This window comes from Nonomuraea sp. NPDC047529 (assembly GCF_040642995.1).
GTDB lineage: Bacteria > Actinomycetota > Actinomycetes > Streptosporangiales > Streptosporangiaceae > Nonomuraea.
Map to the genome: position 1 here is coordinate 56,501 of NZ_JBEYTJ010000006.1, position 55,932 is coordinate 112,432.

Consider the following 55,932-nt stretch of genomic DNA (forward strand, 5'->3'; position numbering starts at 1 on the left):
GCCGGGAACGACATGGTCGTCACCTGTACGGTGTCCAGGTCGATCGCCCCCGCCGAAGCCCGGAAGTCGGCGGCATGGTCGCTGGTGACCCGGATGGGCGCCACGTCGCGGCTGATCAGGTCGCACCACCAGTCGAATCGCTGGTCGGGCGGCAGGTCCGTGCTGTGCAGGGTGACGATTCCCAATTTCACCTCTCACGCCGTGATCTCGAGCTTCCGAGACGTACTCGATGTGACGAGAAGCCCAGCCGATGCGACGATCGCGGCGCCCCCCGCCGACCACATCATCCGCCATCCCGAGGCCGCGTCGGCCGGCCGGACCGGGGTGCGAGCCGGTGTCCGTGCCGTCGTCGCCAAGGAACAGTGCGCGCTCCGCCAACGACTTCCATGATCCGCCGTGCCTATGCTGCCCACGTCGGACCGCCGAACGGGGTTCTCCACCACACGTTCGACGCAGCGGCCATGGTCGTCACGGCCGGGACCACACATCGGAGGACGTATGCGGCCACGACTCAAGAACGTCGCCTGGGAACGGATGGGGGAGGAGCTCCGCCTCGTGTACGACCTGCGTGACCAGTTGATCGTGACCGACCCCGGCGGTCAGGTGGAGAAGCTCCTCGCCCTGCTGCGCGAGGGCGGGCGCACCGTCGGCCAGCTCGCCGGCGAACTCGCGCTCCCCGTCCAGGACGTGCTCGGCGCGATCGAGGCCCTCGACGCCGAGCGACTGCTGGAGGACGGCGATCGCCTGGGCGTCCTCGACGCCGCCGAAGCCGAGCGCCACTTCAGCAACCTGGCCTTCTTCGAGTCGTTCGGCACGTTGTCGCGCAGCCGCGAGGACCTGCAACGCCGGCTGCGCGAGTCGCACGTGCTCGTCCTCGGCACCGGCGGCCTCAACTCCAACACGATCCCGCATCTCAGCGGGCTGGGCGTCGGCAGGATGACGCTGGTCGACAGGGACACCGTCGACGTGCGCAACTTCGCCAGGCAGTACCTCTACCGCTGGGAGGACCTCGGCGCCAGGAAGGTCGAGCGGGCGGCGGAGTGGGTGCGCGCCTTCGATCCGGCCATCAAGGTCCAGGCGATCGACACGGGCGTCGAGAGCGCCGGGCAACTGGCCGAGCTCCTCGACGAGACACGCCCCGACGTGGTCGCCTCGGGGATCGACCAGCCCAAGGAGGTCGACCTCTGGGTCAACGCGGCCTGCGTGGGGCACGGCGTGCCGTTCGTACGCGGCGGCATCACGGTCACCAAGGGGATCGTCTGGTCGGTCGCGCCAGGGGAGAGCGCCTGCAGGGCCTGCGTCCCCGCCGATCCGACCAGGCCCGACGGCCACGCCGATCCCGACGAGCCCGCGCTGAGCGCCGAGATCGCCGCGGCCCGCCTGTTCTACAGCAGGCCGCAGCCCAACAGGGGCATCGGGCCCGTCGCCGGCCTGCTCGGCGCGCTCCACGCCTTCGAGGTGCTGCGCTACCTGACCGGTTTCGAGCCACCGGCGTACGCCGGTCGGCCACTCACCATCGACTTCGCCGGCGCCTGCGCCATGAGTCAGGCCGAGTGGTCCCGCAATCCCGACTGTGTGACCTGCGGAAGGAGTTGACCACCATGAAGATCGAGATCGTGCGGATCGAGAACACCCGCCTGACCGGGCTGAACACGCCCGACTCCTGACCATCGAGGGCGCACCCCGGCCGAGGCAGGGGTGCGCCTCTCTTGTCGCTCCGCGAGCTCCAGGAGGACGGATGTCCGCCATCGTTGACAGGGACCTGCGCGAACGGGCCGCCCGGCTCACCGTCGCCTTCGACGGTGACGCCTGGATCCTGGGCCGCCCCGACCTCGGAATCTTCGTCGCGGTGCCGGAGCCGGGCGCGGTGTTCGTCACCACACTGCAGGAGGGCGGCTCGGCCGCCGAGGCCGCGAGGCGGGCCAGCGAGGTGGCGGGCGAGGAGGTCGACGGCGCCGACTTCCTCGACGGTCTCACCGGCGCCGGCCTGCTCGACCCGCCCGCACCTCCCGAGGAGCGAGCCCCCAGCGGCTGGATCGAGGGACTCGGCCAGGACACGGCGGCCAGATTCTTCGGCAGGACCGCCTGGACGTGCTACGCGGCGGCAGCGGTCTTCGTCGTAACCGTCTTGACATTCGCGCCCGACTTGCGTCCTTCATGGGAGGACGCCTGGTTTCTCCCGAGCGCCGCACTGTCGATGCTCACCTACCTGCTGGTCGACATCGCCTTCAGCGCCCTGCACGAGGCGTGGCACTGGGTCGCGGGCAGGGCGCTCGGCGTCCCCGCCACGTTCAGGGTCAGCTATCGGGGCCACTACATCGTCTTCGAGACCGACCTGACCCAGATCGTGAACGTGCCGCGCCGCCGCAGGTACGGGGCCTACCTGGCGGGTATGGCCATCGACGTCGTGGTCGTGGCGACGGCATTGGGGCTGCGGCTGCTCGACAGGGCCGGGATGCTCACACTGCCCGAGACGCTGAGCGGTCTTCTCGGCGCGGTGGTGTTGTATCGGCTCGTCGGGATCGTCTGGCAGTGGGCCGCGGTGCCCATGCGCAGTGACGGCTACGCCGTACTGGCCAACGCGTTGCGCTGCCACAACCTGTACCGGGTCACGTGGCTGACCGCCAAGGCCGGGCTCTTCCGGCTGCCTCCCGCCGAGGCGGCCGAGCTGGCCTCGGCGGGCGAGCGTGATCGGCACGTGGCGCGCTGGTTCGCCCTGCTGTACGTGGCGGGGGTCGTGGTCATGGCCGGCATGTTCGTGCTCGTGGCCCTGCCGCTGCTGCTTGCCCTCGCTCAGTGGGGCCTGGTACGGCTGAGCGCCGGCGCGACAGGTTCGGCCGCGTTCTGGGAGGCGCTCGCCGTGACGGCGTACGTGGCGACACAGCTTGCCCTGCCCCCACTCCTCGCACTGAGGGAACGCCGACTGCGCAGGTCGGGCAGGCTCCTCTGAAAGGATGCTGCCCACCGGCCAGTACTACGGGAACTCCACGTTGCGTCGCATCGCACGGGGAGATCCGGGGCAGCCGCTCCATGCGGACGCTGACAGCAGGCCGCGCAGTCCCCTTCGCCGCCCGTACGCGCCGCCGCGGCGTCCGGGGCCTGCTCCTGCCCGCGATGGCCAGGCCGCTGACGCGGCCGACGGGCAGGAGAGGCGGGACGTCATGCGGCGGCGACGTGTCGTGATCAGCCGGTGTAGCGCGGCTTGACGGCGACCGGCTCCCTCGGCCCCGCCGTCCGCTCGACCCTGGGCCGGCTGTCGGCGGGCGCCGGGGAAGGCACTGCGGAGGGGGCGGCGGAGGGCACCGCGGCGGGCTTCCTGGGCTCGGCCGAGGCAGTCCCCGAGAACCCGGCGACACCCGCCGCGAGGGCCAGCGCCGCGCAGGCGCCGACGAGGATGTTTCTGATCTTCATAGGGTTCCTCTCATCCTTCGAACAGGGCCTCAGCCCTTGACGACGACCGGAGTGCCGATCGCCAGGTTCTTCGCCATCCAGGTGATGTCGTCGTTGCTGACCCGGACGCAGCCATGGCTGGCCCGCGTGCCGATGGCGGAAGGTCTGTTCGTCCCGTGGATCGCCAGCTGGCCGGGGCCGCCGGCGAAGCTCTTCAGCACCGGCGAGAAGCCGCTCAGCCCGAAGGCGTAGGCGCCGTAGGCCCCGCCGTCACCGGTGGGCTGCACCAACTCGGTGAAGAAGTAGCGGCCCGGAGGCGTCGGCGTCCCCGCCTCGCCGGTCGCGACCCGGCCCGTCCTGACGGCCCGGTCGTCGTCGTAGACCGTGAAGCGGAACGCCCCGCGATCGATCTCCACGTGGTGGGAGGTCTCCGTGAGCGTCACGTCGGCGGCCTTGATCCAGCCCTTGCTGCCGTTCGGCCGGATCGGCAGCAGCACCTGGAGCCAGTCGCCCTCGTCGCGTTCCACCAGGAAGACGCGCGTCGCGCCGTAGTCGTTGGGACTGGTGATCGTCCTCTGGACCGCGCCCTGTTTGTCCCGATAAATCGTGATCCGGGCCCTCTTGGCGCTCGCGATCTTCGATCTGGCGCCGCCCGCCGGGGTGCTCGCCGAGCCGGGGCGTACGGCGCTGCCGGCGCTGTCTGCACCGGCCGCACGGTCCGTGCTGCCGGCGCTGCCCGCGCAGCCCGCCAGCAGGAAGGCGAGTGCCGTCGCCGCGGCCGTACGAAGCAGGTTGGGTCTCACCCGGCGCAGCCTGGCGACAGAATGTGTGGAACCTGTTTGCCTGTCGTGCGAATCCCGTATGCACTCTCGGAGTGCGCATAACCTCGGGCCATGTGCGCGTACGTACTGGTCGCCGAGGACGACCCCAAGCAGGCCGAACTGCTCAGGCGCTACCTGGAGCGGGAGGGCCACGAGGTCCGCGTCGTGCACGACGGACGTTCGGCGATCGACGAGGCCCGGCAGGGAGACCCCGGCCTCGTGCTGCTCGACGTGATGATGCCGAAGGTCGACGGGCTGGACGTCTGCCGGGTGCTGCGCGGCGAGTCCGACCTGCCGATCCTGATGTTGACGGCCAGGTCCACCGAGGACGACCTGCTGCTCGGGCTCGACCTCGGCGCCGACGACTACGTCACCAAGCCGTACAGCCCGCGCGAGCTGATGGCCCGCGTGCGGACGCTGCTGCGCCGTACGGGCAGGTCGCCGGAGGCCGGCCGGCTGTTCCGGGCGGGCGATCTCGTCGTCGACCCGGTCAGGCACGCCGTCACCGTGGCGGGCACGCCGGTGGACTGCACGCTCGCGGAGTTCCGGATCATCGAGACGCTGGCCGCCGAGCCGGAACGGGTGTTCAGCAGGAAGCAACTGCTGGAGCGCGTCCACGGGTTCGACCGGTTCATCACCGAACGCACGGTCGACGTGCACGTGATGAACCTGCGCAAGAAGATCGAGCCCGACCCGCGCCGGCCGTCCCGGCTGTTGACCGTGTACGGCGTCGGCTACAAGCTGACCCAGGCATGAGGTCGCTGTTCGTCAGGCTGCTCACGAGCTCGGCCGTCGTGGCGGTCTGCTCGATCACGGCGACGGCGTGGCTGGCCGCCAACAGCACCTCCGGCGCGATCCAGCGCGAGCAGGGCCAGACGCTGGCCAGCGACGCCCAGATCAACAACAGCCTGCTCGGCTACGCCTCCCGCCATCCCGACTGGTCCGGCGTCGCCGCCACCGTACGCGACCTCGCCGCCGCCAACAGCCGCCGCATCGCGCTGACCACCGAGAAGGGCGCCCTCATCGCGGACTCGGCGTCCGCCGGGACAGCGCTGCCCGCCCGGGTGTCGGCCGTCGTCGATCCGCTGGCCGTGGACGTGACCCTGGTGCCGGGGGCGGCCGAGGACCGCATCGATCCGCGCGCGGTGGGCCCCTTCCTGCTGCCCGACCGTGACCGTGCCCGGCTGGGGAAGGCCGCCGACGCCTACGCCGTCTGCATGAGACGTACCGGGCAGGCCGTACGGACGACGGTCTCCCACACCGGCAGGCCCTCCGTGACGACGACCGGCGAGGGTGTCCCGCGGGAGCCGAGCCAGCCGAGCCCGGTCCCGGCGGTGACGGCCCCCTGCGACGCCGTCACCTTCAACGCGCCGACGCCCACCGAGAAGACCGCGTTGAAGCAGCTCAACCTCCTGGTCGGCAGATGCCTGAAGGGCAAGAACGCGGAACGCGGCTCGGTCGGCCTCGACTTCACCTGGATCTCCAAGGAGAGGCGGCCGGCGTCGTCGGCCGCCGAACCCGGCCAGACGATCTCCTCCTGCATCGTCACCGCCCGCAAGGAACAGCTCGATCCCTACGTCGCTCCGGCCGCCTACCTGTACATCGGATCCCCCGCCGAGGCCACCGGCCCGCGCATCCCGCTGCCCTCGATCGCCGGCGCCGCCCTCCTCGTGCTCGTGCTGACCGTCGGCGTCAGCGTCATGGCGGCCAGACGCCTGGTCGGCCCGGTCAACGCGCTCACCCACGCCGCCCGGCGGATGCGCGACGGGGACAGCTCCGCCCGCGTCCAGGTCAGGACGACCGGCGAGATCAGCGAGCTCGCCACGGCGTTCAACGAGATGTCCGAGCATCTCCAGCGCATGGAGGAACAGCGCAAGGCCATGGTCAGCGACGTGTCCCACGAGTTGCGCACCCCGCTGAGCAACCTCAGAGGCTGGCTGGAGGCGGCACAGGACGGCGTCGCCGAGCTGGACCCCGCGCTGATCGCGTCCCTGGTCGAGGAGCTCCTGCTGTTGCAGCACATCGTGGACGACCTCCAGGACCTCGCCCTCGCCGACGCGGGCAAGCTCCGCCTGCATCTCGAACCCGTCCACCTCGGCGACCTCCTCGACCAGGTGGCCACCGCCCACCGAGGCCGCGCCGAAGCCGCCGGGCTCACCCTGACCACCGGGATCACCGGCACTCCCGCCCTGACCGCCGACCCCGTACGACTCCGCCAGGCCGTCGGCAACCTCGTCACCAACTCCCTGCGCTACACGCGGGCCGGCGGGCACATCACGCTGACCGCCCGCCAGGACGGCGACCACGTGATCATCGAGGTGGCCGACACGGGGATCGGCATCCGCGCCGAGCACCTTCCGCACGTCTTCGACCGGTTCTGGCGGGCGGAGAAGTCCCGCAACCGCCGCACCGGGGGCAGCGGCCTCGGCCTCGCCATCGTCCGCGACCTGGCCGAGGCGCACGGCGGCACCGCCACCGCCACCAGCACCCCGGGCGTGCGCACCACCTTCACCCTGCGCCTTCCGGGCGAGGACCCGTCCTAGGGTGACGGGGATGACGGGATCGGCGACCTCCTCCAGCTCGGCTGCCGGCATCGACTGAGGGATCAGCTCCCCGGATGCCGGAAGACGTGGAACTCCATGTCGGTCCCCTGCGCGAGGCCCAGTTCCGGAGGCAGCGAGGCGAGCGGCTCGCACCCGGCGAAGGCGCGCCGCAGGGAGTCGTGGGCGATCACCTGAGGGGTCTTGACGACGATCAGGCACGCCGTCCCCTGCCGGGAGGCGGCGATGTCGGCGACGATCCGCGGCACGGGCGGCGAGGTGCGGGTCAGGTCCAGGCCCTGCTCGGTGAAGGCCGGACCCCAGGGCGGCTCGACGACGTAGACGTCGAACGGGCTCCGCCGGCATCCACTACTGCCCGGCCGCCCACTTCTGCCGTCTGATCGTCCACACGCTCGTCAGAGCCCTGCGCCGCCGCCTGCCGGACCTGCGTCTGGACCTGGCGGTCTGCTCCGCGCCACCCCGTACCGACCTGGGACTGAACGGCCCGGCCCAGGTGACCGTCCACTGGCCGCGACCAACGGAAAGGATCATCACCCGATGACGACGACCGACCTGACCCCTCAGCAACTCGGCGGCAACTGGCTGCTCAAGGCGGAACTCCGCGACTACCAGGCCGACGACTCCATCGAGTCCCTGGTCACGACCTTCTGCTCATCCGCATCACCGGGCTCGTCGGCACCGGCAAGGGCAACGGCAGGATGTGGGACGGCACCCCCGGCGTCAACGACTACACCAAGCCGGTGGTCGGATGGGGATTCACCTACAAGAACCAGTCGCTGTGCATGTCCGGCGCGACCTCCGGAGCCTCGTGCGGCCGAACCGTGGACTACAAGTACAGCGAGGTCTGCGGCAAGGACATCTACGGCAACCAGGAGTGCTACAGCAACCTGGTCTCGGCCGAGCAGCGGGTCGACAGCTCCCGACACGGCGACAGCGGAGGGCCGGTCTTCGAGCTGACCGGCGGCGACGCCCAGGTCCGCGCGATGGGCACGGTCACGGGCAGCATCACCAAGGACTGGATCATCACCAAGGACCAGTGGTTGTTGTTCCAGGAGTTCGCCACCGCCGTCCGGGACTTCCCGGGACTCGAACCGGCACTCGACCTCGGTCCCGATCCCGTGTAGTTCACGGCCTCCCGGATGGTCCCCGTACCTCGGCCGGACCGGGGCGGACCCTCGGCCGGCTGCGCGCGTATCCTGCTCTCGTGGCACTGCGGTTCGAGACACGCGCGTCCGACTCACCGTGGGTCGACGCCGTGTGGAGCTGTACGAGCGAGCACGTCGCGGAGATGACGTCCGTCGCGGCGGTGTGCTGGGGCCTGGTCTTCTGGGAGCGCGAGGGCAGGGCGTACGCGGGCATCTCCGGTCCCGAGACCAGAAGCGGCACCGCGCAGGTGCCGGAGGGCGCGACCTTCGTCGGCATCGAGTTCGCCGTGGGCACGTCGCTGCGCGCCGTCCCCCCGCCGACTCTGGTCGACGGGGGCGTCGAGCTCCCCGACACCATGCGCAGGACCTTCGTGCTGGACGGCGTCCGCTGGGAGTCTCCCGCCCCCGACGACGCCGAGGCCCTGGTCGACCGTCTGGTCCGCGTCGGAACCCTGGTCCGTGACCCGCTCGTCACCGACGTTCGCCGAGGCCGCCGTCCAGCGGTCTCGGGGCGCACCCTCGAACGCCGGTTCCGGGCGGCGACCGGGCTGACCCAGGGCGCCGTCCGGCAGATCGAACGGGCCCGCAAGGCCTCGGTGCTCCTGGCCGCCGGCGTATCAGTCGCCGACGTCGTCTCGGGGCTCGGGTATTTCGACGAGCCACATCTGGCCCGCGCGCTGCGCCGCTACGTCGGGCGCACGGCGCGGCAACTCCGGGAGGGCACCGGCGGCGCCATCGCCCTGGACCTGGGTCAGCTGACGACGTCGTAGATCAGTTTCACGACACCGTTGGGGTAGGCGGCGGACGCGCGGAGGCTCAGCACCTGCTTGTCCTTGTCCGCCTCGCTGAACAGGCTCTTCCCGGCGCCGAGCAGCACGGGGAAGACGAGAAGGTTGTACCGGTCGATCAGGCCCGACTCCGACAGCCGCCGGGCGAGTTCCGCGCTGCCATGGATGAAGATCGCGCCACCTTCGCTCTTCTTGAGCTCGACGACGTCGTCGGCCGAGCGCAGGATCGTCGTCGGCCCCCACCCCTCGACGAGGTCGTCGTCGGACAGCGTGGTCGAGACCACGTACTTGGGCAGGTCCTTGTAGGCGGCGTGGTCCTCCGAGTCACGCCAGATCGGCGCGAACGCCTCGTAGCTCCGGCGGCCGAACATCAGCGCCGTCGTGTCCTCCAGCTCCTCGCCCTTCAGCGAGAAGGCCTCGGGCAGGAACTCGATGTCGTTGGCCACCCAGCCGCCGCTGCGGTGCTCCTCGCCCGGCCCGCCGCCCGGGGAGTCCACAACGCCGTCAAGCGACATGAATCCGGTATAGATCAGATCACGCATGTGCTGTTCTCCTCATGGTCCGGCGACGAGGTCGCCAGATGGATCGTCAAGCGGGCCGCAGCGTCAGGCCGACGCGGTGGCGGAACGCCTGCGCCCATGCTACGAACCGGTCATCGTGACCGTCTTGGACGAAAACGACGCCAGCCCTTCGGTGCGGGCCCGCCGTCGCCCGCCCGGCTGCTCACAGGCGTGTCGCTTCGCCTGTCACGAGACCCGCGCTCTGGAGAATCAGTCCGGTGCCTGTGGAGCGTCTCCTCCAAGGAGACGTCCAGGTAGTAGCCGTGGCTCGTGCCTCCATGGTCGTGGAACAGCGCCTGCAGCATCTCTCCGTAGCGGCTCCGGGCGAGGATGCCTTCCAGGATGACGTGGTAGCCGGCGTTCAGGGCGTGGCGGCACATGGCGTCGAGCAGCCCGATGTTCACGCCGTCCGGCTTGTCGCGTTCGCGGAGGATCTACCGGCGTACGACGTCCTGGCCGATGAGGGCCATGCCGCGTTGGGCGTACGTCTCCCGCACGGTGCGGGCCACGGTGGACTTGCCGGATCCGGAGTTGCCCCGGATGACGATCAGGACCGTGTCCGGTGAGCCGATGTGCACGGTCCGACGGTACAGGGGGGCCGTCCTCAGCGGGTGATCACGCCGGGGTGCGCGGCCTCGAAGTCGGCGAGCCCCTTGGCGGTGAGTCTGAGATGAAGGCCGCCGGCGACGTCCACGGTCAGGGGTTTGTCCCTGCCGTGGAACACCAGGGAGACGTCCAGCTCAAGATAGGTGTTGTCGTGCTGCTCCTCCAGGAAGTTGCGCTCGACGATGTTGGCGTTCCGCGACGCGGCCTCGTCCGCCGTCTTCAGGTTGCCGCCGACGCCGCCGAAGCCGAGGCCCCCGTCCTGCGAGCCGGCGGACCCGCCCGCCCGGGCCGCCACGCCCCGGCCCTGCTCCTGGCCGTGCCCGACCGTGCTCATGGTCTGGGCGTAGACACGCTGCTTGACCAGCGCGGTGGTGATCTCGCGCGCTCCGGTGACGTCGATGCCGACCCTGCCGATCCCCGGGATCACGTACTCATGCGCGAGCAACTGCTCCAGATGGGCGCGCATGGTCCGTTCCTTGGTGGCCTCGGCGAGTGACATGCCGGCCGGGCGGGAGAGCTCGAATCCGCCGGGCCGGTCGGCCAGGGACGGGACCTCGCCCCGGAGTCTCGGCGGCACCGCGCTCATCGGCGCCCATTGCTCGACGAGCGTGGCGGCCGGGAACGCGACCTGGCTGACGTCCCCCTTGGGGACGCCGTCGCCCAGGGTGGCGGACATGGGGTTGGGGCCCGCCGGGTCCGCCCAGCGCGGATCCGCGGCGACGACCGGCGTGCGTCCCGTGACCGGCGTGCCCTGCGGCACCTCCGTGGTGAGGTGTCCCGGCACCAGGACGCCGACCTCGCCGTCCGCGACCGCCCGGGACGTCGAGGTGACCCCGGCGTGCCGGTCGAACATTCTCCCGGCGCCGTCGTGCCCGGTCACCTCGCCCACCTTGAGCAGCACGTTGCGGGCCACGTTCTGCACGGGCTCCAGGAGCGGGCGGACCGGGACGTGTTCGAGCGTGATCTCGAACCTGACCGGGTGCTTGAACTCCTGCGGGGCCTCGCGCGTCTGGTAGCGGTTGATCTCCTTCGCGATCGTGCCCCGCCCGTCCACGGTGTGGGAGTCGCGGTTGTTCGCGAACCCCGCCTCGGCGCCCCTGAGCTCGCCGTCCGAGGACTGCATGTAACGCACGATCGCCTCCGCGCCGTGGTCCGTTCCCGCCTCGCGCACGCTCAGGTCGCCGCTCAGGCGCTCGTTGCGCAGCATGAGGCCGGCGTCAGGACGCTCACCGACGTGGACGCCGTCGTCCACCTCGGCCGTGACCCGGATGCCCACGCGTTCGGTGACCCGGTCGTTCTCGTCCGTGACGAACAACCAGGAGGACACGCCGTTCCCGCGGAGTTCGCCCAGCTTCGTGCCGAGCGCGCCCTGGCTGTAGTTGCCGCGCAGGTGTTCGGCCACCGGATGGTTCGTGAGCTCCTGGCCGTCAGGGAGGAGGCCGTCGCGGCGGAGCAGCCCGAGGATCTCCGGCAGCACGGCCTGCGCGTCGAGGTGCAGGACGAAGGCGGTGTTCAACGCCGCCTCGGGCGCCGCGTAGGCGCGCGTCGTGTGCCCTGCCTGACCGGCGGGGTTCACGGTTTCCGGGCCGTCGAGCCCGTGACGGCGTGCCACCTCGTCGGGAAGCACGAGGTCCATGATCTCTTCCACCCGGACGTACGTGGTCGGGCCCTGTTCGACCGTTCCGCCGCTGGTCCTGGTGGGGGTGACCTCCAGGACCAGGTCCGCGCGGTACCAGTGGGAGGTGCTGCCGTCGGAGTAGGTGACCCGGGACACGTCGCTGCTGCCCAGGTAGGAGCTCTCCACGGCACTGCGTTTCGCGGCGCCGTGCACCCCGGCTCGCGCCACGACCTTGCGTTCCGTTCCACCGGTGTGCGCGGCCCCCGAGCCCTCGCCGTCGCTGAGCGTGACGCGCAGGCCGGTCCTGGCGTGCCCGCCGACCGTACGCCTGCCGCGTTCGGCGTCCAGCGCCCTGGAATTGCTGCTGGAGTAGCTCTCGTGCTCCACCCCGGTCTCGGACTTGACGTGCCTCACCCCGGCCACGTGGGCCTTGACGTGCACGTCGTGCCGCGACCCCGAACGGTCCGACACGGTGTAGTGCAGGCCGTCGGGATGAGACGTGATCATGGTTTCCAGGTTGATCACGTCGGTGGCGGTCTCGAACACCGGCGGCACGTCCAGCCGCTCCGCGGGCGCCGGCAGTTCCGCCCATCGGTGGTAGACCTCGGCCAGCGTCGAGGGAAGGTCGGGCACGGCCCCCATCCGGACGATGGCCGACAACTCGTCGGCCCCGGGCCGCCACAGGTCGGCGGGCCGCTCGGACGACGACTCGACCCGTCCGAGATGCGCGACGTCCTGTGCGAGCACCGGCCTCTGCGGCAGGTGGACGTTCGGCACGAGGACCTCCGCCCTGCTGCCGTGCACCTCCCACGAGGTGTTCAACGTCTCCGTGCCGTCCCGCGAGATCCTCATCCTGACGTCGAAGGAGAGATCCCGCGTGATGGTGAAGCCGCCGCTGGTCTCCGTACGGTCGTACCTCGTGTGGCCCGAGGAGAAGCCGGTGCTGCCGGACTTGGTGCCGCTCCCGGTGAGGGACAGGTTCACCGGGTCGATCTTGAGCCGATCGTTCACGTCGAGGCGCGCGACACCACGCACCTCCGCACGGCCCGTGCGGGAGCTCTCCCGCTGGCTGGTGTCGGTGCGCGAGGTGATCCGGCGCTCGTTGACGGTCAGGTCGGACGCGCCGACCTCGTGCCGCCGGCCCAGCGTGCCCTCGGCCAGGATCTCGACGGTGTAGCCGCCGATCGACCTGTCGTACCTGATGCCGTGGAGGGCGTGCGTCAGGTCGGCCTCCAGCGCCGCGGCGCCGAAGCGGCTCTCGACGTCCCGCATGATCTGCCGTGCGATCTCCGGCGGGAGGTCGGGCAGCGCCCGGGCGACGGCCTGGTGGATCTCCGCGCTGAGCAGCGTCTCCCCATGGACCCGGACGCCGCTGCCGAGCCCCGTCCCCCGACCGGCCGCGAGCGTCTCCGGCTCCAGGACGTGCGGGTCGTAGCCGCGGTTCGGGTGCTCGCCCCTGGCCGGGTACTCGCCGACCGGTTCGTCCAGTGAGAACCCCGCCCGCACGTCGTCCATCTCCCGGTGGAGGTCGGCGAGCTTGCGCTGGATGTCGTTGAACTCTCCCAGCGGGCGCAGATCGTGCCCGAAGACGTCCTGCTCCATCCGGGACGCGTCGCGGGTCGGGACGATCAGCTCGGCGGGCACCTCCACCTCGAAGGTGCCGAGCTTGTCGGTCTCGACCTGCAGCCGCATGCGGGCGTCGTACATGGTGACGTCGCCGAGCCTGGTCAGGACGGTGTGGTTGCCGTGCGCCCTGTTGGTGGACGTGACATGGTCCGTCCCGTAGCCGACCCCGCCGACGGCCCTCGCGACGACCTCCGCGCGGTCACCCAGCGGCAACCCGATCTTGCCGCCCGCGTGGACGCCGACGCTCGCGCCCTGCCGGTACGACGTGCCCTCGCTCTCGCGCCGCCCCAGGTCGTCCCGGAACATCGTCTCGACCGGCGAGCGCCCGCTCCCGTCGATCGGCTCGACCCGCGTGATCTCGCCGGTGATCCGGACGGAGTCCTCCGCCGACCGCAGCAGGGACGTCTTGTACCGGATCGCCTCGGACGAGACCCCGCTCGACAACATCGACTGGCTGCGGTTCTTCATCCCCTGCTCGCTGAGCAGGCTGGAGGTGAGATGGTCGGTGATCCTGACCACCTCGCCCGCGGGCAGCCCCGCCGCCAGCCCCCGGCGCTGCACCTCCAGCACGAGAGGCGTGACGTCCAGGCCGGTGATGGCGATCCCGTGGTCACGGAACCTGTGCCCCGCTCCTTCCGGCACCTCGTGGCGGGGGAGCGGCGCGGGGTGGTCGGCGCTCAGCAGCGGCCCTTCCCGGGTGAACTGCTTGGGGAAGGGGATGGTCAGCGAGAGGTCGGGGACCGCCGCGGTCCGGGTGACCTTCTCGCCGTCACGGTAGATGTCGAGGGAGATGCCCGTGGCGAAGTAGTCATGGGCGGGGGAGATGGCCTTGTGCCCGCTGATGACCTCGACGCCGTTCGTGTGGGTCGTCCGTGCCGTGCTGCTGACGCCCGACCGGGGCAGGGCGTTCGCCTCGGCCTCGTCCGGTGACTGGTAGAGCCCCTTCATCAGCCCCGCGGTGCGATCCAGTGAGGTGCCCCGCGAGGACTTGCCCTCCACGCCGTCCCCGCCGAAGGCGACCGGCTTCTCCGGGGCCAGACCCGGCTGCTCCACGTGCGTGAACTCGCTCGGCCTGAGCTTGAGGTAGATCACCTTGTCCCCGACGCCGAGCGCCACGCCTCTTTGCAGGTGGTTGGTCCACACGTCGCGGTCGCCGCTGGAGAGCGCCTCCGTCAGCCAGAGGCGGATCACGGCCCGTTCCCGCGGGACGATGCCCGTGATGCCGGCGGTCATGGCCTGCGCCGCCGCCCTCGGGTCCACCGGCACCCTGACGTCGTGCACGGCGGTCTCGCCCAGAGCGCCGATCTCGACGACGCGAGGCGGATGGATCTCGGGCTTCGGAACCCCCGCGTCGGCGGACGCGAGCTGGGACGTCAGACCCTGGAGCACGTCGGACGCCAGGTCGGGGCGGTGCCAGGCGGGCGATGCGATGGTCTGCTGGTTGTGGTTCACCGCCTCCTGGACCGCGTCCGCGCCGGTCCTGGGCCCGGGGCGTCCGTCCGGGCCGGAAGGCAGGGGTGAGGCCAGGTGCTGGCCGTCCGCGCCGAGCGCGCTGGACGTGATGCCCTTGGCCAGCAGGTCCCAGCTGAAGTTGCCCTGGACCATCATGGTGCCGGCCGTCGTGATCCCGCCGGCCAGGGCGAACTGCCCGGCCTGGCCGTACAACGAGGAGTGGGCCGCCGCCAGCAGCTTCTCGGCCGTGGACATCTCGGCCCTGGTCAGACCGGCCCGCAGCGTGGGGGTGGCCAGGCTGCTCAGCCCGCCCGAGGCCAGTCCCATGAGCCCGCCCATGGCGGCGCCGCTCACCGCCGAGATCGCGAGCTGACGGAGATCGATGTCGTCCCTGCGGCCCTGCAGCAGCTGCGTGCCCTGGATGCCCAGGTCCATCCCGGTCACGATCCCGGCGAAGAGCAGCATGTTGCGCCGGCACTGCCTGGCGATCTGCCCGACCGTCAGCCGGGCGAGCTGCAGCCGCGGCGGAATGAGCGCCAGACTCGCCCCGCCGGTGGCCAGGGCCGCGGCCAGCAGATATCCCAGTTGCACGATCAGCAGCCAGACGGTGACCTCGATCATGTACTTGGCGTACTGGATCTGCACGCCCACGCCGTTGAGCGCCACCGCGGCGTCCACGAGCCGCTTGACCGCGAGGGCGACCTGACCGCCCGCCACCTTGCCGACGTGGGCGGCGAAGGCCAGATGGGCTTCCCCGTCCCAGTCCTTGCCGATCCTGCGCGCGCTGCCCGGCAGGTCGGCGCCCGTGCCCTCGACGAGCCGGTGCGCGGCGATCACGCAGGCGTCGGCCAGCCGGAAGCAGCCGGTCTCGTCCCCCTCCGGCCAGTCCATGCCGACCACCCAGCCGATGTACGGCTTGGCGAACTCGGGCACGAGGAACCCGTCGAACCCCATGGACGATCAGTCTCGGGTGACGGGGGGAGGGTGCTCCGCCGCCTTGTAGTTGCGGGCGCTCGCGTTCAGCCCCAAGGCGACGTCTTCGAGTTCGTCGATGAACGTCGTCAGGGCGTCGAAGATGCCGCGCTCCATCTCGGGCAGCTTCTTGGCCAGCTCCGCGCCGTACTCGTCGTCGCCGAGGGTGTTCCTGTCCCGGTTGAAGGCGGCGCGGAGGTCGGCGCGCACCTGCTCCACGTTCCCCGCGAACAGCTCGTACGTCCTGGCTTCCCGGTACAGCGCCTCCCGCCGTACGTTGAAGCCGCTCACGGGGCCGGCTCCACGGGGCCGGGGAAGAACGCGTCGAGCGTGGCCCGCTCCCCGAAGACCTCCTCGTACGGCACGCCGTCCGGCATGAGGGGGTTCAGCAGCTGCCGGCTCTGCTCGGAGACCGCGGCGGTGGCCGCGTCGGCCTGCTGCATGATGGCGTCGGCCAGTTGGGTGGGGGACAGGCTGCGATATGCCCGGGGGCTCAGCTCGACGCCGCGCAACTGACCGTGGCGGCCGACGGTCACGCTCACCATTCCGTCCGCCGACCGTGCCGTGTGCTCCAGGGCGGAGAGCTCTCCGAATGCTTCGCGTACGCGGGCCACCTGCTGGTTGATCTCGTCCGCGAGCGCGCTGACCTCCGCCTCGAACGCATCCGCCACAAAAACACCTTTCGCCCGCCTAATACCGGAAGGCATCATACGTCACCATTTTTTACAGGATTACGGGTAACCGTATCGTTTACCTTCTGTTAACAGAAGTGTCACGAGGTGGCCGAGTGCCCGCCGGGGAGTCCCGTAACGCGGCCCGGGCGTCGCTCGATCGAGCGGGTGTGACGAGAAGAACCCCGGTGAAGGCCATGATCCCGCCCAGGAGACCGACAGCCGACGCCTCCTCTTCCGACAGGCAGAGCTACGGCCAGGTCATCAACGTCGTCGCAGGCAGTGTCACCGTCGCGGCCGGCGTACTCGGGGTGTCCGGCGTCACGGCGGGTGTCGCCACCGCGCCGCTGCGCAACGTCACCAGCGTCCTTCTCGTCGTGATGTGGGTGATCATCGCCTGGTCGTACATCGGCAACGCGAGCAGTTCCAGCCAGAACGCGGTGGGCTGGGCGGCCTTCCTGGGCGGGATCGCCGCGGCCACGGTTCTCCTGGCCGTCGTCGTGACCCGCCACCTTCACTGGCCGGCCTCGGAGACCTGCGATACACCTTCTCCATCGAGCTCCCGAGGCACGGAAGCGGGAAGTGGGTCGGCATAAGCGCCCGGCTCGGACCGGAGAACCCCTCGAACATCCCCGTCGCGAACAAGTGCGGGCACGCCGGACTTCCCAAGGAGGGCATCACCTGCACACTCGTGCGGCTCCCGTGATGGCCGGTGCGCTCCGGCCAGGTGCGGTCGCCGGGCGTCAAGCTCTGCGATCTCGCCCCGGGAGGTAGGGGCTGAAATGGTCGGCGACGATCTCCGCGATCGCGGCGGCGTCGCGGGAACCGTCGACCTCGACCACGCGGATGCCGAGCCGGCGGGCGGTGCGGACGGCGTCCTCCGCGACGAGGGCGTCCCGGGCCACGCGGTTGGCCTGTGCTCGGGCCGGATCGCTGAGCTCGTGCCCGAATGCGGAGGCCCGGGGGAGGTGGTGGAGCTGGTGTCGGCGGAACTCCGGCGTGGGCACCATGACGACCATCCGGCGCGGTGAGTCGATGATGGGGGCGACGAGTTCGGGGCGGAGTCCCCAGCCCTCGGCCATGATCGGAAGGCCCGAGACGAGCGCGCGCAGGTCGTCCAGGGCCCACTCGAACCGTACGGGGAAGCCGGTCAGGGTCTCGGCGGCCATCTCTTCCGGGGTGGAACGGACCCACACCTGGTCCGGATCGGGATCGGCGGCGGGCTCGCCGAGGCTGACCCGGCGGGCGATCCGGCGATCGTTGTGCCCACGTGCGTCGTGGTAGTCGTAGTGATAGACGGTGATGCCGTACTGGACGGCCAGGAGCCGGGCCACGGTCGACTTTCCGGCCCACTGGCCACCGCCGATCCACAAGGCGCGGCGCAACGTGGCGAAGGGGTCCCGGACGTCGTCGTTCGCAGGGAGGTCACGGGGGGTCATCTGATGTCCCTTCGGATCGACGTGCGGCGGCCGACTACGGTGGCGCGGCTCGCTCAGCGGGGTGGGTGGGTCTGTTCCCAGCGGTGCAGCAGGCCGGGCAGCTCGCTCAGCAGGAACTGGTAGAAGTCGCGCATCCGGGCCAGCCGGGTGTGGGCCGGGTCGCCGGCGGCGGTGGTGGCGATGCCGGTCTCGGCGGCCCGCAGCAGGACGTGCACCATGGTGTTCTGGGTGGAGAACAAGGTGGGCCAGGCGTCGTCGCGCAGCCGGTAGTGCTCGCGGCGGCTGCCGGGCGCGGGCAGGCGTTCGATGAGCCCGGTCGTCAGCAGGGCCTTGACCGCGCCGGACACCGACCCCGCGCTGACGTCGAGCCGGTCGGCGATGTCGCCCATGGTGACCGTCTCGGCGTCGGTGAACAGGAAGAACGCCAGGACGCGCGCCGACATGCGTTGCAGGCCGCCCTCGGTCAGCGCCAGGGCCAGCCGCTCGGCGGCCTGCCATCGTTCCTGGTCGCTCACTCGCGTCACCTCCTGACAGGGATCATAACCGAATGACCCAAACTTCAGGAATTTCTGAAATTTCGGTATATTATGCTGTTGTTCGGCCCTTCAGACAGGCCGTTGGTGTGCCGGGAAGCCTGGTCGGCGAGCGCAACAGTCCTTTCGAGCAAGGAGCGCCGATGAAGGTCCTCGTCCTCACCCACGGCACCCGTGGCGACGTGCAGCCGTACGCCGCCCTTGCCCTCGCCCTGAAGCGGGCCGGGCACGAGGCCGTGCTGGCGGCTCCCGCCGCCATGGCCGGCCTGGCCCGTCCGCACGGCATCGCCTTCGCGCCGCTGCACGACGGCCCGAACACGCTCATCGACGACCCCGGCATCCGTCAGGCGGTCGAGACCAACTACCGCGGCCTGCGCGGCAAGAAGGTCGCCCTGCAGGTGATGCGCCGCAGCAAGCCCCTCATGGCCGAGGTCTTCACCGACCTGGCGGACGTGGTGCTGGACGGGCCCGGCAAGGGCGCCGACCTGGTGGTGCACGCGCCCGGCATGCCGGGCGCCCATGTCGCCGAACGGCTCGGCGTGCCCGCGGTGCCCGCCGCGCTCCAGCCCGTGTGGGTGCCCACCGCCGCCTTCCGCAACCCGATGTTGCCGCTGCCGCTGCCCAGGGCGCTGAACCGGGCCTCCTACCTGTCGATCAAGCTGATGCTGCGCTCCTTCGCCGGCATCGCCGACGACCTGCGCTCGCGCCTGGACCTGCCCCGGCGGCGCGGCCGGCACGACCTCCTGCGCCGTCCGGACGGAGGCCCGGCGACGGTCCTGCACGCCTTCAGCCGCCACCTGCTGCCCCACGACACACCGGGCGGCCTGGATTATCCGGCATGGGTGCACACCACCGGCTTCTGGTACCTGCCCGCCCCGCCCGACTGGACGCCCTCGCCTGAGCTGGCCGCCTTCCTGGCCGACGGGCCGCCGCCGGTGTACGTCGGGTTCGGCAGCATGGCCGGCACCGATCCGTGGCGGCTCGGCCGGGTCGTCGCCGAGGCCGTCCGGCGGGCGGGGGTGCGTGCCGTGCTGGCCACCGGCTGGGGCGGCATCCAGGCCACCGATCTTCCTGACGGCGTGCACCTGCTCGACCAGGCGCCGCACGACTGGCTGCTGCCGCGCATGGCCGCGATCGTGCATCACGGCGGCAGCGGCACCACCGCCGCGGCCCTGCTGGCCGGACGGCCGCAAGTGATCTGCCCGTTCGTCGCCGACCAGCCGTTCTGGGCGGCCCGCGCGCATGCCGTCGGCGTGGCCGGGCCGCCCCAGCCGCAGCGGCGGCTGACCCCGGACGGCCTGGCCGCCGCCCTCCGCCTGGCCGCCACCGACGCCCGGATGGCGGACACCGCCGCCGAACTCGGCCGGCGTGTCCGGGCCGAGGAAGGGAACGGCCGCGCGGTCGAGATCCTGGAGTCCCTGTGAACGGGTGGGTCAGGTCTCCAGCCAGGCCGGGTCCGCCACCAGGTCCTGCAACTCGTTGACGAGGCGGGCCGAGTGGAACCCGTCCACGACGGCGTGGTGGGCCTGCACGGCGAGGGGGAGCAGGACGCGGCCGTCCCGCTCGGTGTAGCGGCCGAGCGTGAAGATCGGCGCGAGATGGTCCCAGTTGTCGCCGATGTTGAGGTTGAACCCGGTGAAGGACGCCCACGGCAGGCTCGACACGTCGAACGTGTTGGCCGGGGGCGCCCCCTGCGGGAAGAAGTCGGCGGCCCGGCTGTGCTCGGCGAGCAAGGGCGCGGCGACGTCGTGGAAGGCGCCGAAGTCGGGATCGTAGGGCGCCCACACGCACGAGAACGTCTCGCGTTCGGCGTTGAAGACCGTGAACGCCGGGTGCGCGACGGGCCACACGGCCGGCTCGCCCGACGTGGTGAGGCACATCCTGAACTCGTCGTGCCGGTTGACGACGGTGGCGAGCGCCCAGATCTGCGCGATGTAGGACTTGCGCCGCGACTGACGCAGCGCCGCGGCGAACGCGGTGACGTCGACCTCCACCGTGATCGAGTACGTGCACGGGACGCGGCGGTAGTGCTCGAAGTGTTGCCGGCGGGGCCATGCGTCGAGGTCGACGGGGGTGGGAACGTCCATCCGATCATCATGCCAGCCGCCCGCGCCACCACGGCACCGCTCGCTCAGCGGCCGCCCCAGAGACGGCCGGGCGAGTCCTAGTCGCCGTGGAGCCCGTCGGGGTCGCAGTAGTCGATGTCGTTCGTCGGCCTGAAGTCGGCCACGATGATCTCGCGCTTGAACGGCCCGCCGCGCTCCATCTCCTCGGCGGACGCCTCGTAGGTGAATTGCTGCATGGGGCGCAGCCGTCTGCCGCCGATGACCACCGGCCTGCGCACCGAGTAGATGGCGGGGAACGGGCAGCAGTAGTAGCTCCCGAGCGGCTCGCCCGCGGCGTCGACGGCGTAGGCGATGGCGCCGTCCCGGAAGGCGGCGTTGATCTGCGCCTGGATGCGCAGGGTGGCGGCCGGGTCGGGGTCGTACTCCCACATCTCCTTGACGGCCTGCCTGGCCTTGGGGTCGGCCTGCCAGAATTCCCGCCGTTGCGGGTCGGTCAGGCACCAGGCGTCGAAGTCGCGGGCGTCGACGTCGAGGGACTCGTACGTCGCGGCGGGCCGGGTGGCGGTGCTGCGGTAGCCGGCGATGTGCCGGGGCATGGCGATGAGCTGGCCCACGTGGTAGTAGAGCTCCAGGGAGCGCTGGAGCCGCTGCTCGATCGCCTCGTGCAGGCTCGGCCGGGGGTCGGCCTTGAGCAGCCCCTCGGCGTAGTCGGCGGCGGTGGCGGCCTCGGCCACGAGCTGGCGCAGCCGTTGCAGGTCGGCCTGGTGGTCGTGGGCGTCCGGGACGGTCTGCTCGAACACGCCGAAGGCCACCTCGGCGTGCCGGCGGATCGCCCGGGCGGCGGCCAGCATGCCGTGCAGGTGGGGCAGCGGGCAGGGGTCCGCCTCGGCCCATTCGGGCAGGTCGGCGGGCAGCTGGAGCTCTGTCTCGACCAGGTAGCGGCTGTTGCCCGCCGCCTGCCGGGCGCGCGACACCCAGCCTTCCACCTGGCCGAAGCAGGCGGCCACCTGCCGGCTGGTGACCGGCGGCACGTAGCCCGCGGTGCGCGGGTCGGCGGTGTAGTCGGCGTCGAGCAGCTGTTCACCGATGGTCTGCAGCACGAACGCGTTCCAGGTGCACAGCAGCTGGCCGGAGGCGGCCTGCGAGCCGTGCCAGAGGTTGACGCCGTCCTGGACGAGGCGTAAGCGCAGCTCCTCGGCGTGCTCCAGCTCGGTGTAGACCAGGCCGCCCGCACGCCGGTACGCCTCCAGCTCGTCCGTGCTCACCTCGCCCCTGTAGGCCGCGATCACCCGCGTCATCAACGTCGGCCGCGCCGGGTCGTTCGCCATCATGTACGTCCCCGTTCTCTTCCCCGTGAATGGTGATGATCCGTACCTTAGGCCGCCATAGGCGGATTCGTGGGGCGGACGGCCCGGGAACGTCACGGACGGCGGGCGATTGCTCCGCGCGGCGGGCAGGCGACGCCCTACGATCGGACGATGACCGTCCCCGAGCTGATCCGCATCGTGACGCGCTCCTCTCCCATGGCGCTCGCCCAGGTCGAACGCGTACGGCGCGAACTCGCCGACAGGCACCCCGGCATCCGCACCGAGGTCGTGCCGGTCACCACGTCCGGAGACCGGTGGCAGGGCTCGCTGTCGGCGCTGGGCGGCAAGGGCGCGTTCACCAAGGAGGTCGACGAGGCCCTCCTGGCGGGCCGGGCCGACCTGGCGGTGCACTGCGTCAAGGACGTGCCCGCCGACCGTCCGCTCCCGGCCGGGACCGTGTTCGCGGCCTTCCTCAAGCGTGACGACGTGCGCGACGCGCTCGTGCACCCCGGCGGCCTCACGCTGGACGCGCTGCCCGACGGCAGCCGGATCGGCACGTCGTCGGTGCGGCGCGTCGCCCAGCTCGCCGCGTCGCATCCGCAGCTGCGCTGTGTGCCGATGCGCGGCAACGCCAACCGGCGGCTGGAGAAGCTGGACGCGGGCGAGGCCGACGCGCTGCTGCTGGCGGTGGCCGGGCTGGAGCGCATCGGCCTGCCGGACCGGATCACCGAGGTGCTGTCGCCGGAGACGATGTGCCCGCCGGTCGGAGCCGGCGTGCTCGCCCTGCAGTGCCGCGAGGACGACCCGGCGACCGCCGAAGCGGTCGCCGGGTTGGGGCACCCCGACACGTGGCGGGAGGTCACGGCCGAGCGCATGCTGCTGCACGTGCTCCAGGGCCACTGCAACTCGCCCATCGCCGGTCACGCCCGTGCCGAGCGCGACGGCCGGCTGTCGTTGCGCGCCCGGGTCTTCTCCCCGGACGGCAAGCAGGTGCTGGACGCCCACGAGTGGGCCGGCCCGCTGGACCCGGCGACCCTCGGCACGTCCGTCGCGGTCGCGCTGCTCCGCCAGGGCGCCCGGGAACTGATCGACGCCATCCCGCACTAGCCGCGCGGCTGCCTGCCTAGACGGGTGACACGGTCTCGCTCGCCTCGCCCTGCTCGACGTGGGGTTCGTCGCCGCGCAGCAGCCATTCCAGCGTGGCCGGGGTGGCGGCGAAGTGTCCGGCGTGTCCGCCGTCGGGCTGAACGGTGAGCGTGGCGGTGGGGAGGTGGGCGGCGAGCCAGCGGGCGTGCGCGACCGGCACCACGCCGTCCAGCTCGCCGTGCCAGAGCCGGACCGGAACGGTGACGGAGGCGAGGTCCACGCCCCACGGGCGGCCGAAGAGGGCGATGACGTCGTCGGCCCAGCCGCCGACGCCGGGGCGGACCGCCTCGGCGTACGCGGCCGAGAGCATGGCGCCGATCTCGGGGCGGGCCAGGACGGCGGCCTCGGCCGGGGGCAACCGCGGCGGTTCGGACGAGTCCGTCTCCAGGTGGGCGATCACGGCGTCCCGGTCCCGCAGGGCGACGGCGGCGCTGCGCTGGTTGCCCTCCATCATCCCGGCCGTCCAGTCCAGCCCTTCGGCGTCGCGCGGGGCGAGCGCCGCCAGCGAGGCGACCCGGACGATCCGGTCGGGGTGGCGGGCGGCCGACGCCAGCGCGTGCGGCCCGCCGCCGGAGACCCCGTAGACGGCGAAGCGGTCGAGGCCGAGCGCGTCGGCCACGGCGACGACGTCGTCCGCGCCGTCCGCCACCCGCCGCCCGGGCAGGGGCGTCGAGCCGCCGAACCCGGGACGGTCGAAGGTGATCAGCCGGATGCCGAGCCCGGTGAACAAGGAGTCGTCGGGGTGGCGGGCCAGGCGTCCCATGGGGGTGCCGTGCAGATAGAAGACGGGTGTCCCGTCGGGCATGCCGTACTGCTCAACGGCGAGGGTGCGGCCGTCTCGGGTGATCACTGTTTGCACTCCGCCACGCTAGCCATCGGCGACACCCGTGCATCAGTGGTTTCATTCCGGGCGAAAAAGGACGCATCGCCCCCGGAAGCGTCTCGGGGGGTCAGCGTGCGGTCGGCAGGGGCGCGTCCGGGGTGAAGTGCTGGGCGTCCACGTGTGCGACGGCATAGTCGATGGCGCCGGTGACCACGCACTCGTCGCCCAGCGTCGAGGCGCGCAGGTCGGGCAGGCGGATGCAGGCACGTTCCAGGCGGGCGCGCAGCGGCGGCAGCAGCACGTCGGCCGATCGGGAGAACCCGCCGCCCAGCACGACGACCTGCGGGTCGAGCAGCAGCACCATCGCGCTGGTGCCGATGGCCAGGTCGTCGACGTACCGCTCGACCGCGGCCAGCGCCACCGGGTCGCCCGCGCGGGCGGCGGCCAGGGTGTAGCCGGCGGCGTCCGCGGGCGGGGTGCCCTCGGGGATGATCGCGCAGCTCTGGAGGTGTCGCGACGCGTCGAACAACCGCGCCTGCGGCAGCATGGCGATCTCGCCGGCCGCCGTGCCGAACCCGCGGTGCACCTTGCCGTCGATGATGACCGCGGCGCCCATCCGGCGGCCGACGTGCAGGAACACCACGTCGTCGACGTCGCGGGCGGCGCCGCGCACGGCCTCGGCCCGGGCGGCCAGGCGGCTGTCGTTCTCGACGAGCACGTCGCAGGGGAACAGCCTTCGCAGGTGCCCGGCCAGGTCGAACCCGGTCCAGGCGGGGATGGCGGCGCAGTAGAGGATGCGTCCCTCGGGGGTGATCACGCCGATCGTGCCCGCGGCGAGGACCCAGACGTCCTCGATGGTCTTGCCGCCCAGCGCCAGGCAGCTCGCGACCGTCCGCTCGATCGCGGCCAGCCGCTCGTCCAGGGGGGTGTCCGGTTCCACGGGCTGGCGGGTCTCGGAGAGGATCACGCCGTTCAGGTCCGCCAGGGCGGCCCGGATGTTGTGACCCCCTATGTCGAGCCCCACCAGGTAGCCGCTGCCGGCGCGGAACCGGTAGCGGCGGGCCGGCCGGCCGACCGTGCCCTGGGCGGGCGGGGTCTCCTCCACCCAGCCGAGCGTCATCAGCTCGTCCACGACCTCCTTCGTGGAGGGGCGCGACAACCCGGTCCGCTCGGCCAGGGCCGACAGGGTCAACGGGCCGGCGGCGCGCAGTGCCGCGATCGCGGTCAGGACGTTGAGCTGTCTGAGTCGTGACAGGTCGCCGCCGCGAAGTGTGGGGGCCAAGAGCCGTCCTAACGCAGGTCTCCTCGATAAGGGCGGAACTCATTATGCCAGCCCGGGGTCCGAAGCTGAGCAAGAAGGGCTGATACGAGCACGAATGAGCATTGACCCTCGCTCTGGGCCGGTGCTACTAATGAAGCGCTCCTTCGTAAAGGAGGCCGGGCCCCGTACGGCGCCGTCGGTCACGCCCGGGAACGCGCCCGCGGCGAAGAGTCTCCTTCATCAGCTCCGAGAGGCCGTCAATGATCGTCCCCAAGCCCCTGCACCACGAGGCCAGACCGGGCCGCTTCGTCATCGACCGGAGCACCGCGCTCACCGCCGATCCCGCGCTCGGCGAGGTCGCCGCCTGGTTGCGCGGCGAGCTCAGCCCGGTCACCGGCGGCGAGCTGCTGCCCGGCGGCCCGGGACCGGCGACGATCAGGCTCGGCCTCGCCGACCTGCCCCCCGACGCCTACCGGCTGACCGTCACGCCCGGCGAGGTCACGCTCGACGCCGGATCGGCGGCCGGCGCCTTCTACGGGGCGCAGACGCTGCGCCAGCTCCTGCCGCCCGACGCCTTCCGCCGCGCGGGTGCGGGCGTGCCGCTGGAACTGCCCGCCGTGCACGTGGAGGACCGCCCGCGCTTCGCCTGGCGGGGCGCGATCCTCGACGTGGCCCGGCACTTCATGACCAAGGCGGACGTGCTGCGCTTCATCGACCTGATGGCCCTGCACAAGCTGAACGTCCTGCACCTGCACCTGACCGACGACCAGGGCTGGCGCATCGAGATCAAGCGCTACCCGCGCCTCACCGAGATCGGCTCCTGGCGCGAGGAGAGCCAGGTCGGCTGGCTGGGCGAGATGGACGGCCGGCCGCACGGCGGCTTCTACACCCAGGACGACCTCCGCGAGATCGTCGCCTACGCCGCGCGCCGGCACATCACGGTCGTGCCCGAGATCGACCTGCCCGGCCACACCCAGGCGGCCATCGCCGCCTACCCCGAGCTGGGCAACCTCGACACCCCGCTCGGCGTGCGCACCACCTGGGGCGTCGGGCACAACGTGCTCAACGTCGAGGACGCCACGATCGACTTCTTCAAGAACGTCCTCGACGAGGTGCTCGACCTCTTCCCCAGCCCGTACGTGTGCGTGGGCGGGGACGAGTGCCCCAAGGAGCAGTGGCGCGACAGCCCGGCGGCCCGCCGCCGCATCGCCGAGCTGGGCCTGCGCGACGAGGAGGAGCTGCAGAGCTGGTTCATCCGCCAGTTCGACGACTACCTGGCCGGACGCGGGCGCCGCCTGGTCGGCTGGGACGAGATCCTGGAGGGCGGCCTCGCCCCCGGCGCGGTGGTGGCCTCCTGGCGGGCCGACCTGGGCGCGGTGGCCGCCGCCCGCGCCGGTCACGACGTCATCAACTGCTCCAACACCGCCGTCTACCTGGACTACCGGCAGAGCGAACGCGACGACGAGCCGCTGCCGTTCAGGACCGTGCTCACCGTCGAGGACGTCTACGCCTTCGAGCCCGTCCCGCCGGAGCTGCGCGGCGACCCGGCCGCGGAACGGGTCCTGGGAGCCCAGTGCGGGATCTGGACGGAGCTGATCGACTCCACCCGGCACGTCGACTACATGGCCTTCCCCCGGCTGGCGGCGTTCGCGGAGACCGTCTGGTCGGGCCCCGAGCGGGATCTGGCCGACTTCCGCCGCCGCCTGGCCGCCCACCTGGCCCGCCTCGACGCGATCGGCGTGGAGTACCGGCGCGAGTCCGGCCCGCTGCCCTGGCAGAGACGCCCGGGGGTGCCCGGCATGCCGGCCGAGCGCGACGAGTGGCTGGCCACGCTCGACTCCTGGACCGCCAACCTCAGGGACGCGCCGTGAGGACGCCCGCGGCGGCCCGGCTCGCCGACCTGTGGCAGCGGACGGTGCCCTGGCGCTGGCTGACGCCGAGCACGCTCCTCATCGCCGCCGTCGTCGGCTTCCCCGCCCTGTACATGGTCTGGATGTCCTTCCTCGACATCAGCAGGATCGGGCTGGTCAAGGGCATGGCCGGGCTGGACAACTACGCCAGGCTCCTGAAGGAGGACGCGCTCGGCCCGGTGGTCGGCAACACGCTGCTGTGGCTGGTGATCGTCGTCGGCCTGACCATGCTGCTCTCGCTGGCGCTGGCGCAGTTCCTGTCCAAGCCGTTCTTCGGCCGCAAGTTCGTCCGGCTCGCGCTGGTGGTGCCGTGGGCGACCTCGCTGGTGATGACCGCGACCGTGTGGCGCTTCATCTACGAGGGCGGCAACGGCCTGCTCAACCGCCTGCTGATGGACCTGTCGATCATCTCCGCGCCCGTCGACTGGTACAAGGACCCGGCCACCGCGCTGTATTCGATCATGGCGGTCGGGATCGTCACCTCGATGCCGTTCACCACCTACGTGCTGCTGTCCGGCCTGCAGACCGTGCCGCACGACGTGCTGGAGGCCGCCCGCATGGACGGCGCGAGCGCGTGGGCGACCTGGCGGCGGGTGACGCTGCCGATCCTGCGGCCGTCGCTCATGATCGCGCTCGTGCTCAACATGTTGCACGTCTTCAACGCGTTCACCGTCATCTGGGTGATCATGGGCAAGACGGCGGGCAACCACGCCGACACGACGGTGACGTGGCTGTACAAGATCGCGTTCACGGCGCAGCTCGACTCGGGTGAGGCGGCCGCGCTCGGCGTGCTCAACGTGGCCTTCCTGCTGCTGCTCATCCTGGCCTTCGTGCTGGTCCTGCGTCCTCACCGCAACCCGGCGGCGAGCGACAGGACGCCCGTGCCGGACGGAGAACGTCCCGCCGAGGAGCAGCCTGCCGGTGAGCGTCCCGCCGGGCCGGTTCCCGGCAGGCGGAGCAGGCCGGTGCTGGTGCGGGCCGGCCGCGGATGGGCGCGGGTCCGTCCCGTCGTGCTCCCGGTCATCGGGTTCGCGGTGGCGCTGTTCTTCCTGGCCCCGTACGTCGCGATGTTGCTGGGATCGCTCAAGACGGACGCCGAACTGTTCGCCGTCCCGGCCGACTACCTGCCCAAGAGCTGGGCGTGGTCCAACTACGCCGACGTGTGGCGGCGCATCCCGCTGGCCGACTACTTCCGGGTCAGCCTGACCGTCGCGCTGGCCTCGACGGCGCTGGTGCTGGTCGTCGCCGCGCCCGCCGCGTACGTGCTGGCGCGCTCCAGGTTCAAGGGACGCTCGGCGTTCCTCAGCGTGATCCTCGTGACGCAGATGTTCCCCGCCGTCGCGCTGCTCATCGGCCTGTACCGGCAGGCGGTGTTCGTGGACGGCGTGAACAGCTACTTCGTCATCATCGCCATCAACTCGGCCTTCAACCTCGCCTTCGCCGTGTGGATCCTGCACGCCCACTTCGGCGCGATCCCGGTGGAGATCGACGAGGCCGCCATGATGGACGGCCTCGGCAAGTTCCGGATCATGCTGCGGATGATCCTCCCGCTGGCCGCGCCCGGCCTCGTCACCGTGATGATCTTCACCTTCATCCAGGTGTGGAACGAGTTCGTCATCGCGCTGACGCTCTTCAACGACCCGGCGGGCGGCCGCGTGCCGCTCACGGTCGGCGTCCAGCAGTTCGTCGGCCTGTACGAGACCAACTACCAGTACCTGTTCGCCGCGGCGCTGATGGCGATCGTGCCCGCGGTGATCCTGTTCGCGCTCATCGAGAAGCACCTGGTGAGCGGCCTCACCGCGGGCAGCACCAAGTGACAACGACAAGGATCGGTGTGAGATGACCCCCACAAGACGACGACGGCTCGGCGGCCTGGCCGCGTTCACCGGTCTCGTGCTCGCGCTGACCGCGTGCGGCGGCGGCTCGGGCGGCTCGGACGGATCGGGCGGCGACGGCCAGAACTCCATCAAACTGGTCGTGGCCCAGTACACCGAGGGCACCCGGCCCTACTGGGACGAGCTGATCGCCTCCTTCGAGGCCAAGCACCCCGGCAAGAACGTCGAGCTGCAGGTGATCGACTGGGGGAACCTGCAGAGCCAGGTCAACACCATGGTCCAGACCAAGCAGTTCCCCGACGTGCTCAACGGCAACGTCTTCGCCGACTACGCCGAGGCCGGGCTGCTGTACCGGGCCGAGGAGGTGGTCTCGAAGGAGGTGCTGTCGGACTTCCTGCCGTCCTTCGCCGAGAACGCCTCCTACGACGGCGGCCAGTACGGCCTGCCGTTCGTCGCCACCGTCAACGGCATGTACTACAACAAGAAGATCCTCAAGGAGGCCGGGCTCGACAAGCCGCCGGCCACCTGGGACGAGCTCCGCGCGGCGGCCAAGGCGATCAAGGCGCTGCCCGGCGGGTACGTGCCGTACGCGCTGGCCCTCGGCGCCGAGGCCGGCGGCTACGAGTTCGGCACCTGGCTGCGGGCCGACGGCGGCGACTGGCGCGCCGACGGCAAGTGGGCCGTCAACGGCGATCGCGCCGTCGAGACGCTGGACTTCCTCAAGTCGCTGACCAAGGACGGCTACACCCAGCCGAACCCCGGCCAGACCAACCGCGCCGACGGCACCTGGCCGCTGTTCGCGCAGGGCAAGGCGGCCATGGTGTACGCGTCCTTCGGCACGCGGGCCTTCCTCGACCCGGTGGACAAGGCGGGCATCGACTACGGCACCGCGCCGTTCCCCACCAACAACGGCGCCGAACCGGCCACGCACGGCATCCAGGACTACCTGATGGCCTTCAAGAAGGACGGCAACCAGCAGCTGGTCCGCGAGTTCCTCGACTACTTCTACCAGGCCGACAACTACACCAAGTACCTCAAGGTCGAGGGCCTGCTGCCGACGACCGCGTCCGCCTCGGCGCTCATGCGCCAGGACCCGAAGGTGACCCCCGTCGTGGACATGGTGGCCAAGGCCCGCTTCGACCCGACCTCGGAGCCGGTCTGGGCGGAGCTGCGCGGCACGCTGGCCGCCGAGCTGGGGGCCGCGCTGGCGCCGGGCAGCGACCCGCGCGCGGTCCTGACCAAGTTCCAGCAGATCGCCGCCGGCTCCTGACCGCCGCACCCGGGCCGTCCTCCCGCCGCGCGGTGGGATGACGGCCCTGCGCGGCTTCCGTGCGGAATAGCGGTTTTCCGTAGGAAAAGCGGAGGGATATCGCAATGGTCGCGGAATGAGGGTGGTTCATAGCGTTGGGCGGGTGCTCAGAAACCTCCTCGCCGTGCTCTGCCTCGCCCTGCCGCTCGCGTCCGGCCCGGCTCCGCCGCACGACCTCGCCCCTTCGTCGGTGGACGCCTTCGTCACGAAGTACCGCGAGGCGACCGGCCTCCCCGGGGCCGCGGTCGCGATCACCAAGGGCCGGCAGATCGTCCACGCCGCCGGGTACGGCGAGACCGCCTCCGGTGAGCCGGTGACGGCCGGCACGCCCATGGCCGTGGCGTCGGTCAGCAAGTCCTTCACCTCGCTCGCCGTCCTGCAACTGGTGGAGAAAGGGCAGGTCGAGCTGGACAAGCCGGTGCGCGGTTACCTGCCCGAGTTCACCATGGCGGATCCCAGGGCCGCGCGGATCACCGTGCGGCAGCTGCTCAACCAGACGTCCGGCATGGCCGACTCGGCCTTCCGCGAGAAGAGCCTGCCCCAGCCCGACACGCTCCAAGGCGCCGTGGCACGGCTCAGGACGGCGAAGCTCGCCGCGGAGCCGGGGACCGCCTTCAGCTACCACAACACCAACTACCAGGTCGCCGCGCGGCTGGTCGAGGTGGTGAGCGGGCAGCCGTTCGCGGCGTACCTGGACGCGCACGTCTTCACGCCCCTCGGCATGCGCGGCAGCAGGACCGTCGACACCGACCGCGACCTGCCCGGCAGCGCCCGCGGCCATCTGGTCGTCCTCGGCCGGGCCGTCGCCGTGCCCGAGCCGTCCGGGTTCGGCAACGGCTCGGGCGGGATCCTCAGCACCGCCGACGACATGGCCCGGTGGCTGATCGCGCAGAACAACGGCATCCTGTCTCCCCAGAGCGTCAAGGAGATGCGCACGCCGTCCGAGCAGGACGCGGAGTACGCCCTCGGCTGGATGATCGGCAAGACCGCCCGCGGCACTCCCGTCGTCCGGCACGACGGCGACCTCTTCACCTCCACGGCAGCCCAGTTGCTGATGCCGGAGTCGGGGTACGGCGTCGCGGTCATGGCGAACACCGGAACGGCCTTCGGCGACGCCGACGCCCTCATGGACGGCCTGATCGCCCTGATCGAGGGAGGCACCCCCGAGATCCCCTCGTCGCCGCCCTACCTCGTCACCGACATCCTGTTCGTCCTGCTGGCCCTCGCGACCGCCGGGCCGGCCGTCCGGGGTGTGGCCCGCTCCCGCCGCTGGGCCGTCGTGCACGGCGGGTGGCGGCGGTGGCGGCTGCTGCCGTATCTGGTCCCGCTCGCGCTGTGCGTCACGGTCGTCCCGATCATGAGGGTGCTCCTCAGAGGTGGCGACATCATGTGGATCCAGGTGGTCTATCTCTATCCGACGTTCATGATCTGGTTGGTGACGGCCGCGGTCGCGGGCACGGCGGTGACGGCCGCACGGCTCTACGCCGCGGCCCGCAAGGGCAGTTGAGTGAGAGGACGAGCAGGCATGGACGTGTACGAAGCCGTGGACAGCCGCCGGGCGGTGCGGGCGTTCAGCGACGAGCCGGTCCCCAAGGAGGTGCTCGAACGCGTGCTGGCCGCCGCGACCCGGGCTCCGTCGAGCGGGAACCTCCAGCCGTGGCGGCTGTACGTCGTGGCCGGCGAGCCGCTGGCCGAGCTGAAACGGCGGGCGACGGCCAGGGCGCTGGCGGGGGACCCGGGGGACGAGCGGGAGTACCCGATGTACCCGGCCGAGCTGGCCTCGCCGTACCTGGACCGCTTCGCCGCCGCGGCCGACCAGCGATACAGGGCGCTGGGGATCAAGCGCGACGCCCCCGACCGGCCCAGGAGGATCGCCGCCCTGAACTCGGCGGCGTTCGGGGCGCCGGTCGTCCTGTTCTGCTACCTGGACCGGACGATGGGCCCCGGGCAGTGGGCGGACGCGGGCATGTACCTGCAGACGGTCATGCTGCTGCTGAGGGCCGAAGGGGTGCACAGCTGCCCCCAGGTGATGTGGACGATGTACCGCGAGACCGTCAGCCAGATCGCCGGAGCCCATGACGGGCTTGTCCTGCTCTGTGGCGTCGCGGTGGGCTTCGAGAAGGAGGACGTGCCACCGCTGCGCACCGGTCGTGCGGACCTGACGGAGACGGTGAGCTTCGTCGGCGTGTGACGCCGGGGGATCAGGCTCGGGCGCGGGACGTGAGGCGGTCGGCGACGGCGAGGACGAGGTCGCGCAGCTCGCCGGGGCGCTCGATGACGAACGGCCGGTCGAGCGCGGCGAGCACGGCGGGCAGCCAGTCGAGCCGCTCGGCCCGTAGCTCGACGCGCAACCAGCGCTCAGCCGCCGGGCCCGCCTCGCCGGCGGGCTCGTCGGCGATCTCCTCCACGGTGGCGACGGCGGCGGGCAGGCGGGCGCGGATCTGCTCGGGCGTCGCGTGGACCCGCAGGGTCACCTCGTGCCGGTAGGACGCCGTGGCGAACCCCGACAGGACGCGCTGCGCCGGGTCCGGCCCGGCGGGCGCCTCGAACGAGCCGGGCAGGGCCCGGGCGTCCGCGACGCGGTCGAGGCGGAAGGTCCGGTTCTCGCCGAGGCGGGGGTCCTCGCCGGTGACGTACCAGCGGCCCGCGTGGCTGACGATCCCGTACGGGTGCAGCGTGCGGTCGCTACGCCGGCCGGCGCGGTCGGCGTAGCGGATCGAGACGGGCCGGCGGTGGCGTACGGCGTCGGCGATCGTGAGCAGGGTGGCGGCGTCCGGGGCGGGGGGCCCGCCGGGCGGGCCGGTGAAGGCGAGGGATTCCAGGAGCGCGTCGAGCCTGCGGGCGAGCCGTTCGGGCAGCACCCGGCGGATCTTCGCGGCAGCCGTCTCGCTCGCCGTGTCACCCGCGTCGCCGGACGTACGCCGGTTGGCGATCAGGCCGAGCAGCACGGCGAGCGCCTCGTCGTCGTCGAGCATGAGCGGCGGCAGGCGGTGGCCGCGGGCGAGGCGATAGCCGCCGTAGCGGCCGCGCACCGACTCGACCGGCAGCCCGAGATCGATGAGCTGACCGACGTACCGCCGCACGGTACGGCCGTCGACGCCGAGCCGGTCGGCCAGTTCGGCCATCGTCCGGACGCCGCCCGACTGAAGCAACTCCAGGAGCGTGAGCACACGACCGGTGGGTGGCGACATGAGTTCGAGCTTATGGCGAATAGTGGACCGAATCTGTCCAGTATCAGTCGTAACGTGCGGGGTGCCAAGAGAAAAAGCAGGAGGAACGCCATGGATTTCGTCTCGATCCGCATCATCACCGGTGACGTCGCCCGCCTCGCCGGGTTCTACGAGAAGGCCACCGGGACGCCGGCGGCCTGGTCCACCGAGGACTTCGCCGAGATCAGGACCGGCACCGCCACGCTGGCGATCGCGAGCACCCGCACCGTCCCGCTGTTCGCCCCGGGATCCTCCCGCCCGGCCGACAACCACAGCGTGATCGTCGAGTTCCTGGTGGACGACGTGGACCGCGTGTACGGAAACCTCACCGGCTTCGTCACCGACTTCGTCAACGAGCCCACCACGATGCCCTGGGGCAACCGGTCGCTGCTGTTCCGCGACCCCGACGGCAATCTCGTCAACTTCTTCACCCCGGTCACCGCCGCCGCCGAGGCCAGGTCCGCCCGCTGACCGGCGGGGTCGGGCGGCGGGTCAGGCGACGGGGGTGCGGCGGCGGGACTGCCAGGCGAGGTGGGCGTCGCGGACCTTGGTCCACAGGGCCTCGCGTTCGGTGCCGCCGACGTCGTCGAGGCGCAGCCCGAACACCTCCTCCAGCGCGCCGTACCACTCCCGCCGCGTGGACAGCTCCCGCTCGGTCCTGCCGTCCGCGCCGATCCGGCGCAGCATACAGCCCACCAGGCAGTCGGCCCCGGTCGCGTCGCGCCGCAGCACGACGGCGGCCCGCACCAGGCGGGACTCGGGCGACGTGCACAGGTACGGATGCCACTCCACGAAGTCCCCGGGCGCGGCGGGCGCCCGTTCGACGTCCAGCCCGGCGATCGATCCGCGGGCGTCGTGGTCGAACCGCCACCCGCCCGGCTCCACGTCCGAGGCGGACAGCCGGAACTCGAACGGCCCCTGGCGGTACGTCCCCGCCCGCAGCGGCAGCGGCTCGTGCAGCCCGTCCCCGAGGCCGATGTCCACCAGCCAGTCCTGCCCGTCGAGCGCGACGGTGAGGGCCAGGTGCGGCGCGAACGACGCCGGCGAGGCGGGCGCCCGTACGGCGGCCTGCACCCCGGCCCGATGCCAGGTGACGTCGTAGCCGAGCGCGGTCAGCAGCGTGGCGAACGCCCCGTTGAGCTGCACGCAGTAGCCGCCGCGCCCGCGCAGCACCCGCTCGACCGACTCGCGCGGGTCCACGGTGGTCGGCCGTCCGAGCTGGACCTCCAGCGTCTCGTACGGCACCCGCTCCACGTGCGCGCGATGCAGCGCGCGCAGCGCCGGGAGCGACGGCTCGCCGGGGTCGCCGACGTCGAGCCGGTCGAGGTAGGCGTTCAGGTCACGGTCGCGTGTTCGCCGCATGGGCCCTCCCTTCGGTCGCCGTGTCCATCGTGGTCCGCCGCGCGGCCGGCCCGCACCTCGCGGATTGCTCCCCGGACCGCTCCCCGGGCGGCGGACCGCGCAATCCACGAGATGCGGCGGCGTCCGGCCGCGACCGACGATGACCATGATGACGCTGCCCTGAGCGTTTCACCGGGAGGAGACGACCAGATGCGCAACCAGACTGTCGCACCGGAGCGGGTGAGCGCCCGATGGGAGGATCACCTGCCCGACCTGCTGGACAAGCTGGGGTTGCCGGCAGAAGGGGTGATCCAGGTGGGCGCGCACCGGGGCCAGGAGGTGGAGGCCCTCACCAGGTGCGGGTTCCGTCGCCTGGTCATGATGGAGCCCAACGGCGACCACCTGCCCGCGCTGCGCGAGCAGCTCCGGCTGCACCACCTGTCCGCCGGGCTGCCCGAGCCCGAGCACGGCCACCCGGCCCGCGAGGTCGTGGCGGCGTGCGCCGGCCGGGAACGCGGTCAGGCCACGCTCAACGTCACCCCCTACGACAAGCAGTCCAGCATGCTGCCCCCGCTGCTGCCCATGGCCGTCGTCCGGCAGGACGTCGTCCCGGTGATCCCCGTCAGCGAGGTGCAGCACGGCTGCAACGTGCTGGTGGTGGACGCCCAGGGCGCCGAGCTGGAGGTGCTGGCCGGGACCGACCTGAGCCGGCTGCGGCTGGCCGTCGTCGAGGGCAGCGTGACCGCCCGCTACAGCGGCGGCTCGACCCTCGACAGCATCGCCGAGCACATGACGGCGCACGGCTGGCGCGAGGTGGCCTCCTGGCCGCACCTGCGTCCCGGCGTCGTGGACGTCGCCTGGCTGGCCCCCTGGCCCACCTCGTTCTGATGGACCGCCCGTCGGACGGGGGACTGGCGTGCGAGCGCCGCGGCGCGGTGGCCGTCCTGCGGCTCGACCGGCCCCGCGTGCGCAACGCGCTCGGGTCCGGGCTGGTCGCGGCGCTCGGCTCCGCGCTGGCCGCGCTGGACGACGACCCCGGGGTGCGCGCCGCCGTGCTGACGGGCGCGCCTCCGGGGTTCTGCGCGGGCTCGGACCTGAAGGAGCTGTCCGGGATGACGCGTGAGGGCATGGTGCGGCACGAGGCCGACACCGGGCGCGTGGCCAGGGGCGTCCAGCATCTCGGCATCCCCGTGGTGGCCGCCGTCGAGGGCTTCGCGCTCGGCGGCGGCTTCCTGCTGGCCACCGGCTGCGACGTGGTGGTCACCGCCGAGGACGCCCGCTGGCACCTGCCGGAGGTGCGGCTCGGCTGGGTGCCGCCGTGGGGCATCCAGTCCCTGGTCGCCCGGGTCGGGCCCGTCGTCGCGCGCCGGCTGGTCTGGGGCGACCGCCCGCTGACCGGCCGCGAGCTGCACGGGCTCGGCGGCGCGGACGAGCTGACCGCGCCGGGGGAGGCGCTGGCCTGCGCGCTGGAGGTGGCGGCGGGGCTCGCCGCCCTGCCGCCGCACGCGGTCGCCTCCGCCAAACGGGCGCTGGCCGACACGGTGAGCGGGCCCGCCGAGACGCTCGACGCGCGGACGGCCTGGATGTTCGGCGCCGACTGCGCCTCGGCCGCGGCCCGCGAGAGCCTGTCCCGCTTCGGAGCCCGCCCATGACCGGCCCGGACGAGGCCCGCGACGTGACCGCGGCGGGCCAGGAGGGCCGGGAAGGCCAGGGGGCCCGGGCGGGCCAGGAGGGCCGGGTCGGCCGGGCGGGCAAGGTGTGCGGGGTGGCCGAGGCCGTCGCGCTCATCCAGGACGGTCAGGCCGTCGCCAGCACCGGCGTCATCGGCTGGCTCACCCCCGACGCCCTGCTGGCCGGGCTCGGCGAGCGTTTCGCCACCACCGGCGCCCCGCGCGACCTGACCTTCTACTTCCCCTGCGCCACCGGGGACGCCGTCGGCATCGGCGGCATGGACCACGTGGCCAGGAAGGGCCTGATGCGCCGCATCGTGTCGGCCTCCTTCGTCAACCCCCGTCACCCCGTGACCGGCGCCCGCCCCGCCCTCACCGAGCTGATCCAGAACGACCTCGTCGAGGCGTACAGCTGGCCGATGGGCGCCGCCATGCACTGGCTGCGCGAGGTGGCCCGGCGCGGCCCCGGCTACCTGACGCGCGTCGGCCTCGGCACGTACGCCGACCCCCGGCACGGCGGCGGCAAGTTCACCCGCCTGGCCCAGGACGACCTGGTGGAGCTGGTCGAGCTCGGCGGCGAGGAGTACCTGTTCTACCCGTCCTGGCCGCTGCACGCCGGGCTGGTGCGGGCGAGCGCCGCCGACCCCGACGGCAACCTGTCCTTCGAGGACCAGCCGCTGTTCTCCAGCGCGCTGGCCATCGCCCTGGCGGTGAAGGCGTGCGGCGGCACCGTGATCGCGCAGGTGTCGCGCATCGTGCCCGCCGGGTCCTTGCCCGCGCGGGAGATGCGCGTGCCCGGGGCGCTCGTCGACCGGGTCGTCGTCGTCCCCGACGCGCCCATGACCACCGGCGTACGGCACGATCCCGGCTATCTCCGGCACGTCCCCGACGTCGTCGCGCGGGTGCCGCGGTTGCCGTCCGGCCCGGACAAGGTGATCGCCCGCCGGGTCGCCAGAGAGGTCCGGCCGGGGGAGACCGCGATCTTCGGGTTCGGCGCGTCCTCCGACGCCGTCCTGGCCATGGCCGAGGACGGCCTGCTGGACGACGGCCGCCTGGCCGAGCACCTGTTCACCACCGAGCACGGCTCCTTCGGCGGCATCGTGATGAGCGGCTGGCAGTTCTCGGCGAACTACTCGCCGCGGGCGCTGCTCGACGGGCCCTCGCAGTTCGACTTCATCGACGGCGGCGGCTGCCCGTTCGCCGCCCTCGCCTTCGCCCAGATCGACGCCGAGGGCAACGTGAACGTCAGCCGGTTCGGCGCCGCCAACCCGGGCGCCGGCGGGTTCGTGGACATCGCGCACAACGCCAGGCGGCTGGTCTTCGCCGGCACGCTGACCACCGACGGCCTCCGGGTGAGCTGCACCGACGGCGAGCTGCGGGTCCTGGCCGAAGGGCGGGTGCGCAAGCTGGTGGCGCGGGCCGGTCACGTCACGTACCGGCTGGGGGAGGGCGTGCGGCGCGGGCAGTGGGCCCGCCTGGTCACCGAGCGCGCGGTCTTCGACGTCGTCCCCGGCGGGCTGGAGCTCGTGGAGCTCGCACCCGGTGTGGACCTGCGGCGCGACGTGCTCGACCAGATCGGCTTCCCGGTCCGCCTCTCGCCGTCGCTCGTCCCCATGGATCCGGCGCTCTTCCGTCCCTGACCTCCGCCCGCCCACGCCCCCGCCTCCGTTCACGCCGCCCGCCGCGCCCCGGTCAGGGTGCGGACCTCGGCGGCGAGGCCGTCCATGGCCGCGTGGAGCTGGGCGTCCGACAGGTACGGCGCCGGCCCCAGCCGCAGGTACTCGCCCCGGCTGTCGGCCTGCACCCCCCGGGCCGCCAGCCCCGCCCGCAGCCGCCCCGCGTACGGCGAGCGCAGCGCCAGGAACCCGCCGAACTCCTCCGGAGCGGCGTCCACGTCCCGGCTGATCACCCGCGCGGGCGCGCCGAGCTCGTCGAAACGCGCCGCGAGCAGCCCGCGCTGCCGCAGCGACACCGCCCGCAGCACCTCCGGCGTCAGCCCCTGCTCGGCGAAGAAGTCGAACACCCGGGCCGCCCGGTAGTGGCTCACCGGGTCGTAGGTCGCCCCGGCGAACCGGGCCGCCCCCGTCGGGTAGCCGACCCGCCCGCCCGCCCGCGGGTCCTCCGCCAGCTCGGCGAACTCGGAGTACCAGCCGGTCACCACCGGCCGCAGCAGGTCGGCGTGCCCCGGCAGCCGCAGCACGCAGTTGCCCTCGCCGAGCTGGAGGTACTTGTACCCGCCCGCCACCACCCAGGCCGGGTCGAGCCCCGCGGTCGAGAACGGCACCACGCCCAGCGCGTGGTAGGCGTCCACCAGCAGCTCACAGCCCAGGCCGCGGCAGGCGGCGGCGAGCCCGTCCAGCCCTGGCACGATCCTGGACGTCTCGAACAGCACCGCCGAGACCAGGACCGCGGCCGTGCGGTCGTCGGCCGCCTCCGCCAGCCGCGCGGCCAGCGTGCCCGCCGGCTCCGGCGGGACGACGACCACCTCCACCCCCTCCTCGCCCAGCCGGGCGAGTTGCCGCCGCAGCGTGTGGAACTCGCCGCCGGAGGTGACCAGCCGGGGCCGGCGACGCAGGTCCAGGGCCGACAGGAAGCGCAACACCAGCTCGTGCGTGCTGGACCCGAGGGCCAGCTCGGCGTACGGGTCGCCGAGGAAGAGGCGGAAGCCCTCCCTGACCCGGTCGGCCTTCTTGAAGGCGGCGGTCCATTTGTCGTCCACATCCCTGGCGGCGTCGTCGAACGCCTCGATCTGCCCGGCCAGGGCCACGTCCGGCCACGCCTGGTGGGAGTGGCCGGTGAGCAGCAGCCGGTCCGGCGCCCGGAAGGCCGAGTAGTGCGGCGCCAGGCGCCCGGAGATGTCGTTCATGCCCGGCTCCTGACCGCCCACAGGTCGGGGAACGCCGGCGTCAGGGACGCGCGCAGGTACGCGCCGCCGCTGGAGCCGCCGGTGCCCGGACGGGCGCCGATGGTGCGCTCGACCATCTTCAGGTGCCGGTACCGCCACTCCTGGAGGCATTCGTCCAGGTCCACCAGCCGCTCGCAGAGCTGGGCCGCGCCGGTGTCGTCCCGGTAGACCCGCAGCAGCAGGTCCTGCACCGGCTCCGACGGCTCCAGCGGCAGCCGCACGTCACGGTGCAGCCGGTCCTGAGGCACCTCGTAGCCGCGCAGGTACAGGTACGTGAGCAGCGAGTCGTACAGCGTGGGCCTGCCCATCGCGTCCTCGATGCGGGCGCGGGCCGGGGTGCCCTCGGCCTGGCCGAGCAGCATGCGCTCGTCGCGCCGGCCCAGCACCGCCTCGATCTCGCGGAACTGCGCCGACTGGAAGCCGCTGCTGGTGCCCAGCTTGCCGCGGAAGGCGGCGAACTGGAACGGCGTCATCGTCTCCATGACGTCCATCTGGGACACCGCGAGTCTCATCAGCTTCAACGACCGGTGCAAAGTCCGCATGGCGTGCGCGGTGAATCCGCCGGCGAGTTCGAGCTGCAGCTCGGCGAATTCGTGCAGCAATTGTTTGAACCACAGCTCGTACACCTGGTGGACGATGATGAACAGGGTCTCGTCGTGGCTCTCGGAAACCGGCCGCTGCGCCGTGAGGATCTCCTCCAGCGCCAGGTAGGACGAGTACGTCAGGACTGTGTCTTCTCTCATGGCCTCAACGATGGGCGCCCGCGGGAAAGGGGACCAGGCGATTCCCGGGCAGCTACCTGCCCCGCCGGGACCGCTTCCTGCAATTCACCGGAAACGCATTCCGGAAGATGTGGAAAAGGCCGTCCGGGGGCACGCGCGAATTCAGCACGACACGAGATGCGGCCGCCCGCGACCTCGCGTGACGATGGCGCCGAGGGGGCGCCGAGCCCCATCAGCGAGCGAACTGCGAGGAACATGCCATGACCTCACCGGAGATCATCAAGAGGGGCGGGCCCGGCAAACGGGCCCCTCGGCTCGACGGGCTGCGCGGATATCTGGCACTGGGCGTGATCGTCGTGCACGTCGCCTTCGCCGCCGGCGTCATCGGCTTCTACGACAAACCGTCCGTCGGCATCTGGCCCGTGCTGATCCAGGGTCTCAACGTGCTGCTGCCGCCCTTCTTCGTGATGTCCGGCCTGCTGCTGTACCGGCCGTTCGCCAGGGCGACGATCCTCGGCACGCCGCGCCCGGAGATCAAGAGCTACCTGATCAAGCGCATGCTGCGGATCCTGCCCGCGTACTGGCTGGTGGCCGTGGCGGCGCTGCTGCTGCTCAACCTCAAGAGCGTGGACGGCCTCTGGTACGTGCTCAGCCCCCTGCTGCTCATGCACTACTACGTGACGGGCCCCGAGGCGGGCTACGCCGGGCTGGAGCCCACCTGGACCGTGCCCGCCGAGGTCACCTTCTACCTGGCGCTGCCGATCCTGGCCTGGATCTTCGACCGGTACGCCAGGAAGGCGACCGACCCCGGCGCCAAGGCCCGCCGCCTGCTGGTCCCGCTGGGCGTCTTCGTGCTCGTCGGCCTGGCCTGGACCGCGTACACGCACCTGGAGTCGATGGGCCCCTTCCCGTACGAGTACTTCTGGGTGATCGGCTTCACCGGCTTCCTGGCCATCGGCATGGGCCTGGCCATCCTGTCGGCGTACGCGGAGGCCAAGGGCACCACGCCCGCCTTCTACCGCCTGGTGGCCCGCCGGCCGCTGCTGTTCTGGCTGGGCGCGGCCGTCGTCTACGTGATCAACTGCATCCGGCCGTTCGGCAAGCCCGGCATGGCCGACTACGCCACGGTTCCCGAGGCGATGGCCGAGATGGTGCTGTTCCTGATCTTCGCGCTGCTGGTCATCGCCCCGGTGGTGGTGCCCGGCGTGCACTCGAAGGTCATCGACGCCGTGCTCACCAACCGCCCGATGCGCTTCTTCGGCCGCATCTCCTACGGCGTCTACCTGTGGCACTTCATCCTGCAGTACCTCTGGCTCCAGAACGGCAGCGTCTTCGGCGCGCCGCCGGTGCCGATGCCGATGGTGATGGGCAAGTCCGGCTTCTGGGAGCTGCTGGCGGTCGTGCTCGTCGGCACGGTGGCCGTCGCGACGGTCAGCTACTACCTGGTGGAACTGCCCGCGATGCGGCTGCGCGAGCGCCTGGTGGCCCGGCGCGCCCAGGCCGAGCCGAGCCAGGCCGCCGAGAGCCCGAAGGTCCCGGTCTGAGAGCCGTGCCGGATCCCGTGCCGGATCCCGTGCCGGATCGCATCCGGAGCCGGACGGCCTCGGCGACCGGGACGCCCCGCCGGGTCAGGAGCAGGCGACGGCGATCTTGCCCAGCGTTCCCGCGCCGAACGCGGCGAACGCCTCGGGGGCCCGCTCCAGCGGGTAGGTGGCGGTGACCGGGACGCGCAGCGCACCGGCCGCGGCCCGGGCCGCCAGCTCGGTCAGGGTGCGCGGGTTCGGGTCGGCCATGACGGTGTGCACGGTCACCCCGGCGCCCTGGACGGCGTCCTGGGTCAGGCCGAGGGTGGAGGCGATCCGGCCGCCCTCGCGCAGCAGCCCCGCCAGCTCGGCGCCGTCGCCCGCCAGGTGCAGCACGGCGTCCACGCCCGCCGGGGCGAGCGCGCGGACCTGGGCGGGCACGTCGCCGCCGTGGTCGACGAGCTCGACCTTGGCGCCGGTGAGGCCGGTGACGAAGTCGGCCTCGACGCCGGGACGGGCGGTGGCGATCACCCGGACGCCGCGCGCGGCGGCCAGCTGCACGGCCAGCGCGCCCACGCCGCCGGTGGCGCCGGAGACCAGCACGGTCTCGCCCTCGGCCGGGGCCACGGCGTCGAGGCTGTCGACCGCCGCGGTGCCGGCCAGGCCCAGCGCGCCCGCCTCCGCCAGGCTCAGCCCCTCGGGCAGGGGGGCGATGCCGTAACCGGCGGACACGGTCACGTACTCGGCCATCGAGCCGGGGCCCAGGAACGGCTTCATCACCACGCCGAAGACCGGCTGCCCGACGATGAAGCCTTCGACGCCTTCGCCGAGCGCCTCCACGGTGCCGGCGAAGTCCTTGCCCACCACCAGCGGGAAGCGGTGGTCCATCATCTGCTGCAAGTAGCCGGCGGCGACCGCCAGGTCGAAGCCGTTGACCGAGGAGGCGGCCACCTTCACCAGCACCTCGCCGGCCTCGGGCCGCGGGACGGGCAGGTCGGCCAGGGCCGGGGTGGCGGGGACGGAGTTCAGCATGACGGCACGCATGAGCGGCACCTCTCAATAAGTGGAACGGGCTACCCGTTTCTTTCGGCCAGCGTAGCAACAAAAGTGGGTAGGTCGTTCCACTTGGGTAGGATGGGCGGCATGGACCTTCCCGCCGACGCCATCGACCCTTCAGGCGAGCAGCCCGGACCGGGCCTGCGCGCCGACGCCGAACGCAACCGCGAACGCATCCTGGCCGCCGCCCGCGGCCTGTTCGCCAGCCACGGCCTCGGCGTCTCCATGGCCTGCATCGCCCGCGCCGCCGGCGTCGGCAAGGCCACCTTGTCGCGCCGCTTCGCCACCCGTGAAGAACTGCTCAACGCCGTCTTCGCCGACCGCATGGACGCCTACGCCGCCGCCGTCGCCGAGGCGCTGGCCGACCCCGACCCCTGGCACGGCTTCGTGGGCTACGTCGAGGCCGTGTGCGCCATGCAGGCCGCCGACCGCGGCTTCGCCGAGGTGCTGGCCATGACCTTCCCCGCCGCCAAGGCGCTGGAGAAGCGCCGGGCCGCGGCCTATCACGGCTTCCTCGACCTCATCGAGCGCGCCAAGGCCACCGGCCGGCTGCGTGCGGACTTCAGCGACCGGGACATGGTCATCCTGCTGATGGCCAACGCCGGTGTCATCGCCGCCACCGGGGACGCGGCTCCGGACACCTGGCGCCGTCTCGTCGGCCAGATGTTGCGCGCCTACGCCACGCCCGGCACCGACCTGCCGCCGCTGGAGCCGGCCCCCGCGCCCACCGCCCTGTACCGGGCCATGGTCCGCCTCACCCGCCCCGCCCCCGGCCCGGACGGCGACCTGGAGTGAGCGGCCGGGGGTCAGTTCGGGCGGGTGGCGGTGGCGCTGACCCATGCCTGGGCGAACATCGCGCCCGGGTCGGCGGCCCACGCGCGCAGCCGGTCGGCGTGGGCGGGCTGCTCCGCCAGGTCGAGCTGGCGCGCGAGGTAGCCGGCGATGCGGGACGGGTCGGCGTGGCGCTCGTGGTGCACGTCCAGCCAGACGTCGGTGAATCCCGCGTCGCGCAGGTACGGGCCGAGTTTGCGGCCGACGTGCGGGTCGCCGCCGTTGGCCCGCTGCAGGTTGATGTAGGCGGCGACGGCGTCGTCCAGGGGAGGGCTGAGCAGGAAGCCGCCCCAGTCGGGGCTGCACAGGCCGACCGTGCCGCCGGGCCGCAGGACCCGGTGGATCTCCGCCAGCGCGCGCGCCGGATGGGCCAGGTGTTCCATCAGGGCGTGCGAGAAGACGAGGTCCACCGAGCGGTCCGCCAGCGGGATGTCGTAGCAGGACCCCTCCTGGAACCGGACGTTCCTCAGGCCCCGTCGCCGGGCCGACGCGCGCGCGCCCGTGAACTGGGCCGCCTGCTGGTCGAGGCCCAGCACGTGGCCCGGTGCTACGGCGGCGGCGAGGTCGTTGGTGATGGTGCCGGGCCCGCACCCCAGGTCCAGCAGCGACGTCCCCGGCGCGAGATGCGGCAGGAAGAAGTCCGCGTGCGTCGCGGCGCGCCTGGCGGCCATGAAGTCGACGGCGAAGGAGTCATGGCCGGGCGTGTAGCGCTCGACGTCGGGAGTCATCGGCCGACCGCCTCCTCGGCGCGTGCGTCGATCGCTCCCGAACAGAGCGCGAGGGCGAGCCCGGCGGCGGCCAGCACGGCGCCGACGGCGTTGGGGCTGGTGTAGCCGAACCCGGCGCTGATCACCAGCCCGCCGAGGAACGCGCCGAGCGCGTTGGCCACGTTGAACGCCGACAGGTTCAGCGCGGAGGCGAGGGTGGGGGCGCCGGTGGCCTTGTCCAGGATGCGCATCTGCAGGGCGGGGACGGTCGCGAAGCCGAACAGGCCCAGCAGGAACAGGGTGCAGGCGGCGAGGATCCTGCTGTGCGCGGTCACCAGGAACAGGCCCAGCACGACGGTGAGCCCGGCGAGGAACACGTACAGGCTGGGCATGAGCCGGCGTCCGGCGAAGTGGCCCGACAGCAGGTTGCCCGCGGCCATGCCCAGGCCGAAGACGACCAGCAACGCCGTCATGCTGCCGCCGCTGAAACCCGCGACCTGGGTCATCATCGGGGCGACGTAGGTGAAGGAGGCGAAGACGCCGCCGAAACCGGCCGTCGTCACCGCCATCGCGAGCCAGACCTGCGGCCGGCGCAGGGTCGACAACTCCGAGCGCAGCCCGGCCTCGCCCCCGGGACGCAGCCGGCCCGGCACCAGCGCCGCGATGCCCGCGAGGGACAACACGCCGAGCGCGGCGATCGCCCAGAACGTGGCCCGCCACCCGGCGGCCTGCCCCAGCCAGGTCACCAGCGGCACCCCGGCCACGTTCGCCAGGGTGAATCCGCCGAACATGATCGACATCGCCCATCCGCGGCGTTCCGGCGGGACGAGCTCGGCCGCCACCACCGACCCGACCCCGAACAGCGCGCCCTGCGGGATGCCCGCGACCACCCTGGCCGCCATCAGCAGGCCGTAGCCGGACGCGACCGCCGACAGGACGCTGCCCGCCGTCAGCAGTGCCGCGACGATCAGCAGCGTCGTGCGGCGCGACAGGCGTGCCGAGACCGCGGTCAGCAGCGGCGCTCCCACGATCACGCCTACGGCGTACCCGCTGATCAGCACGCCGGCGGCCGGGATCGACACCCCGACCCCCGTGGCGACCTGCGGCAGCAGGCCCATGATGGCGAACTCGGAGGTTCCGACGGCGAAACCTGTGACGGCCAAGGCCAAGAGGGCCAGCGGCATGGCAATGCGCTCCTCGACTCATCGGGACGATCGCCTCCGAGCCTGGCGGCCGAGCCGGTCGGTCCGTGAGTGGCAGAAACGCACACGTGGGATAGATTTCCGCCATGCGCTGTGTGGGGATCGTGGTGACCGAGCACGTCCGGGTCTTCGACTACGCCGTGGCCACCGAGGTCTGGGGCCTCGACCGGACCGATCGCGGCGTCCCGGCGTTCGACCTGCGCACGTGCGGGCCGCGCGGTCACGCGCTGACCATGAGCACGGGCGTGACCTGCGTTCCCGACCACGGCCTGGACGGCCTGGACGAGTGCGACCTGGTCATCGTGCCCGGCGTCCAGAACCTGGCCGGGCCCGTCCACCCGGACGTGGTCACCGCGCTCCGCGCCGCGCACGACCGTGGCGCGACCGTCGCGTCCCTGTGCTCGGGGGCGTTCGTGCTGGCCGCCGCGGGCCTGCTGGACGGCCGCAGGGCCACCGCCCACTGGCTCGACGCCGAGCAGCTCGCGCAGCGCCACCCCGAGGTGAGCGTCGACCCCGGCGTGCTGTTCGTCGGGGACGGCACCGTGTGGACCTCTGCGGGCGTGGCCGCGGGCATCGACCTGTGCCTGCACCTGGTCCGCCGCGACCACGGCGCCGCCGCCGCGGCCGAGATCGCCCGCACCATGGTCACCGCGCCGTTCCGGTCAGGCGGCCAGGCGCAGTTCATCACCCGCCCCGTCCCCGCCGGGGGTGGGCCGTCCGACAGCCTGACCGGCCTGCGCGAACGCATGCTCGACGACCTGGCCCACCCGTGGACCGTCCCGGAGCTGGCGAACCTGGCCCGCATGTCCGAGCGCAGCTTCGCCCGCCGGTTCGTCCAGACCACCGGCGACACGCCCCTGCAATGGCTGCTGACCCAGCGCGTCCTGGCCGCCCAGCATCTGCTGGAGGTCAGCGAGCTGCCCATCGCCGCCATCGCCCACCGCTGCGGTTTCAGCACTCCGCTGACCCTGCGCCACCACTTCACCCGCCACGTCGGCCTGCCGCCGCGCGACTACCGCCTGGCCTTCGGCAGGCGACCCGAGGCGGAACGCGACAGCGCGGCGAGGTAGCCGGGCCGGCCAGGACGCCACGACCTCGGGATGCCGCGCTACCCCGCCCGGGTCATGGTGGCCTCGTAGCCGCCGCCCGGCCACTCCCAGCGGCCGCTGATGGTCCGGCCGTCCTCGCTGAACGCGCCGCTGAACCCGGCCGGCGAGCCCTCGGCGCCGAACCAGATGTTGAGTTCGCGCCCGTCCAGCTTCCACACGTAGACGAAGTTGTTGCCGGTGCTGTCGAAGTAGTGCGAGCGCAGCGCGCCGCTCTCGGGGTCGTGGCCGATGTACTCCACGCCGGTCATCGTGCCGCCGCCGTGGCTCATCTCGACGCGCTGGATCAGGAAGAAGCCGCCGTCCATCCACTCGAAGACGAGCCGGCCACCGGTCGCCTCGCCGGTGCCGAAGTCCTTGCCCGTCATCTCCCACGTCCCGACCAGCGGTTGCAGCGTCTGGAGCGAGGCGTCGGGGGTGGGGAGCTGGTTCTGCGGGTTCGCTGTCTCTGTCATGTTCCCTCCACGGGACAGGTCGACGCCCGGTACGCCGATCGCGTACCGGGCGGGGGGAGCTCACTTGGCGCCGAAGAACGCCTTGACCCGGGACCAGCGGCCCCAGACCACCAGGGCCAGGACGACCAGCAGGACACCCTCGATCACGGGGACGCCGCCCAGGACGATCAGGTTGGTGCCGGCCGCGCCGACGATCAGGCCGATCAGCGCGAGCGCGGCCACGCCGGTCAGCCGCGGGATCAGCAGCCCGATCGCGCCGGCGATCTCCAGCACGCCGACCACGTAGCGGAACCACTGGCCGGCGCCGATGTCCTCGAACATGGTGACCATGGTCGGGTCGCCGGCGAGCTTGAGCACGCCGCCCAGGCCGACCTGGAACGCCAGAAGGACCTGGGCGACCCAGAGGGCGATGTTGACGCCGCGACCGGTGGACCGGCCGACGGCGGTCGTGCTGTTCGTGGTGCTCATGCAGTCCTCCTTGAGGAACTAGTTGACGATCTCCATCTGGCCCATCATCCCGATGGCCGAATGCTCCAACATGTGACAGTGGTAGACGTATCGCCCCAGGTAGTCGGCGAAGCTGGCCTGGAAGCGCACGGTCTCGCCCGGCTGGATGAGCACCGTGTCCTTCCAGCCCGCCTCGCCCGGCTGCGGCGGCGTGCCGTCGCGGTCCAGGATCCGGAACTGGGCGAGGTGGGTGTGGAAGTTGTGCGGGACGCCGAAGCCCGACCCGCCGACGTTGGTGTCGGAGTTGGTGACCTCCCAGATCTCGCTGGATCCCCGCCTGACCTGCATGTCCACCCGATTGGCGTCGAACGCCTGATTGTTGATCAGGGCCTGGATGTTGACCGGGTCCAGGCTGAGGGTGAGCTGCCGGGTCTGCGTGGCCGCGGCCAGCGGGACCATCGCGCGCAACTGGCCGGGCACGCGGCTGCGGTCGACGGCCCGCCGTACGACGTCGAAGCGGAGCACGGACCCGCTCACGTCCTCCAGCGTCACCTGCGTCCCCAGCGGGAACGCGCCGAAGTCGATCACGACCTCGGCCCGCTCGCCCGAGGAGAGCACCAGCTTGGACGTCGGCACCGGCGCCGGCAGCAGCCCGCAGTCCGTGGCGATCTGCGTCATCTGGGCGCCGTTGCTCAGCGACAGCTCGAAGATCCGGTGCGTGGAGCCGTTGAGCAGCCGCAGCCGGTACTTGCGGGCCGCGACCTTGAAGTACGGCTGGGCCTTGCCGTTGGCGATCAGCGTCGGCCGGTTGTAGGGGTCGGCCGGGTCGAAGACGAGCCCGCCCTGGTCGTCGAAGAGCGCGTCACGCAGCAGGATGGGCACGTCGTAGGCCCCGGACGGCAGGCCCAGCTGCTGCTCGTCGGCGCCCTCGACCAGGTAGAAGCCGTGCATGCCGCGGTAGACGTGCTCGGCCTCCATGTGGTGGGTGTGGTCGTGGTACCACAGCGTGGCGCCGGCCTGGGCGTTCGGGTAGTCGTAGGTCTTCGACTTGCCGTCGGCGATCAGGTCCATCGGGTAGCCGTCGCTGGCGGCCGGCACGCGGCCGCCGTGCAGGTGCACGTTCGCCTCGTGGCCGAGCTTGTTGTCGAAGGTGACCAGCGCCCGGCGGCCCTGCCGGACGCGGATGGTGGGGGCGGTGAACTGGCCGCCGTACGTCATCACGGGCGTGCTGACGCCGGGCAGGATCTCGGTGGTCGCCTGCTGGATCGACAGCCGGTAGAAGTCGATGCCCGGCAGGGTGGCCACGGGGGCCAGCACCGGGGGCACCGGCATGGCGACGCTGAAGGGCGGCGCGGTGGCGCCGGTGCGGACCGCGGGGACCCGGCCCCCGTGGTCGTGCATCTTCATCATCTGCTGTTGCCGCGCCTGCTGCTCCGGCTCGCCGAGCAGCCCGCGGGCCACCGGGGTCAGCGCGGCGCCTCCTGCCAGGCCACCGAGAACGATCAAGCGCCGTCGGCTTAACATACGGGAACTCCCATCGCCATGTCCGAGCGTGGCATCGCCCGCCGGCACGGTCTTCTTCTGAAGTGCTCACTTCACGGGCGGATGCCGTGGGAGCGGTGCCACCGCCCGGAAGGCGGCGGTGGTTCAGCCCACGGACAGGCGCCGCGGGGTGCGCCCGTCCAGGCAGTCGGCGTTGTGGGCGTCGAGCAGGGCCTGGGCCCGTTCCGACGCCTCGCCGAAGCAGTCGTCGGGATCCGCGCCGTCCAGCACGCGGGCCATGGCCCCGGTCATCAGGTCCTGGATCCCGGCGAAGTCCCCGAGCACCGCGCCGAGCGCCGCGGGGGAGCCGTCGGCCGCGCGGAGCTGGGCGGTCGCGGCCCGGTGCACCGGGTGCCGGTCGAACCAGCCCTCCTCCTCCAGCAGGCCGGCGGCGGCCCGGGTGACCGGCAGGAAACCGGCCGACCGATGCCACTGCGCCGCGTTGCCCGCGCTCAGCAGGTGCTGGACGAACGCCAGCGCGCCGTCCCGCCGCTCCGGCGGCAGCCCGTCGGTCAGCCAGAGCGCCTGGCCGGAGACCAGGTGCCCGGCGCGCGGCAGGCTCTCGTTGTGCGGCAGCGGGCTCGCCGTCACCTCGAACCCGGCCTCCCGCCCCCGCTCGGCGATCATGCCGGCCACCACGGAGGACGCGATCGTGAACGCCACCCGCCCCTCCAGGAACGCCCCCAGCGCCGGACCCCAGTCACCGGGCTCGCCCGCGCGCAGGTAGTGGCCCTCGGCGTGCAGGCGCCGCCACCAGGAGGCGTAGGCCAGCAGCTCCTTGGAGGCGAGGTCCACCCGTCCGGCCCGGCCGGAGCGGCCGTTGTCCTGGTCGGCCAGCAGGCCGCCCTGCCCGGCGACGGCCTGCTGGAACAGCCAGCCGTGGTTGGCCCAGGAGACGCCGTGCGGCGGGCCGCCGGGCAGCGCCCGCACCGCGGCGCAGGCGCGCTCCAGTTCCTCCCAGGTCGCCGGGGGCGCGTCGATCCCGGCCGCGCGGAGCAGGGTGGCGTTGGTGAGCAGCACCGCCGTGGTCGCCGTCGCGGGCGCGGCGACGAGCTCGCCGCGGTAGGTGTAGTGGCCGCGTACGGCCGGTTCGAGGTCGGCGAGCACGACCGGCTCGCCGAGGATCTCCGCGCGGCCGGCGACGGCGCGCTCGATCGGCGTGAACAGCGGCGCGCCGGTGCGCGACCGGGTGTCGAGCGCCAGCCGGGTGGCCGTGGCGTAGTACTCCGCCAGGTCCGGCGGCTCGCCGCGGCCGGCCGCGGCGGCCACCTCGGCGGGCAGCTCGCGGAAGCCGTGCCCGGTGATCTCGATCCGGAGGTCCGGGTGCGCGGCCTCGAAGTCGGCGGCCATCCTCCTGATCGGGCCCAGGTAGTCCGGCAGGGGATGCTCGGCGATCCAGACGCTGATGACCGTTCTCATTCGCCTCATGATGAACGCGGCTACCCCGCCACACATCTTGTGAAATGCGGTGTTTCGTCAGCTCAGACAGCAATTCAAAGGATGTGGGCCCCTCGACGTGAATGTGACCCTGACTGCGAGTCGCAGAGCGGCGAAACGGAGGAACACGGTGATCAACACTCATGACGAGTTCGACGTTGTCGTGATCGGCGGAGGCCCAGGCGGCTCGGGTACGGCGGGACTGCTGGCCCAGCGCGGGCATCGGGTTCTGGTGCTGGAGCGCGAGAAGTTCCCGCGCTACCACATCGGCGAGTCGCTGATCACGGGATCCATGCCCACGCTGGAGGAGCTGGGACTGAAGGACAGGCTCGACCAGATGGGGTTCGTCAAGAAGTACGGCGGCACCCTGCTGTGGGGCAAGAACCAGGGCACCTGGGACTTCCGCTTCGCCGAGGCGTCCAACTACGAGCACGCCTACCAGGTGCGCCGGGCCGACTTCGACTCCCTCCTGCTGGCCAGGGCCAGGGAGCTGGGCGCGACGGTGTTCGAGGAGGCCACGGTCAAGGACCTGGTGTTCGAGGGCGAGCGCGTCACCGGCGTGACGTACACGGTGAAGGGCGACGCCGAGCAGCGCACCGCCCGCTGCCGCCTGCTGATCGACGCCACCGGGCAGCAGCACCTGCTGGCCCGCCGCTTCGACCTCATCGAGTACCACGACGACCTGCGCAACATCGCGGTCTGGTCGTACTGGCAGGGCTGCAAGCGTTACGGCGGCACGCGCTTCGGCGACACCGTCACCGAGAACCGCCCCGCGGGCTGGTTCTGGTTCATCCCCCTGCACGACGGCACGGTGAGCGTCGGCTACGTCACCCCCATCGAGGAGTACAAGAAGTCCGGCAAGAGCCTGGAGGACCTGTACGCCTCCGAGCTGGCCGCCGCCGAGGAGGTCAGGGCCCTGACCGAGGGCGCCACCCGGGTCAGCGGCTTCCGCAGCATCCGCGACTGGTCCTACACCTGCACCAGCTTCCACGGCCCCGGCTGGGCCCTGGTCGGCGACGCGGCGGCCTTCATCGACCCGCTGCTGTCCACGGGCGTCGGCCTGGCGCTGCGCGGCGCCCACGGGCTGGCCGGCGCGGTGGACGAGATCCTCGACGACCCGGCCTCGGAGGAGGCCGTGCTGGCGCGCTACGAGAAGGACTACCGCGAGTTCCTGGACTCCCTGCTGGACTTCGTGCGCTTCTTCTACGACCGCACCAGGCACAAGGAGGAGTACTGGGACAGGGCGCAGAAGACCCTCGACCCCAGCAAGCTCCGCCCCCGCAAGATCGACTTCGCCACGATGCTCTCGGGCGTCTCCGGCATCCACGCCATCTTCCACGACGACTGAGGACTCCGCTGATGTCGCCTACAACTGTGCACGGACACGTCGCCGAGCAGGCCAGGCGGACGCCCGACGCGGTCGCGGTGTCGGCGGGCCCGGTGCGGCTGACCTACCGGGAGCTCGACGAGCGGGCCAACCGCCTCGCCCACCGTCTGCGCGGGCTCGGCGCCGGCCCCGAGACGCCGATCGCGGTGCTGATGGAGCGCTCGGCCGAGCTGGTCGTCACGCTCCTCGCGATCCTCAAGACGGGCGGCTGCTACCTGCCCGTCCACAGCGCCTACCCGGCCGACCGCCGGCAGTGGATCGTCGACTCCTCCGGGACGCCCGTCCTGGTCGCCGACCGGGCCAAGGCCGCCGAGGGCCTGCCGACGGCCCCGGCGGTCCTGATCGCCGACGACGACCCCGCCACCTCCGCAGAGCCGGCCACAGAGCCCGAGGCCGCCACCGGCCCGGACGACCTGGCCTACGTCATCTACACCTCGGGCTCGACCGGCCACCCCAAGGGCGTGGCGGTCACCCACTGGGACGTGCTCGGCCTGGCCCTCGACCCCTGCTGGGACACCGGCGCCCACGAACGCGTCCTGATGGTCGCGCCGTACGCGTTCAACGTCTCGACGTACGAGCTGTGGGTGCCGCTGCTGCACGGCGGCACGATCGTGGTGGCGCCGCCCGGCGAGCCGGACCTCGACACCCTGCGCCGGCTGATCCGCGAGGAGGAGATCACCGGCCTGCACCTGACCGCCGGGCTGTTCCGGGTCGTGGCCGAGGAGGGGGCCGACGCCCTCGCCGGGGTCCGCGAGGTGCTCACCGGCGGCGACGTGATCGTCCCCGCCGCCGTCCGCCAGGTGCTGGCCGCCTGCCCCGGCACGACCGTGCGGGCCATGTACGGCGCCACCGAGGTGACCCTGTTCTCCACCCACGCGCCCCTGACCGCCGGGACCGAGCTGGGCACCAGCGTGCCGGTCGGCGGCCCGATGCGGGACGTGCGGCTCTACGTGCTCGACGACCGCCTCAGCCCGGTCCCCGGCGACCTGGAGGGCGAGCTGTACATCGCGGGCAGGGGAGTGGCGCGGGGCTACTTCGGCCGTCCCGACCTGACCGCCGAGCGGTTCGTCGCCGACCCGTTCGGCGGGCCCGGCGAGCGCATGTACCGCACCGGCGACCTGGTCCGGCGCAACGACGACGGCCAGATCGAGTTCATCGGGCGGGCCGGCGACCAGGTCAAGATCCTGGGCTTCCGGGTGGAGCTGGCCGAGGTGGAGGCCGTGCTGGCCGCCTATCCGGGGCTGGCGCACGTCGCCGTCGTGGCCGGGCAGTCGCGGCAGGGCGACAAGCGCCTGGTCGCCTACGTCGTGCCCGCCGCCGACGCCCCCGACCCGGCCGCGCTGCGCGCCCACGTCAAGACGTCGCTGCCGGACTACATGGTGCCCACGGCGTTCGTCGTGCTGGACGCGCTGCCCCTGACCGCCAACGGCAAGGTGGACCGCGCCGCCCTGCCCGACCCCGACACCGAGCCCGGCTCGGCCTACCGCGCGCCGCAGAACCCCCGCCAGGAGATTCTCTGCACGGTGTTCGCCGAGGTGTTCGGCGTCGAGCGGGTCGGCGTGGACGACAGCATCTTCGACCTGGACGTCCAGTCGCTGCTGGCCATGCGGCTGGTCAGCCGCATCCGCGCGGCGCTGGGCGTGAACCTGTCCATCGGCGACCTGTTCGACGCGGCGACCGTGGCCGGCCTGGACGAATGGCTAGAGGCCGGCGCGCGCACCCAGTGAGAGGGACGAGATGACCAACCCATTCGACGACCGGGACGCGGCCTTCCGCGTGCTGGTGAACCAGGAGGGCCGGCACAGCCTGTGGCCCGCCTTCGCCGACGTGCCCGCGGGCTGGGAGGTCGCCTTCGGCCCCGCCGTCCGCGACGCCTGCACCGAGTACGTCACCACCCATTGGACGGACCTGCGCCCGCGCGGCCTCGCCGTCCGGACGGACGCCGGATAGCCCATGACCGACACGACGATCTTCGACGACCTGCGCCTGGACCACATCGGCTTCTACGTCGGCGACCTGGAGGCCGAGACCGCCCGGCTCAGCGACACCCTGGGCCTGACGGCGTACGCCGCGGCCGAGGACGGCCGGGCCCGCTCGGCCGCCGTGGGCGCGAACCGGATCAGCTTCGTGCTCACCCAGCCGCTCACCGCCGACCATCCCGGCGCCGGATACCTCGACCGGCACGGCGACGGCGTGTGCGACGTCGCGCTGGGCGTGCCCGACGCCGCGGCCGCCTACCACGAGGCGGTGCGGCGCGGCGCCCGTCCCGTCTCGGCCCCCGCCGGGCGCGACGGCCTCGTCACGGCCGCCATTCACGGCTTCGGCGACGTGGTGCACACGTTCGTGCAACGGCCGGCCGGAGCCGGCGAACGTGTTCTGCCGGGCCTCCGGAGCACCGCGCCGCGCACGTCCGGCACCGGCCCCGGGCTGCTGGCGGTGGACCACCTGGCCGTGTGCGTCCCGGCCGGGGAGCTCGACGCCACCGTCGAGTGGTACCGGCGGGTGCTCGGCTTCGAGTTCACCTTCGCCGAGCGCATCGCCGTCGGCTCGCAGGCCATGACCACCAAGGTCGTCCGCAGCCACGGCGGCGAGGTGACGTTCACGCTGATCGAGCCGGACGTGACCAGGACGCCCGGCCACATCGACGAGTTCCTGCGCGACCACGGCGGCGCGGGCGTGCAGCACCTGGCACTGGCCGCCGACGACATCGTGGCCGCCGTGCAGGCCACCGCGGACCGCGGGGTGGAGTTCCTGACCGCCCCCGACGCCTACTACACCCTGCTCGCCGAACGGGTCCGGCCGGTGAAGTACCGGCTGGAGGACCTGGCCCGGCTCGACATCCTCGTCGACGAGGACCACGACGGGCAGCTCTACCAGATCTTCGCCCGCTCGACCCACCCCCGCGACACCTTCTTCTTCGAACTCATCGAACGACTGGGCGCCCGCTCCTTCGGCAGCGGCAACATCAGCGCCCTCTACCGGGCCGTGGAGCTCCAGCGCAGCGGCCAACGCGATGCCCGCACGGAGGCGGCAGCATGACCATTTCCCCGCCGGCGATCCGGTACCCCCTGTCCTACACCCAGCACTTCCTTCGCCTGTTCGACCAGGGCGACGCCCAGGGGCCCTTCAGCGCCCGCTACAACATCGTCGTCGGCTGGCGCGTGCGCGGCCGCATCGACCTCGACACCCTCCGGCTCGCCATGGAGGACGTGGCCGACCGGCACGACGCCCTGAACATGACGATCACCCGGGGGGAGGGGGAGGCGTACCAGGTGCGGCAGCCGTCCGCGCCCGCCCGGCTGCTCGTGGTCGACCTGCCGGCCGCCGGCCCCGAGGAGCGCGCGCTGCGGGCCGAGGAGCTGCTGACCGAGGTCGAGGCCGGCTCCTACAGCCTCCAGGAGCTGCCGCACCTGCGCGCCATCCTCGGCCGCTTCGACGACGAGGACGCGGTGCTCGCGCTGATCGTGCACCACACCGCGGGCGACGGCTGGTCGATGCAGCTCCTCATCCGCGACCTCGTCACCCGCTACGCCGAGCGCCGCGGCCACACCGTGCCGCCGCTGCCGGAGCCCCGGCCCTACCACGAGTACGCCGGACGGCAGCAGGAGCAGGCCGGCAGCGCCGAGACCCAGGCCGCCCGCGACTTCTGGGGCGAGCGGCTGCGCGGCGCGCGCATGCTGGCCGTCCCCACCGACCACGCCCGGTCGGCCGGGCTGGCCAAGGTCTGCCCGGTCCACCGCTTCTCCCTGCCCAAGGACGTCTCCACGCGGGTGATCTCCTACGCCAGGACGATGCGCAGCTCGCCGTTCATGGTGCTGCTGGCCGCGTACAACGTGCTGCTCAGCCGGATCACCGGGGCCACCGACCTGGTCGTCCCGGTGATCAGCTCCGGACGCGGGCAGCCGGAGTTCCAGGAGACCGTCGGGCCGTTCTTCAACTTCCTGCCGCTGCGCACCGGCCTCGACGGCTGCACCACCTTCCGGCAGGTCGTCGAGCGCTCCCGCAGGACCTGCATGGACTCCTACGCCAACGAGATCCCGTTCCTGCAGATCGTCGCCGAGGCGCCGGAGCTGATGGCCGACGCCGCGCTGGAGAGCAAGGCGCTGTGCGCCCTGCAGGTCTGGCAGTTCGCCACCGGCATGGACGGCGAGCGCGTCGGCGACCTGGAGATCGCCGAGGTGCGCGAGCGCCTGCTGGACCAGCCCAACGGCACCGACATCCCCGACGGCGCGCTGCTCACCTTCGACATCGCCCCTTCCGGCGAGATCTTCGGCAACTTCGCCTACAACAGCAACCTGTTCCTGGAGAGCACGATCGCGACGATGGTGGCCGACTTCGGCGAGATCCTGCGCGCCGGCCTGGCCGCCCCCGACTCCCCCCTGGAGTAACCGCCATGCGCGTGATGTTCACCGTCTTCCCCGCGACGGCGCACTTCCTGCCGATCGTGCCCTACGCCTGGGCGTTGCAGGCGGCCGGGCACCAGGTGGTGGTGGCGGCCCCGCCGGGCGTCGACACCGGGGTCTCGGTGCCCGACTTCCACCGGTCGGTGAACG

General features: G+C 72.2%; 55 protein-coding genes (2 of these 55 only partly in view). 26 read left to right on the forward strand and 29 right to left on the reverse strand.

Features of this window, described 5'->3' with window-relative positions:
• Positions 1-191: the 5' end (the start) of a helix-turn-helix domain-containing protein gene (locus ABZ815_RS11955; RefSeq protein WP_357696774.1), read on the reverse strand. It extends 823 nt beyond the left edge of the window; 191 of the gene's 1,014 nt are visible here — the first part of the coding sequence; its start codon is at positions 189-191; the stop codon falls past the left edge of the window.
• A gap of 307 nt (positions 192-498) precedes the next feature.
• On the opposite strand from ABZ815_RS11955, the gene ABZ815_RS11960 reads away from it, so the two are divergent.
• A complete protein-coding gene (locus ABZ815_RS11960; protein ID WP_357696776.1) occupies positions 499-1,596 on the forward strand; it encodes a ThiF family adenylyltransferase in 1,098 nt (365 codons plus the stop codon).
• A gap of 142 nt (positions 1,597-1,738) precedes the next feature.
• A complete protein-coding gene (locus ABZ815_RS11965) occupies positions 1,739-2,950 on the forward strand; it encodes a hypothetical protein (protein ID WP_357696778.1) in 1,212 nt (403 codons plus the stop codon).
• A 233-nt stretch (positions 2,951-3,183) separates the two neighbouring features.
• On the opposite strand, the gene ABZ815_RS11970 is transcribed toward ABZ815_RS11965, so the two are convergent.
• Both ABZ815_RS11970 and ABZ815_RS11975 read right to left on the reverse strand, forming a co-directional pair.
• A complete protein-coding gene (locus ABZ815_RS11970; RefSeq protein WP_357696780.1) occupies positions 3,184-3,411 on the reverse strand; it encodes a hypothetical protein in 228 nt (75 codons plus the stop codon).
• 29 nt (positions 3,412-3,440) lie between these two features.
• Entirely contained in the window at positions 3,441-4,193 is a 753-nt protein-coding gene (locus ABZ815_RS11975; protein ID WP_357696782.1) for a L,D-transpeptidase, read from the reverse strand.
• A gap of 90 nt (positions 4,194-4,283) precedes the next feature.
• Here ABZ815_RS11975 and ABZ815_RS11980 point away from each other — a divergent pair, with 90 nt between their 5' ends.
• Both ABZ815_RS11980 and ABZ815_RS11985 read left to right on the forward strand, forming a co-directional pair.
• Positions 4,284-4,967: a response regulator transcription factor gene (locus tag ABZ815_RS11980; protein WP_357696784.1), complete on the forward strand. Its 684-nt coding sequence runs from the start codon at positions 4,284-4,286 to the stop codon at positions 4,965-4,967.
• Entirely contained in the window at positions 4,964-6,754 is a 1,791-nt protein-coding gene (locus ABZ815_RS11985) for an ATP-binding protein (protein ID WP_357696786.1), read from the forward strand. Before ABZ815_RS11980 ends, ABZ815_RS11985 begins: the two co-directional genes overlap by 4 nt.
• Before the next feature lie 62 nt (positions 6,755-6,816).
• On the opposite strand, the gene ABZ815_RS11990 is transcribed toward ABZ815_RS11985, so the two are convergent.
• Positions 6,817-7,020, reverse strand: coding sequence for a hypothetical protein (locus ABZ815_RS11990; RefSeq protein ID WP_357696788.1), 204 nt, complete (start codon positions 7,018-7,020; stop codon positions 6,817-6,819).
• 100 nt (positions 7,021-7,120) lie between these two features.
• Complete coding sequence (locus ABZ815_RS11995) at positions 7,121-7,303, reverse strand: hypothetical protein (RefSeq protein WP_357696790.1); 183 nt, start codon at positions 7,301-7,303, stop codon at positions 7,121-7,123.
• 167 nt (positions 7,304-7,470) lie between these two features.
• On the opposite strand from ABZ815_RS11995, the gene ABZ815_RS12000 reads away from it, so the two are divergent.
• Positions 7,471-7,896, forward strand: a complete 426-nt coding sequence (locus ABZ815_RS12000) for a hypothetical protein (protein ID WP_357696792.1) — start codon at positions 7,471-7,473, stop codon at positions 7,894-7,896.
• Between the two features lie 80 nt (positions 7,897-7,976).
• Entirely contained in the window at positions 7,977-8,687 is a 711-nt protein-coding gene (locus ABZ815_RS12005; protein WP_357696794.1) for a helix-turn-helix domain-containing protein, read from the forward strand.
• Here the strand turns inward: ABZ815_RS12005 and ABZ815_RS12010 are convergent.
• The 9 genes from ABZ815_RS12010 to ABZ815_RS12050 form a co-directional block, all read right to left on the reverse strand.
• Entirely contained in the window at positions 8,669-9,247 is a 579-nt protein-coding gene (locus ABZ815_RS12010; protein ID WP_357696796.1) for a dihydrofolate reductase family protein, read from the reverse strand. The two genes, ABZ815_RS12005 and ABZ815_RS12010, sit on opposite strands and share 19 nt — an antisense overlap.
• A 110-nt stretch (positions 9,248-9,357) precedes the next feature.
• Positions 9,358-9,669 carry a hypothetical protein gene (locus ABZ815_RS12015; RefSeq protein ID WP_357696798.1) on the reverse strand — a complete coding sequence of 104 codons (312 nt, stop codon included), beginning with the start codon at positions 9,667-9,669 and terminating at the stop codon, positions 9,358-9,360.
• Positions 9,670-9,699: 30 nt separating this feature from the next.
• Entirely contained in the window at positions 9,700-9,843 is a 144-nt protein-coding gene (locus ABZ815_RS12020; RefSeq protein WP_357696800.1) for a zeta toxin family protein, read from the reverse strand.
• A gap of 26 nt (positions 9,844-9,869) precedes the next feature.
• Positions 9,870-15,521 (reverse strand): hypothetical protein, encoded by a 5,652-nt coding sequence (locus ABZ815_RS12025; RefSeq protein ID WP_357696801.1) that lies wholly within the window; start codon positions 15,519-15,521, stop codon positions 9,870-9,872.
• A gap of 6 nt (positions 15,522-15,527) precedes the next feature.
• Positions 15,528-15,830, reverse strand: a complete 303-nt coding sequence (locus ABZ815_RS12030; RefSeq protein ID WP_357696802.1) for a hypothetical protein — start codon at positions 15,828-15,830, stop codon at positions 15,528-15,530.
• Positions 15,827-16,210 carry a YbaB/EbfC family nucleoid-associated protein gene (locus tag ABZ815_RS12035; RefSeq protein WP_357696804.1) on the reverse strand — a complete coding sequence of 128 codons (384 nt, stop codon included), beginning with the start codon at positions 16,208-16,210 and terminating at the stop codon, positions 15,827-15,829. The genes ABZ815_RS12030 and ABZ815_RS12035 overlap by 4 nt, the downstream gene beginning before the upstream one ends.
• A gap of 250 nt (positions 16,211-16,460) precedes the next feature.
• On the reverse strand, positions 16,461-16,691 hold the full coding sequence (locus ABZ815_RS12040; RefSeq protein WP_357696806.1) for a hypothetical protein: 231 nt from the start codon (positions 16,689-16,691) through the stop codon (positions 16,461-16,463).
• A gap of 262 nt (positions 16,692-16,953) precedes the next feature.
• Positions 16,954-17,649, reverse strand: coding sequence for a hypothetical protein (locus ABZ815_RS12045; protein ID WP_357696808.1), 696 nt, complete (start codon positions 17,647-17,649; stop codon positions 16,954-16,956).
• A gap of 53 nt (positions 17,650-17,702) precedes the next feature.
• A complete protein-coding gene (locus ABZ815_RS12050; protein ID WP_357696810.1) occupies positions 17,703-18,164 on the reverse strand; it encodes a helix-turn-helix domain-containing protein in 462 nt (153 codons plus the stop codon).
• A 161-nt stretch (positions 18,165-18,325) separates the two neighbouring features.
• Here ABZ815_RS12050 and ABZ815_RS12055 point away from each other — a divergent pair, with 161 nt between their 5' ends.
• Positions 18,326-19,606, forward strand: a complete 1,281-nt coding sequence (locus ABZ815_RS12055) for a glycosyltransferase (RefSeq protein WP_357696811.1) — start codon at positions 18,326-18,328, stop codon at positions 19,604-19,606.
• Between the two features lie 9 nt (positions 19,607-19,615).
• Here ABZ815_RS12055 and catA read toward each other — a convergent pair whose 3' ends face one another.
• Together catA and ABZ815_RS12065 are read right to left on the reverse strand one after the other, a co-directional pair.
• Positions 19,616-20,269: a type A chloramphenicol O-acetyltransferase gene (gene catA, locus ABZ815_RS12060; protein ID WP_357696813.1), complete on the reverse strand. Its 654-nt coding sequence runs from the start codon at positions 20,267-20,269 to the stop codon at positions 19,616-19,618.
• A 77-nt stretch (positions 20,270-20,346) separates the two neighbouring features.
• On the reverse strand, positions 20,347-21,579 hold the full coding sequence (locus tag ABZ815_RS12065) for a hypothetical protein (protein WP_357696815.1): 1,233 nt from the start codon (positions 21,577-21,579) through the stop codon (positions 20,347-20,349).
• Between the two features lie 147 nt (positions 21,580-21,726).
• Here ABZ815_RS12065 and hemC point away from each other — a divergent pair, with 147 nt between their 5' ends.
• Positions 21,727-22,662, forward strand: a complete 936-nt coding sequence (gene hemC / locus ABZ815_RS12070) for a hydroxymethylbilane synthase (protein WP_357696817.1) — start codon at positions 21,727-21,729, stop codon at positions 22,660-22,662.
• Between the two features lie 16 nt (positions 22,663-22,678).
• Here the strand turns inward: hemC and ABZ815_RS12075 are convergent, their stop codons facing one another.
• Both ABZ815_RS12075 and ABZ815_RS12080 read right to left on the reverse strand, forming a co-directional pair.
• Positions 22,679-23,551, reverse strand: coding sequence for an alpha/beta hydrolase (locus tag ABZ815_RS12075; protein ID WP_357696818.1), 873 nt, complete (start codon positions 23,549-23,551; stop codon positions 22,679-22,681).
• Positions 23,552-23,651: 100 nt separating this feature from the next.
• Positions 23,652-24,806 (reverse strand): ROK family transcriptional regulator, encoded by a 1,155-nt coding sequence (locus ABZ815_RS12080; RefSeq protein WP_357696820.1) that lies wholly within the window; start codon positions 24,804-24,806, stop codon positions 23,652-23,654.
• A 239-nt stretch (positions 24,807-25,045) separates the two neighbouring features.
• On the opposite strand from ABZ815_RS12080, the gene ABZ815_RS12085 reads away from it, so the two are divergent.
• The 5 genes from ABZ815_RS12085 (at position 25,046) to ABZ815_RS12105 (ending at position 32,030) form a co-directional block, all read left to right on the forward strand.
• The gene (locus tag ABZ815_RS12085; protein WP_357696822.1) at positions 25,046-26,656 is read left to right on the forward strand and encodes a beta-N-acetylhexosaminidase; all 1,611 of its coding nucleotides are present in this window, start codon (positions 25,046-25,048) and stop codon (positions 26,654-26,656) included.
• A complete protein-coding gene (locus ABZ815_RS12090; RefSeq protein WP_357696824.1) occupies positions 26,653-28,512 on the forward strand; it encodes an ABC transporter permease subunit in 1,860 nt (619 codons plus the stop codon). The genes ABZ815_RS12085 and ABZ815_RS12090 overlap by 4 nt, the downstream gene beginning before the upstream one ends.
• Positions 28,513-28,534: 22 nt before the next feature.
• Entirely contained in the window at positions 28,535-29,800 is a 1,266-nt protein-coding gene (locus tag ABZ815_RS12095; RefSeq protein WP_357696826.1) for an extracellular solute-binding protein, read from the forward strand.
• A gap of 142 nt (positions 29,801-29,942) precedes the next feature.
• Positions 29,943-31,346 (forward strand): serine hydrolase domain-containing protein, encoded by a 1,404-nt coding sequence (locus tag ABZ815_RS12100; protein WP_357696828.1) that lies wholly within the window; start codon positions 29,943-29,945, stop codon positions 31,344-31,346.
• A gap of 18 nt (positions 31,347-31,364) precedes the next feature.
• On the forward strand, positions 31,365-32,030 hold the full coding sequence (locus tag ABZ815_RS12105) for a nitroreductase (RefSeq protein WP_357696830.1): 666 nt from the start codon (positions 31,365-31,367) through the stop codon (positions 32,028-32,030).
• Positions 32,031-32,040: 10 nt separating this feature from the next.
• On the opposite strand, the gene ABZ815_RS12110 is transcribed toward ABZ815_RS12105, so the two are convergent.
• Entirely contained in the window at positions 32,041-33,030 is a 990-nt protein-coding gene (locus ABZ815_RS12110; RefSeq protein WP_357696832.1) for a YafY family protein, read from the reverse strand.
• A gap of 90 nt (positions 33,031-33,120) precedes the next feature.
• On the opposite strand from ABZ815_RS12110, the gene ABZ815_RS12115 reads away from it, so the two are divergent.
• Complete coding sequence (locus tag ABZ815_RS12115) at positions 33,121-33,519, forward strand: VOC family protein (RefSeq protein ID WP_357696834.1); 399 nt, start codon at positions 33,121-33,123, stop codon at positions 33,517-33,519.
• 21 nt (positions 33,520-33,540) lie between these two features.
• Here ABZ815_RS12115 and ABZ815_RS12120 read toward each other — a convergent pair whose 3' ends face one another.
• The gene (locus ABZ815_RS12120; RefSeq protein ID WP_357696836.1) at positions 33,541-34,410 is read right to left on the reverse strand and encodes an arylamine N-acetyltransferase; all 870 of its coding nucleotides are present in this window, start codon (positions 34,408-34,410) and stop codon (positions 33,541-33,543) included.
• Between the two features lie 189 nt (positions 34,411-34,599).
• On the opposite strand from ABZ815_RS12120, the gene ABZ815_RS12125 reads away from it, so the two are divergent.
• From ABZ815_RS12125 to ABZ815_RS12135, 3 genes are read left to right on the forward strand one after another with little or no spacing between them, the layout of a single operon-like run.
• Positions 34,600-35,277 (forward strand): FkbM family methyltransferase, encoded by a 678-nt coding sequence (locus ABZ815_RS12125; RefSeq protein ID WP_357696838.1) that lies wholly within the window; start codon positions 34,600-34,602, stop codon positions 35,275-35,277.
• Positions 35,277-36,041, forward strand: coding sequence for an enoyl-CoA hydratase/isomerase family protein (locus tag ABZ815_RS12130; protein WP_357696840.1), 765 nt, complete (start codon positions 35,277-35,279; stop codon positions 36,039-36,041). Before ABZ815_RS12125 ends, ABZ815_RS12130 begins: the two co-directional genes overlap by 1 nt.
• Positions 36,038-37,699: a CoA-transferase gene (locus tag ABZ815_RS12135; RefSeq protein ID WP_357696842.1), complete on the forward strand. Its 1,662-nt coding sequence runs from the start codon at positions 36,038-36,040 to the stop codon at positions 37,697-37,699. The genes ABZ815_RS12130 and ABZ815_RS12135 overlap by 4 nt, the downstream gene beginning before the upstream one ends.
• A gap of 29 nt (positions 37,700-37,728) precedes the next feature.
• Here ABZ815_RS12135 and ABZ815_RS12140 read toward each other — a convergent pair whose 3' ends face one another.
• Positions 37,729-38,925 carry a kynureninase gene (locus ABZ815_RS12140; protein WP_357696844.1) on the reverse strand — a complete coding sequence of 399 codons (1,197 nt, stop codon included), beginning with the start codon at positions 38,923-38,925 and terminating at the stop codon, positions 37,729-37,731.
• Positions 38,922-39,707, reverse strand: a complete 786-nt coding sequence (locus ABZ815_RS12145) for a tryptophan 2,3-dioxygenase family protein (RefSeq protein WP_357696846.1) — start codon at positions 39,705-39,707, stop codon at positions 38,922-38,924. The genes ABZ815_RS12140 and ABZ815_RS12145 overlap by 4 nt, the downstream gene beginning before the upstream one ends.
• 239 nt (positions 39,708-39,946) lie before the next feature.
• Between ABZ815_RS12145 and ABZ815_RS12150 the strand changes: the two genes are divergently transcribed.
• Positions 39,947-41,230 (forward strand): acyltransferase, encoded by a 1,284-nt coding sequence (locus tag ABZ815_RS12150; RefSeq protein ID WP_357696848.1) that lies wholly within the window; start codon positions 39,947-39,949, stop codon positions 41,228-41,230.
• Between the two features lie 84 nt (positions 41,231-41,314).
• On the opposite strand, the gene ABZ815_RS12155 is transcribed toward ABZ815_RS12150, so the two are convergent.
• On the reverse strand, positions 41,315-42,253 hold the full coding sequence (locus tag ABZ815_RS12155; protein ID WP_357696850.1) for an NADP-dependent oxidoreductase: 939 nt from the start codon (positions 42,251-42,253) through the stop codon (positions 41,315-41,317).
• A 99-nt stretch (positions 42,254-42,352) separates the two neighbouring features.
• Between ABZ815_RS12155 and ABZ815_RS12160 the strand changes: the two genes are divergently transcribed.
• Complete coding sequence (locus tag ABZ815_RS12160; RefSeq protein WP_357696852.1) at positions 42,353-43,060, forward strand: helix-turn-helix domain-containing protein; 708 nt, start codon at positions 42,353-42,355, stop codon at positions 43,058-43,060.
• A gap of 11 nt (positions 43,061-43,071) precedes the next feature.
• Here ABZ815_RS12160 and ABZ815_RS12165 read toward each other — a convergent pair whose 3' ends face one another.
• Entirely contained in the window at positions 43,072-43,824 is a 753-nt protein-coding gene (locus tag ABZ815_RS12165; protein WP_357696854.1) for a methyltransferase domain-containing protein, read from the reverse strand.
• Entirely contained in the window at positions 43,821-44,987 is a 1,167-nt protein-coding gene (locus ABZ815_RS12170; RefSeq protein WP_357696856.1) for an MFS transporter, read from the reverse strand. Before ABZ815_RS12170 ends, ABZ815_RS12165 begins: the two co-directional genes overlap by 4 nt.
• 104 nt (positions 44,988-45,091) lie before the next feature.
• Here ABZ815_RS12170 and ABZ815_RS12175 point away from each other — a divergent pair, with 104 nt between their 5' ends.
• Positions 45,092-46,075, forward strand: a complete 984-nt coding sequence (locus tag ABZ815_RS12175) for a helix-turn-helix domain-containing protein (protein WP_357696858.1) — start codon at positions 45,092-45,094, stop codon at positions 46,073-46,075.
• Between the two features lie 38 nt (positions 46,076-46,113).
• Here ABZ815_RS12175 and ABZ815_RS12180 read toward each other — a convergent pair whose 3' ends face one another.
• From ABZ815_RS12180 to ABZ815_RS12195, 4 genes are all read right to left on the reverse strand, one after another.
• Positions 46,114-46,566 carry a DUF1579 family protein gene (locus ABZ815_RS12180; protein ID WP_357696860.1) on the reverse strand — a complete coding sequence of 151 codons (453 nt, stop codon included), beginning with the start codon at positions 46,564-46,566 and terminating at the stop codon, positions 46,114-46,116.
• 60 nt (positions 46,567-46,626) lie between these two features.
• Positions 46,627-47,034 carry a DoxX family protein gene (locus ABZ815_RS12185; RefSeq protein ID WP_357696862.1) on the reverse strand — a complete coding sequence of 136 codons (408 nt, stop codon included), beginning with the start codon at positions 47,032-47,034 and terminating at the stop codon, positions 46,627-46,629.
• Positions 47,035-47,052: 18 nt separating this feature from the next.
• Positions 47,053-48,519: a multicopper oxidase domain-containing protein gene (locus tag ABZ815_RS12190; RefSeq protein ID WP_357696864.1), complete on the reverse strand. Its 1,467-nt coding sequence runs from the start codon at positions 48,517-48,519 to the stop codon at positions 47,053-47,055.
• A gap of 141 nt (positions 48,520-48,660) precedes the next feature.
• Positions 48,661-49,974 (reverse strand): extracellular solute-binding protein, encoded by a 1,314-nt coding sequence (locus ABZ815_RS12195; RefSeq protein ID WP_357696866.1) that lies wholly within the window; start codon positions 49,972-49,974, stop codon positions 48,661-48,663.
• Between the two features lie 148 nt (positions 49,975-50,122).
• Here ABZ815_RS12195 and ABZ815_RS12200 point away from each other — a divergent pair, with 148 nt between their 5' ends.
• The 6 genes in view from ABZ815_RS12200 to ABZ815_RS12225 are tightly spaced (at most 11 nt apart) and all read left to right on the forward strand, a layout consistent with a single transcriptional unit that may run on beyond the window.
• On the forward strand, positions 50,123-51,340 hold the full coding sequence (locus ABZ815_RS12200) for an NAD(P)/FAD-dependent oxidoreductase (RefSeq protein ID WP_357696868.1): 1,218 nt from the start codon (positions 50,123-50,125) through the stop codon (positions 51,338-51,340).
• Positions 51,341-51,351: 11 nt separating this feature from the next.
• Complete coding sequence (locus ABZ815_RS12205) at positions 51,352-53,106, forward strand: non-ribosomal peptide synthetase (RefSeq protein ID WP_357696870.1); 1,755 nt, start codon at positions 51,352-51,354, stop codon at positions 53,104-53,106.
• 10 nt (positions 53,107-53,116) lie between these two features.
• Complete coding sequence (locus ABZ815_RS12210; protein ID WP_357696872.1) at positions 53,117-53,329, forward strand: MbtH family protein; 213 nt, start codon at positions 53,117-53,119, stop codon at positions 53,327-53,329.
• A 3-nt stretch (positions 53,330-53,332) separates the two neighbouring features.
• Positions 53,333-54,418, forward strand: coding sequence for a 4-hydroxyphenylpyruvate dioxygenase (gene hppD / locus ABZ815_RS12215; protein ID WP_357696874.1), 1,086 nt, complete (start codon positions 53,333-53,335; stop codon positions 54,416-54,418).
• Entirely contained in the window at positions 54,415-55,767 is a 1,353-nt protein-coding gene (locus ABZ815_RS12220; protein ID WP_357696876.1) for a condensation domain-containing protein, read from the forward strand. The genes hppD and ABZ815_RS12220 overlap by 4 nt, the downstream gene beginning before the upstream one ends.
• A 5-nt stretch (positions 55,768-55,772) precedes the next feature.
• On the forward strand, positions 55,773-55,932 hold the beginning of the coding sequence (locus ABZ815_RS12225; protein WP_357696878.1) for a nucleotide disphospho-sugar-binding domain-containing protein. 1,193 nt of this gene lie beyond the right edge of the window; the window shows 160 of its 1,353 coding nt (coding positions 1-160); it begins with the start codon at positions 55,773-55,775; the stop codon falls past the right edge of the window.

Excerpts from the sequence above, each read along its gene's own strand:
- ABZ815_RS11960 (WP_357696776.1), top strand. The coding sequence starts at position 499 with ATGCGGCCACGACTCAAGAACGTCGCCTGGGAACGGATGGGGGAGGAG.
- ABZ815_RS11965 (WP_357696778.1), top strand. The coding sequence starts at position 1,739 with ATGTCCGCCATCGTTGACAGGGACCTGCGCGAACGGGCCGCCCGGCTC.
- ABZ815_RS11970 (WP_357696780.1), bottom strand. The coding sequence starts at position 3,411 with ATGAAGATCAGAAACATCCTCGTCGGCGCCTGCGCGGCGCTGGCCCTC.
- ABZ815_RS11980 (WP_357696784.1), top strand. The coding sequence starts at position 4,284 with ATGTGCGCGTACGTACTGGTCGCCGAGGACGACCCCAAGCAGGCCGAA.
- ABZ815_RS11985 (WP_357696786.1), top strand. The coding sequence starts at position 4,964 with ATGAGGTCGCTGTTCGTCAGGCTGCTCACGAGCTCGGCCGTCGTGGCG.
- ABZ815_RS11995 (WP_357696790.1), bottom strand. The coding sequence starts at position 7,303 with ATGATCCTTTCCGTTGGTCGCGGCCAGTGGACGGTCACCTGGGCCGGG.
- ABZ815_RS12000 (WP_357696792.1), top strand. The coding sequence starts at position 7,471 with ATGTGGGACGGCACCCCCGGCGTCAACGACTACACCAAGCCGGTGGTC.
- ABZ815_RS12010 (WP_357696796.1), bottom strand. The coding sequence starts at position 9,247 with ATGCGTGATCTGATCTATACCGGATTCATGTCGCTTGACGGCGTTGTG.
- ABZ815_RS12025 (WP_357696801.1), bottom strand. The coding sequence starts at position 15,521 with ATGGGGTTCGACGGGTTCCTCGTGCCCGAGTTCGCCAAGCCGTACATC.
- ABZ815_RS12045 (WP_357696808.1), bottom strand. The coding sequence starts at position 17,649 with ATGACCCCCCGTGACCTCCCTGCGAACGACGACGTCCGGGACCCCTTC.
- ABZ815_RS12055 (WP_357696811.1), top strand. The coding sequence starts at position 18,326 with ATGAAGGTCCTCGTCCTCACCCACGGCACCCGTGGCGACGTGCAGCCG.
- catA (WP_357696813.1), bottom strand. The coding sequence starts at position 20,269 with ATGGACGTTCCCACCCCCGTCGACCTCGACGCATGGCCCCGCCGGCAA.
- ABZ815_RS12065 (WP_357696815.1), bottom strand. The coding sequence starts at position 21,579 with ATGATGGCGAACGACCCGGCGCGGCCGACGTTGATGACGCGGGTGATC.
- hemC (WP_357696817.1), top strand. The coding sequence starts at position 21,727 with ATGACCGTCCCCGAGCTGATCCGCATCGTGACGCGCTCCTCTCCCATG.
- ABZ815_RS12085 (WP_357696822.1), top strand. The coding sequence starts at position 25,046 with ATGATCGTCCCCAAGCCCCTGCACCACGAGGCCAGACCGGGCCGCTTC.
- ABZ815_RS12095 (WP_357696826.1), top strand. The coding sequence starts at position 28,535 with ATGACCCCCACAAGACGACGACGGCTCGGCGGCCTGGCCGCGTTCACC.
- ABZ815_RS12105 (WP_357696830.1), top strand. The coding sequence starts at position 31,365 with ATGGACGTGTACGAAGCCGTGGACAGCCGCCGGGCGGTGCGGGCGTTC.
- ABZ815_RS12110 (WP_357696832.1), bottom strand. The coding sequence starts at position 33,030 with ATGTCGCCACCCACCGGTCGTGTGCTCACGCTCCTGGAGTTGCTTCAG.
- ABZ815_RS12115 (WP_357696834.1), top strand. The coding sequence starts at position 33,121 with ATGGATTTCGTCTCGATCCGCATCATCACCGGTGACGTCGCCCGCCTC.
- ABZ815_RS12120 (WP_357696836.1), bottom strand. The coding sequence starts at position 34,410 with ATGCGGCGAACACGCGACCGTGACCTGAACGCCTACCTCGACCGGCTC.
- ABZ815_RS12125 (WP_357696838.1), top strand. The coding sequence starts at position 34,600 with ATGCGCAACCAGACTGTCGCACCGGAGCGGGTGAGCGCCCGATGGGAG.
- ABZ815_RS12130 (WP_357696840.1), top strand. The coding sequence starts at position 35,277 with ATGGACCGCCCGTCGGACGGGGGACTGGCGTGCGAGCGCCGCGGCGCG.
- ABZ815_RS12135 (WP_357696842.1), top strand. The coding sequence starts at position 36,038 with ATGACCGGCCCGGACGAGGCCCGCGACGTGACCGCGGCGGGCCAGGAG.
- ABZ815_RS12140 (WP_357696844.1), bottom strand. The coding sequence starts at position 38,925 with ATGAACGACATCTCCGGGCGCCTGGCGCCGCACTACTCGGCCTTCCGG.
- ABZ815_RS12145 (WP_357696846.1), bottom strand. The coding sequence starts at position 39,707 with ATGAGAGAAGACACAGTCCTGACGTACTCGTCCTACCTGGCGCTGGAG.
- ABZ815_RS12150 (WP_357696848.1), top strand. The coding sequence starts at position 39,947 with ATGACCTCACCGGAGATCATCAAGAGGGGCGGGCCCGGCAAACGGGCC.
- ABZ815_RS12155 (WP_357696850.1), bottom strand. The coding sequence starts at position 42,253 with ATGCGTGCCGTCATGCTGAACTCCGTCCCCGCCACCCCGGCCCTGGCC.
- ABZ815_RS12160 (WP_357696852.1), top strand. The coding sequence starts at position 42,353 with ATGGACCTTCCCGCCGACGCCATCGACCCTTCAGGCGAGCAGCCCGGA.
- ABZ815_RS12165 (WP_357696854.1), bottom strand. The coding sequence starts at position 43,824 with ATGACTCCCGACGTCGAGCGCTACACGCCCGGCCATGACTCCTTCGCC.
- ABZ815_RS12170 (WP_357696856.1), bottom strand. The coding sequence starts at position 44,987 with ATGCCGCTGGCCCTCTTGGCCTTGGCCGTCACAGGTTTCGCCGTCGGA.
- ABZ815_RS12175 (WP_357696858.1), top strand. The coding sequence starts at position 45,092 with ATGCGCTGTGTGGGGATCGTGGTGACCGAGCACGTCCGGGTCTTCGAC.
- ABZ815_RS12180 (WP_357696860.1), bottom strand. The coding sequence starts at position 46,566 with ATGACAGAGACAGCGAACCCGCAGAACCAGCTCCCCACCCCCGACGCC.
- ABZ815_RS12185 (WP_357696862.1), bottom strand. The coding sequence starts at position 47,034 with ATGAGCACCACGAACAGCACGACCGCCGTCGGCCGGTCCACCGGTCGC.
- ABZ815_RS12195 (WP_357696866.1), bottom strand. The coding sequence starts at position 49,974 with ATGAGAACGGTCATCAGCGTCTGGATCGCCGAGCATCCCCTGCCGGAC.
- ABZ815_RS12205 (WP_357696870.1), top strand. The coding sequence starts at position 51,352 with ATGTCGCCTACAACTGTGCACGGACACGTCGCCGAGCAGGCCAGGCGG.
- ABZ815_RS12210 (WP_357696872.1), top strand. The coding sequence starts at position 53,117 with ATGACCAACCCATTCGACGACCGGGACGCGGCCTTCCGCGTGCTGGTG.
- hppD (WP_357696874.1), top strand. The coding sequence starts at position 53,333 with ATGACCGACACGACGATCTTCGACGACCTGCGCCTGGACCACATCGGC.
- ABZ815_RS12220 (WP_357696876.1), top strand. The coding sequence starts at position 54,415 with ATGACCATTTCCCCGCCGGCGATCCGGTACCCCCTGTCCTACACCCAG.